Origin of the sequence: Corynebacterium sp. HMSC05C01, from assembly GCF_001807155.1 — a bacterium.
Taxonomy (GTDB): Bacteria; Actinomycetota; Actinomycetes; order Mycobacteriales; family Mycobacteriaceae; genus Corynebacterium; species Corynebacterium coyleae.
On record NZ_KV787956.1, the window covers coordinates 56,747 to 112,832 of the forward strand.

Below are 56,086 nucleotides of genomic sequence, written 5' to 3' on the forward strand. Positions count from 1 at the left end.
CTAGAAGGAGTGTTAACCATGAGCAACATCGACGATGAAACAGTACGGGCAAAAATGCGGAAGCTTCGCGTATCGACCTTCGCTGATGTCTTCTACGAGATTGTCAACGACGAGGCCTACGCGGATGCGCTACCAGAGGACATCTTCCTCGCAGCAGTCGAAGAGGCCTACACACAACGGCAACAACGCAACATCGCCAAGGCCATCACCCAGGCACAGTTCCGATACCCCGATGCGAGCCTTGCTGAAGTTACCCGGGCAGAGCAGCGCGGTATCAACATGCGCCAATTGAAACGAATCGCGGCAACGAACTGGCGGGAAAACCCGACCAACATTCACATCCTCGCACCGACCGGAACAGGGAAAACATACATAGTCTGCGCCATCGGCGTCGCCGCATGTCAAGCCGGATACTCCGTGGCCTACTACCGGCTGGACCAACTCGTAGACATGTTGGCGGTCTTCTCACCGACTGATCAAAACTACCTCGATAAGATGCGGAAACTGATCAATGTCGATGTCCTTATCATCGATGATTTTATGACCATGAGCATCAACCAGCGTGGGCAAGAAGACCTGAGCAAAATCATATTCGACCGCGACGGTCGGCTCCCAACACTGATCTCCTCCCAATCGGCCGCCGCCTACTGGGTCGAAGCCCTCCCCGACAGAGTCGGAGCCGATTCACTCGTTAGCCGCCTCAACAACGGCCACCGAATCCGCATCGGAGACTTCGACATACGCAAGGCCACCGCCCCAATAGATCCGGACGAATAAAGCAAACAGCCGGGCCGACTCCGTCGGCCCGGCCCCGGTACCAACTACCCGGAACACGGTAGTACCGGGTCTCCGGAACACCGGTACCAAAAACCCGCGTCTGACACTCGGCCACTGGGTGTATCGCACGTCTTTCGGAACTGGTTGCGGACACGGAGCTGTCGAACGCGCTATGAATTCGTTCGCTGCGCATCTGCTGATGCCGCGCTCCTTTGTAGAACGGATGGAGGCGAAGCACGCAGACAGGAGAGCGCTCGCGATGGCAGTTTCTTCTCAGTGTGGTGTGAGTTGGAGCGCGACGCTTGGGCATCTTGCAAACCTTGGTGTTATCACCGATGAAACCTATGCGTTGGAGGTGGAATGCAAGCCCGATAGTCAAGAATTTCAAAACGCTGGTTTTGCAATCCCGATGGTTAAAGAACCGGATGTAGTTCCTCCTCTGTATCGCAGTGCAGTGCTCAACGCGTATCAACAGAGGAAGCTCACGACAGGGAAAACTCTGGAAGTGCTATTCGGGGCAGTCGTTGAGGAGCAGCTGCCGGAGAGGATTCCACCGCAGGGGAGAAAAGCCTCGTGAGTGAGAGCGGCTGCGCCCGTTGTCTCGTGATTGACACAAGCCACCTCACGCACGAATTTCCTGACAATCTCCGACGCGCCGAAGACCGACGGCGCAAACCGCGGTCGCAAACAGCGCTACCGGATACTCACCACACCGCTACCATTTCCTCCTTTCTAAACACTCTTGCTATCGACATCGATCGTGAGTACATTGTGAGTACATCGCTTTAAGGAGTTTGAAATGGCAGTTAAAGACCGGCGCTTGAACTTGCGTACATCCGCACACCAAGAGGAGTTTTTCCGCAGGGCCGCTGAGGTGACAAACACTTCGGTGTCACAGTTTGTGCTCGACAGTGCCGTGGAGCGCGCATTGATGGTACTTGCTGATCAGCGACTTTTTGTGTTGGGGGAAGAAGGTTTCTCTCGTGTTGAGGAACTTCTCGACCAGCCGGCCGACTTCTCTAAGCTTGGCAAACTTTTCGCTGAGGAGACTCCATTTGGCAAGGAGTTTCAATTTGGCGACTGACGGTGTGCTTCAGCCGCCTCGGAAACTTGTTAAGGCGGATGATCGTTCGAGTTTTCATTGTGGTGAGGTTTCGCTCGATGTGTGGTTTCGCCGCTACGCCATGCAGAATCAACGGGCACACAACTGTGTTGTTTACGTTTCCAAGTGGAATGACCGCGTCGCTGGGTACTATGCGGTCTGTACGGGTGGGATGGTTGCTGGAGCCGCGCCAGAAGCGTTTGCCAAGGGGCGTCCCGATCCGATCCCAGTGTTAATTCTCGCGCGGTTGGCGGTAGATGTGAATGCGCAGGGGAAAGGAGTTGGGAAAGCGCTGCTGAGAGACGCTCTAGCGCGGTGCTTCACTGTGGCTGGAGAAATTGGAGCCGCGGCAGTGGTTGTACACACGTTGGATGAACACGCGAAACGGTTCTACATGCAGTACGCAGAATTTCAGGAGATGCCGGAGCAACCGTTACATCTCTTGCTACCGATTAGAGGCATCAAACAGTTTATGACCCAGCCCGCAACCGCCTAAAACACCAACTGGTCCAGGAAGCGTTGCGCGCGTTCGGACTTCGGGGCGGCGAAGAACTCCTCGGGTGGGGCGATCTCGACGATGCGGCCGGCGTCCATAAACGCGATGTGGTCGGCAACGGCGCGGGCGAACGCCATTTCGTGGGTGACCACGATCATGGTCATGCCGTCCCGGGCGAGGCCAACCACCACGTCGAGAACTTCGCGGACGATTTCGGGGTCGAGGGAGGCGGTGATTTCGTCGAGAAGCAATGCCTTCGGCTGCATCATCAGCGCACGCACGATGGCCACGCGCTGCTTCTGACCACCGGAAAGTTCGCGCGGGCGAGCGTCAGCCTTGGCGGCAAGCCCCACGCGTTCGAGCAGCGCCACCGCCCGCGAGCGGGCCTCATCCTTGTCCGCGCCCTTGACCACCTTCGGAGCGAGCAACAGGTTCTCCATCACGGTCAGGTGCGGGAACAGGTCGTAGGACTGGAACACCATGCCAACGTCGGAGCGGACGTCCTTGAGTTTGGTGGCACTCGACGTGACGTCTCGGCCGTTGACCAGAATCTGGCCGGAATCCACCGACTCCAACCCGTTGACGGTGCGCAGGAGTGTGGACTTGCCGCAGCCGGACGGGCCGATAATGGCGAGGACTTCGCCGGGGTTGACGGACAGGGTGACGTCGTTAAGCGCCTTGTGCCCGTTGGGGTACGTCTTGGGGACATGCTCGAGCGAGATAAGCGACATCTAGCTCCACCTTTCTTCCAGCTTGCGCGCGGCGAGCGAGATGGGAAAACAGACGAGAAAATACAGCAGGAACACCACGCCGTAGATCCACAGGGCGGCGGACGGGTATTCGAAACGGTTGGCATCGATGATTTGCTGCGCCACCTTGAGCACCTCCACCACGCCAATCAGCGCGACGAGCGAGGTGGTCATGATCATGCGGTTGGTCAGGTTGATCGTCGCGGGAATTAGACCGCGCAGCGCCTGCGGCAGCACAACGTGACGATAAAGCGCGCGCCCCTCAATGCCCAGCGCCGCCGCGGAGAGGTACTGGTGGCGCGGCACCGACTCGATAGCGGCGCGCACCAAATCACCGAGCTCAGCTGTGCCCCACAGCGTGAACACAATCACCGCCGCCACCCGCGCATCCAGGTTCAGCCCCCACGCGCGCGTGGCGTCGAAGTACACCAGAAACAGCAGCACCAACTGTGGCATGATGCGCACAAACTGCAGGTAGGTTTGGGTGATCACGCGAACAATTTTGCTTGGCGACGACATCACCACCCCCAACAGCGTCCCCAACACAATCGACAAGCCCATCGACGCGAGCGCGATCTGGATGGACACGCCAAGGCCCATCAGGAGGCGTTGGAAGTTGTTGCCGTCGGCGAGGACTTGCAGATCAGAAAACATTCGCACGCACCTTCTTCTCCACACGTCCCGCGATGAGCGAAACGGGCAGCAAAATGATCAGGTAGAACGTGACCAAAAGCAGCAACGCCTCGCGCGTTTCGTAGGTCTGGCCGATCTGCTCCTTGGCGGTGTAGACCAAATCCGGCAGTGCCACGATGCTGACCACCGAGGTCTCCTTGATCAGGAAGATGATGTTGGCCGTGATCGCCGGTAGTGCAAGCGCAGTGGCCTGCGGGGCGACCACGTGGCGCAGCGCCTGCATCCGCGACATGCCCAGGCTCAAACTGGACTGCAACTGAATCGGGGCAACGCCCTCCAGGCCGGCGCGAATTGCCTCCGCCATGTACGAGCCGCCCAGGAACGCCAAGCCCACCACGGCGCAGGTCTCGCTCTCCAACACGACGCCCATCTTGGGCAGGCCGAAGTACAAGAAGAATAACTGCACCAACAGGGGAGTGTTGCGCGAGAGCTCGATGTACACCCGCGCGACCTGGCGCAGCACAGGCACCTTGAAAAACCGCACCCCAGCCACCAGCGCGCCCACGATGAAGGCGAGCAAAATGCCTTTGGCGGCAACCCTCACCGTGAGGACTGCCGCCGAAGCATAAACCGGGATGTTCTCGGTAATGACCGAAACGTCCATGAGTTAGAGCTGGCCACCCTCAACGACCAGGTCATCCGCGGAAACCGCGTCGCCGTACACCGGCTTCAGGGTCTTCTCGTAAGCGTCGTGGAAGAAGTTCTCCTTGCCAAGATCGACCAGTTCGTTGTTCATCCATTCGCGCAGGTCGTCGTTACCCTTCGCCACTGCGCCCGCGATGGTGTCGGTCTCTCCCAACGTCGGGATCGTCGCAGAGAAGCCGTCGGTCTTCCCGGCCCATGCGAGAGCCTCCGTGTTGTCGGTGACCCAGGCGTCGCCGCGGCCGTCGATAAGCGCGTTCGTCGCCTCGGTGTACTGCTCAAACTTGGTCAGCTTGATCTCCGGGTGGTTCTTCTCCAGGTACGCCTCCGCGGTCGTGCCCTTAACGACGATCACGTTCTTGCCCTCAAGCCCCTCCACGCTATCGATCGGCGCATTGTCCGGCGTGACTGCACCCAACGACACCTTCATGTACGGGTTGGCGTAATCCACCTTCTCCTGGCGTTCCGGGGTGACCGTGAAGTTGGCCAGGATGATGTCGACCTTGTTCGTGTCCAGGAACTCCACACGCGAAGCAGCCTCGACCGGCACATACTCGACGTTTACGCCCAGGTCCTCGCCCAGACGGTTACCGTACTCGATGTCATAACCGGCGAACTCGCCGTTCGAATCCACGTAGCCGAACGGGGACTTATCCGAGAACACGCCGATCTTCACCGAACCGGCCTCCTGGATCGTGGCCACGTCACGGAAGCCCGCTGCCGGCTCCGCGCCGTTCGTTGCGTCGGTATCGCCGGACTCCGCGGAGCAGGCGGTGAGAGTAATGGCGGCGAGGACCGCGGCGGCGCTGGCGGCGAGGCCCTTGCGGGTGTTGCGTGCTGTGCGTGCTGTGCGTGCGTTGCGGGACGGGAAGAGTGACATGACAGTGAACTTTCTTTTGTAAAACTACGGCGGCGGATACCGCTTGGTTCAGTAAAAGTACACCAGTCTGTCTAGTTTTGTGAACTGGGGTGTTCGCTTTGTATTCATGCGGCGCGTTTCGGCTGCTAGAAGTCGTTACCAGGAATTCGTTGGTGCGGGGTTGAAGTGGCACGAACGACATCCCGGTAACGACATTTGCGAGGGAGGTACGGTGCAGCCGATTGGTCGGCATCGCTGCATGGCAGTCGAGTTTGGTCTGTACGCAGAGGCGCTAGTGGGTCATAATCGAAGCCGAAGGCTCGAATTGAGGAAGGAGGCGCAAGTGGATCAGTTTTATACCTATGAACGCTTTGCACAATGGGTGCAATGTGAACTTGCTGCCGAGAATGATTCCTCTTTTGTGGTGCGTGTGCTGAAGCGTGTTGTGTCAGAGATCCGGGATATTAAAGATCACAAGGAGTTCATAGCGGCGCACCGTGAACCGGATACGACTGGAGATGCAGATTGGGATCGTGTCATTCGAGCTGCTGCTGAGATGACGTACTCCGAACGCTTCCCTGGGGAGAGCCCTGGATGGTCTGTTGAGATTTCCGAACCTCCTGAGGCCTGGTTCTACCCGACGAGTCGTCCTTCTCGGTTCGTTTTCAACCTTGAACGGACTCCGATCTCCTTCCGTAAAAGAAGTATCTGCTTGGGTGAGGGAAATCTACGAACGGCGAAGGATCACGATCGCCCGTGGATCTAACCTGAACGGCAGGGCCGTTCCGCTGCTAGATGTCGTTACCTGGATGTCGTTAGTGCGGCCTGGAAGGAAGCGCGCGGACCACGCGGGAGGGGAAGGGAAGAAAGGGCCCCACACCCCACCGCCTACCGCGGCTCGACGGGGTTGCCTTGCCAGACGGTGTTGGTGGGGACGGAGTCGCCACGCATGACCAGCGAGCCGGGGCCCACGGTGGCGCCGGCGCCGATAACGGAGCCCGGTAGGGAGACGGAGTGGGCGCCGAGGGTGGCCGACGCCTCGATGGTGACGGTGTCCAGCGACATCACGCGATCTTGGAACAGGTGCGTTTGTACGACGGTGCCTGGGCCGACGGTGGCGCCGGCGCCCACGGAACACAGGTCGGTTTCCGGGAACCAGTAGGACTCGACCCACGCCCCGGGCCCAATTTTCACGCCCAGCGCCCGCAGCGCCAGGTTCATTTCGCCGGAGCCGGTGGCCCAGTTGAAGAACCATGGCGCGGCGATGACTTCGATGAACTGGTCTTGCAGTTCGTTAAACCACACGAACCACGAGTACAGGGGGTGTTCGCCGGCGCGGTGTTTGCCCACGAGGACCCACTTCGCCACCACGGCGGAGGCCACCGCGACCACGCCGACACCCATCCAGGTAAGCCCGCCGAGCAGGTACGTCCACCAGCCGACGCGCTCAAGCAACGTCACCACGCAAGCCGCGAACAGGGCCGCGAGTACCGCCTGGGTCATCGGGGCTAAAAGGCGCATCGTCTCCACGACACCACGCCTCCGAGCCAAACCCTTCGTCGGTTCGTACGTCGCTTCACCTGCGGCTTCGACTTCCACGCGGCGCATGCGTTCGGGCGGGGATCCCCACCAGTTCGAGTGCGCCTTGGACTTCTTCGGGCTCGCGGACAGCACCGCCACCAGGGAGTGTTTGGCCAGTTTGCGGCCCGGGGCGACCATGCCGGAGTTACCTACGAACGATCGCTTACCGACGACCGCATGGTCCGTCCGTATCCATCCTCCGCCGATTTCGTAGCCGCCGGCGAGGGTGTCGTCGGCAAGAAATGCGCCGTCGCGGACTTCGGTGAGTTTCGGCACCATGACCGCGGTGGACACTTCTGCGTGTTCGCCGATGTCGGCGCCGAGCAGGCGCAGCCAGACGGGTGTGGCGGCGCCGGCGTAGATGGGGAAGTAGCGGGTGCGGGCGTCGTCCATAAGCCGGGTGACGGTCCAGAGGCTCCAGCCGCGAAGCGACCGGACGGGGAACACGCCGGGTTGGACGCCAAGTTGCGCGAGGCGCACGCCGGCCCAGGTCAGGGCGAGGCCGAGGCCGATGTAGACCACGCCGCCGACAGGCGCGAAGACCAGCAGGCCCCACACGGAGCGGGTGTCAACCAATCGCGCCAGGCCGAGCGTCGCCGCCGCACCACCCAGCACCGCCAGCGCGGGCAGCACCGCGAGGACCAGGGAGGTCAGGCCGTACGCAAGCGCCCACATGGGGCGGCGCGGCGGGCGTTCGTTGGGGAAGCGGTGCTTGGAGCGACCCTTCTTGCGCGCGGGTGAGCCGGCCCAGCGGGCGTGCTTCTTCACCGGTTTGTCGCCGGTGACGGTGGAGCCGGCCTCCACGTGGGCGCCCTCACGGATTTCGGTGCCGGGCATAAGGGTGGAGCGCGCGCCCACGCGGGCGTCGGGGCCGATGACCACCTCGCCGACGTGGAGTTCGTCGCCGTCGAGCCAATACCCGCCGAGGTCGACGCCGGGCTCGATGGCTGCGCCCTCGCCGATGGTGGCCAGACCGGTCACCGGCGCGAACGCGTGCATGTCCACGTCCTTGCCCACCGTGTTGCCCAGCAGTCGGGCGGTGACCTTGGCGGCGTTCGCGCTCGCGATGTTCATCGCGCCGGAGGCAGCCAGCCACCGCTCAGCGGCCCACAGCCGCAAATGCACAGTCCCGCCGCGCGGGTACACGCCGGGCGCAATCCGGCCGCGGATCGCCCGCGCCCCGAGCGCTCCGATCGGGATGCGCCCCAGCGGCGTGCACAGCACCGCAAACGCCACGGCCAGCCACGTCCAGGACAACTCAGTCAGGCCCAGCACATTTGCTGCGACCGCCAGCCACGTCACCGCCGCCGACGCCTTCAGGGTCATCACCGGCACCATGAGCAGCGTCTGCGCCAGCCGGGTCGCGCCGGTCACAGGAGCCACAGAACGTTCGCGGGTAGAGGTTCGGGTGGTGTGGGTGAGGTCGTCGATAAGCGATGCGAGCGTTTCCAACCTGGGGTGGTCGTAGAGGTCGCGCACCGCGATGGTGGGCACGCGCTCGCGCAGACGCGCGATGAGCGAGGCGGCAGCTAGCGACGACCCACCTAACTCAAAGAAATCCGCATCCTTGCCCGGCACGTCCAGGCCGAGCACCGCCACCCATGCTTCGGCAACCCACTGCTCGGTCGGCGTCATGCCGACCGCGTCCACGCTGGCGGGCAGCGGCCACGGCAGGGCTTTCTTGTCCACCTTGCCGGAGGTGCGGATCGGTAGTTCGTCCATCACGTGGATGCGCGGCACGAGCGCGGCCGGCATGACCTTGGCGAGGCGCTCGCGCATCTGCTGCACGTCCAACGAAACGCCGTCGTCGGGGGAGACATAGCCGACGAGCACCTTGTCACCTGCGGGCAGCGTTTGTACGGCGACGGCGGAGTTATACACACCCTCGAGCGCGGCCACGTTGGCCTCCACTTCGCCGAGCTCGATGCGGCGCCCGCCGATTTTCACCTGGTCGTCGGCGCGGCCGATAAACGCCAGGCCATCCTCGGTGAGTCGCACGTGGTCGCCGGTGCGGTACGCGCGCTCCCAATCACCCATGGGGGCGTACTTCTCCGCGTCTTTCTCCGGGTCGAGGTAGCGCGCGAGGCCCACGCCGCCGATGATCAACTCACCTGCTTCTCCCTCGCCGTCGCTTGCGATGGCGAGGCCCCAACCGTCCAGCGGCCAACCGATAGTCACGGGCTTGCCGGGGAAGAGCCGGGTTGCGCTGGCCACCACGGTGGCTTCAGTAGGGCCGTAGGTGTTCCACATCTCGCGGCCGTCGGCAAGGCGGTCAGTCAGTTCCTGGGAGCAGGCCTCACCACCCACGATGAGCAGGCGAATGTTGTCCAGGGCTTCCTTCGGCCACAGCCCAGCAAGGGTGGGCACGGTGGAGACGACCGTGATGTCGCGACGGATCAGCCACGGGCCCAAGTCCTGACCCGAGCGCACTAGCGCGCGCGGGGCCGGCACCAAACATGCCCCGTGGCGCCAGGCCAGCCACATCTCTTCGCAGGACGCGTCGAACGCCACCGACAAGCCCGCAAGCACGCGGTCGTCGGGCCCGAGCGGTTCGTCCTGGCAGAACAGGCGCGCCTCCGCATCCACGAAGGCGGCGGCCGAGCGGTGGGTCACCGCTACGCCCTTTGGTTTGCCGGTGGAGCCGGAGGTGAAGATGATCCAGCAGTCGTCGTCGGGGGTGACTGTTGCAAGCGCGCCAAGCTCGCCGCCCAACACACCACCACCAACCGGCGCCTTCACCATCCGCAGGCCCTCGTCGGTCCAGATGGCGTCCACGTCCGCTTCGGTGAACACGGTTTCGGCGCGCTCGTCCGGGTCGTCCGCGTCGACGGGGACGTAGGCGCAGCCGGCGCGCATCGTCGACAAGATTGCGAGGTAGAGCTCGCGGGTGCCGGACGTCATCCGGATGCCGACGCGGCCCCGGTACGGCACACCCTGGGTGCGCATGGCGGTGGCGCGTTGTTCGATTTCTTCGACGAGTTCGGCGTACGTGATTACTTCGCCGTCGTCGATGGCCGCCGCGCCGGGGTGGGCTTCGGCGGAGGCGAAAAGGACATCAATAAGTGTCCGCTCCGGCGGGGCGAGGTGGCTGCGCAGGAGCGGGTTGGGAAGGGGCTCGGCTTGAACCATGCGGATTAGGTTAAACCTATCCGGGGCGCATCGCTCGACTACACGGCGACTACACGGCTATTCCGTCTCGAGCGCTTGCGACAGCTTCTTCAGGTTCTTCAGCTGCTTCTGGGACGACGCTTCGAGTGCGCGCTCCTCGGCTGCAACCACGTCGTCGCCAAGTTTGGCCAGCGCCTTCGTGCCCTTCTTGGTCGCGGCGACGATCTGGCGGCGACGGTCTTTCGGGTCGCGGTCGCGGGTGACCCAGCCGAGTTTCTCCAGCGAGTCGATGAGCCGCACCATGTCGGAGGCGTCGATGATCAGCAGTTCGGACAGTTGGCGCTGCGACATTGGAGCAACGTCCACGCAGGACAGCACCCAGTACTCGCGCATGGTGGTGTCGTGCTTGGCCAGGGTGCGTTCGACTTCGTCCTTGGTGTGCCTGCGCACGCGTTCGATCTGGAAGTGGGGAGACTTCAGAAGAGCAGAGGGCAGTTCAGGAAGCGTCGACATACCCCCACCATACTTCCCTGCGGCGTCCCAATGGTTGGGACGGCCTAATTTTCGTGCGGCAAACCTTGTTCGACCCAGGCGGTGGTGCCGCCCGCGACGTTGTAAATGCCGTCCCAGCCGAGGGCTTGCTCGAGGTATTCGCCGGCCTGTGCGCTGCGGCCGCCGCCCTTGCAGATCAGGTAGATGTCCTGATCCGGGTCGATTTCGCTGTAGCGTGCCACGAACTCGGACAGCGGAATGTTCTTGGCGCCGGTTGCGCGGACGGCGGCGTATTCGTCGGCCTCGCGGACGTCGATAAGTTGCGCGCCTGCAGGGACTTCAGTGACTTGGACATTCTCCATGGCTCGTATGATAGCGCCCGTGACGTCCACTCCTCGCTGGGTTTATCATGTGCGCCGCATTGTCGCGCTGCTCATCGTTGTGTTCGTCGTGCGCATATTGCTTTTCGACGACACCACGCCTTCCCCCGAAACCCCCACCACGGAAGAGACGTCGTCGGAGACGTCGGTTCGTCGAGAAGCAGCTGCGCAGATTCCAGCGGGACGGCCGGTGGAGATGGTTGTGCCGGTGTTGGGGATGCGCGCCGGGTTTGAGGCCGAGGATTGCCGGGTGGTCGATGGCGCGATCGATCCGAAGAGCCTGGATAAGGCGTGTGCGCTGACGGGGGAGGGGTACCCGTACGCGCTGCCGGGCACGGATGCGAAGGATCTTGTGGTCATCGCGGGTCACACGGGTGCGGGGGTGAGCGCGGTGTTTAACAAGCTTTACGACGGCACCACCGAGCACCACAACGTTGCCGTCGGCGACTACCTCTACGTGCGCACCGAAACCTCCGGGCAGGACTGGCTGGTGTACCGCGCGACTGATCTGCACGATCCTGACAAGAAGTCGCTTGCCTCCAACCCGGAGATCTGGGGTGACGGGCCGATGCCGGGCAGGCTGCTGACCATCAGTTGTGTGCAGCCGTCGAACCTGCTGGCCAACTCGGTGCGCAATGCGGTGGTGGGGTGGCAGCTCGAGGGCACCGCTACTGACGACGAGGTGGAAACCGTCTTCCAGCCACGTTGATTTCTGGTGCGTTGTCGCGCCCGTTTGTCAAATTGTGACAAAAGTTTCTCGTGTGACTGGTGTAAAAACTGTCAAGGCACTGTAGACTTCAAGTTGAACTTTAGACTTTCTCAACTTCAGGAGACCACAATGAACCGCCTTCTCGCCGCAGCCGCCGCTGGTGCTCTCGCCCTGGCCGCCCTGCCGATGACAAACGCCAACGCGCAGGACCTGCCCAAGGAAACCAAGGACGCGCGCGGCGAAACCTACTTCCTCAACGAGGAAGGCACCCACTACGTGCCTGACGCGCAGGAGGCGCTCAAGCCGTTCGCGCAGCTCGACTCCGCACAGCAGGAGAAGGCAGTTGCAATTGTCGACGCCGCCGTGGCCGGCCTCATCGACACCGGCGTCATCCGCGACGCCCAGACTTCTGTGCAGGCACCGGCACCCGCTCCCGCCCCGGAGCTCTCTGAAGAGGAGAAGGCTGAGGCGCAGTCTGGCGGCGAGGCCACCCAGGCCCCGGCTGAGAAGCCGCTTGGCGCCGACAACGTCGACCCGGCCAACCCGGACCCGGTTGCCAACGGTTTGGTCAAGTTCCCGCCAGTGGCCACCCTGGACGGCGTGACCTACTTCCTGAACAAAAACGGTCACACCTTCGTCGCCGATGTCCTGCGCGTGAACTCGGATGTCACGCCGGAGGAGATTGCGTTGAGTGATGGGCTCGTCGCAAAGTTTGCTGGCGAAATCGCGCGCCAGGGTATCGAGGCCGCTCGCGCTGCCGGCGACCTGAACGTCGACGTCGCCCCGGCTGCCCCGTATGCCGCCGAGCGTGGCGGTGCCGAGACCGTTGACGCAGCCGCCGCCGACACCGCCGCGACCGCCCAGCGCGGCCTCGCCGCCGAAACCGGCTCTAACACCCTCGTGCGCGCACTGTTCGCGCTGCTGCTCGCATCCGTTTTGGGTGCCGGCGTATACGCGTTCGCGCGCCGTCGTCTTATCTAGGACACCCGACTTGATTTACGGCTGAGAATGATGTTCCCTTAGTTCGTGAATTATAGACATCTGATCGCCACCGCCTGTGCATCCGCTGTGATCGCAGGCGGTGTCGTAGCTCCTGCAACCGCCCACGCTCACGTCGATATCGACCCACTCAGCCGTGAGTGCAAGGAAGCCACTGCTGCTGCGAAGAGGGGCGCGCCGATCCCGCACATGGACCGCTTCGTGTTTAGCGACAACGAAAACGCCCTCGTCGAAAATACCCTGTACCTTTACGCGCCGGATCACCTGAAGCCGCACATCAACCGCGCCACCGCCGAATGGCGCAAGGCCACCAATGAACTCGTGCGTTTCGAGTACGTGGACAAACCCGGCTACAAAGTCGTCACCGTCCAGGAGGCTAACCTCGGCGGCTCCGTAGGTCGCGTCACCGGCAACGTGCACGACATGAAGGTGCTCATCAATCCGGCGACGATCCGTGGAGGACACGAACCGAGCATCACCATGACCCTCGCCCACGAGATCGGCCACGCTATGGGCCTTGCCCACTCGTGCGACGGCGCCCTTATGAAGGTGGGCAACAATCGTGGCAAATCTGCGACCACCCCGCAGGCCCTGGACGCACAGGTGCTGATCCAGCACAACAACCTTAAGCAGTACGGCGGCCGCCCGCCGAAGCCGAGCACGACTGCTGCGCCTGCCCCTGAGACTTCGACCTCGAAGCCTGCACCTGCGCCGGTTGAGCCAACGACGTCTGAGCCCGCACCTGTGGTTCCGGAGCCGTCCACGCCTGAGCCGTCCACGCCTGAGGTCAGCACCGTCGTTACGACGGTCCCGGCCACAACGACCACCGAGGAACCGGCCAGCGAGACCACGGTGATCGAAACTGTCGTGGTTGAGGAACCCACCTCTGCGGAGCCGACCCCTGAGGAGCCCACCCAGGTCGCTCCCGTCGAGGAACTGCCGAAGCCGACCACCCTGCAGGAAGCGTTGGATGCGGTGAAGGAAGCGACGCGTAACTACATCGCCGCGGATGCAGCTGCTACCGCAGCGCAGGAAACGGGCGAAGGCATCGACGAAGCCGAGGCAGCTGCGGATGCTGCCTGGAGCGTCTTGCAGGCTGCCCAGAACAATCTTGAGGAGTTCAAGGCGCAGCACCCGGATGCCACGCTCGAGCCGGAGGAGCCAGTAACACCTCCGGCAACGCCTACGACCAAACCCGAACTCGAGCCGAAGCCAACAACCAAGGCTGAGGTGACGACGCAGCGTCCCACCCCGACCACGAAGCCAACCCCGACTACGAAGGCTTCGGTGACCGCGCCGTCCACGACGACCACGAAGGCGACCTCGACTAAGAAGGCAACCCCGGCAACGTCGTCGAAGGAAACCACGGTGACTACAACGTCGCGTACGTCTACCGTTGTGCCGTCTTCGACTCCGCGTTTGTCGACTAAGACTTCGACGACGAAGGCCACGCCGTCCGCGACGACCACGAAGGTTTCGGAGGCACCGTCCACCACGACTGCGAAGGCGACCTCGACTAAGAAGGCAACCCTGGCAACGTCGTCGAAGGAAACCACGACCTCGCGTACGTCGGAGCAGGTCACGGTGACCACGGCGCCGAGCGCATCCACCACAACCACGCAGGCCACCGAAACCACGACCACCTCCACCGAGACCACCACGGCAGCGGCTACTACGGTGGTGGAAATTCCGGAGGGGTCGGTCGTCGATAAGAGTACGAGCGCGCCGACAACCATCACGGAATCGCTGGAGATCCCGGCAGGGAAGGAAGATGGCTCGGCGAAGTCCTCGAGCACCTCGCCGCTTGCGATCATCGTGCCGAGCATTCTGCTGGTGCTTACGGGCCTCGGCGCTGTTGGGTTTTACCTGTACAAGCACTACTTCTAAACCGAAAGGGTGTGCATTTTTTCGACCGATCGGTTGATGAATCCGGGTGGTTCCCAGGCCTACTGTCGTGAAGGTCGAAAGGAACCCCATGACTACAGTGCACACCCCAACCGCCACCACTGAACAACACCCCGGCCGGTGGAAGGCCCTCGCGGTCCTCGCCGCAGGGCTGGCGCTGATTGTCATGGACGGCACCATCGTTGGCGTCGCCCTGCCCACGATGATCACCGCCCTCGACCTCAGCCTCACCAACGCGCAATGGGTCAACGCGATCTACAACGTCATCTTTGCGGCGTTGCTGCTCGGCTCCGGCCGCCTCGGTGATCGCGTCGGCCGCCGCACCACGTTCGCCGCAGGCGTTGCGCTGTTCATTGGTGGCTCGTTGCTTGCAGGCTTATCGACGACCGCAACCACCCTGATCACAGCCCGCGCCGTCCAAGGCGTCGGTGGTGCATTGGTGCTGCCGGCGACGTTGTCGTCGGTAAATTCGCTCTTCCACGGCAAGGACCGTGCCGCCGCGTTCGGTGTGTGGGGCGCCGTGATGAGCGGTACGGCGGCGCTCGGCCCGCTGCTCGGCGGGGTGCTCACGCAGTACTTCTCCTGGCAGTGGATCTTTTGGGTAAACCTTCCGCTCGGCCTGCTGGTGTTACTGGGTATTTACGCCTGGGTGCCACAAACCCACGGTAAACGCAACGTCCGGGGTGTCGACGTCGACGGCCTGCTGACCTCCGCTATCGGCTTCGGGCTTGTCGTATTCGGGCTCATCGAGGCGACCACACTCGGCTGGTGGGAGAAGAAAGAAACCCTGCACATTGGCTCCTGGTCCTGGCCAGAGAGCTGGACGATCTCGCCCGTGCCGTTCGCCATCGGTATCGGCCTGATCTTCATCGGCCTGTTCCTGCGCTGGGAGCTGCACCGCGCGCGCAACGGCCGCGATGCGCTTCTGGATCTCTCCCTGTTCAAAGTCGGCACATTCTCCTGGGGCAACCTCACCGCTGCCATGGTCGCCGTCGGCGAGTTCGCCCTCATGTTTGTCCTGCCGTTGTTCCTGGTCAACGCGGTCGGTCTTTCCACCGTGCGCACCGGCCTTGTCCTTGCCGCGATGGCATTCGGCGCGTTCGTTTCCGGTGCCTCCGCACGCCACCTGGCGGCTCGTCTCGGCGCGCCGGGTGTCGTCGTGCTTGGTCTTGCACTTGAGGTGGTTGGTGTTGGGCTGTTGGCTGGGGTCGTCGCAACGCAAGGCTCCACCTGGTTCACCGTCGGCGCACTCGTGGTCTACGGCGTAGGGCTGGGTCTTGCGTCCGCGCAGTTGACCTCGACGGTGCTCGCCGGCATCCCCGAAGCGCAGTCGGGCGCGGGCTCGGCCACCCAGTCCACCGTGCGCCAACTCGGCTCCGCCATGGGCGCCGCGATCGCCGGATCCGCCCTGGCAGCGGCGATGGCGCGCACCATCCCGGCCTCGCTCGACGCTGTCGCCGGGGTGCCCGACAATGTGCTGTCCAAGCTGTCCGACGCCACCCAAGCGTCCGCGGGCTCAATGATCGGGCAACTTCGCGACGCCACCCCCACCGACCCCTTCACCGCACCCCTCGGCGACGCCCGCAGTGTGGTTGTTCAACAGTTGTCCAGCGGGTTCGCCGAGGCCGCCGCCTGGTCGATCGGGTTCTCTGCGCTGTTCCTGCTGCTGGGCCTGCTCGGCTCGGTGATGGTGCTGCGTGAGACGAAGAAGGCGCCGGCCGCAGACTAGTTTTCGCTGATCGTCTAGCTCGCCGCGAGGCCAACCAGACGATCACACACATAGTGACCATCATGTTCAACATGAACTGGGGAAATGTGAAGCCCCCTAGCTGACCGTCTAGCTGCATCTGCGGGGGAGCTAGACGACTGCGCAAAACCCCAGAAAACCCCCCAGAAAACCCCAGAAAACCCACCACAGAACAACAAAAACCGGGCCCCGCACAGTCGCGGAGCCCGGCTATCAAAGACCAAACAGTCTTACTTGTCGCCCTTGTATGCGTCGATGGAGGCCTGGAGGATCTTCTCGGCTTCTGCCTTGTTGCCCCAGCCGGAGCCGGTGACTTCCTTGTTCGGTTCGAGGTCCTTGTAGTGGACGAAGAAGTGCTCGATTTCGTCCTTGACAAAGTCGGAGACGTCGTCGATGTCCTGGTAGTGGTCGTAGCGGACGTCGTCGATGACGCAGAGGAGTTTGTCGTCGCCGCCGGCTTCGTCGGTCATCTTGAATACGCCAAGCGGACGGGCCTTGACGGTGACGCCCGGGAAGACGGGTTCGGGGAGGATGACGAGGGCGTCGAGTGGGTCGCCGTCGTCGGCAAGGGTGTTGTCGATGTAGCCGTAGTCGGCTGGGTACGCCATCGGGGTGAACAGGTAGCGGTCGAGGTAGACGCGGCCGGTTTCATGGTCGAACTCGTACTTGTTGCGCGAGCCCTTGGGGATTTCGATGATGACCTCAATAGACATGGGATCTCCTTCGTTCGGTGATTGTCCGCAAATCATCATACGTGGGCTACGCTTTTTGCCGATGAAGGTATGGACTTGGGTTGCGGGCACGTTGGCGTTGGCTGCGGTTGGTGGTGTTGCTGGGTTTGGTGTGGCTGCGCATGAGCAGTTGTCGCGGATTGAGCATGCGCCGGCGTTTCGGCTTGAGCAGGCGGCGTTTCCGCTTGTGCCTGCAGAGCCTTCGCTTATCGACGACACCTTGCTGACCCAAACCCTCACCAATCTTGCTGAGAATCCTGGTTTGGGGCAGTTCCATGGTCGTGTATCCGCGGCAGGCGGCGACGTGGTGTTTGACAGGGCGTCGGGGGATGCGTTGCGCCCGGCGTCGGTGACGAAGGTGCTCACGGCCGCGGCGGCGCTGATCGAGTTGGGGCAAAGCGACACGATTACAACGCAGGTGGTGCGTGCCGCGGATTCGGGTGCGGTGACGATCAAGGCCGCTGGCGACGTGTGGTTGGACGCGGAGGCACTCGACGAGCTGGCGGGCCAGATCGGGGAGGCGTCCGAGGTGTACGTGGATACGTCGGCCTGGGCTGGCATGCCGGAGATGATGCCGGGCTGGGACCCGCTGGATATCGACGGCGGTTACGTCGCACCACTGCAACCCGCGATGCTGTCCGGCGGGCGCTTGGACGGGGAGACGTCTGGCGACGTGCCGCGTTCGCACACGCCGGCCCTCGACGTAGCGCAGGCGCTGGCGAATCGCCTCGGCGCGGGCGTGGTGGATGTGCGCGAGGCCCCCACCGACGCCGAGGTCGTCGCTGAGGTGGAATCGCCGACGCTGGTGGAGCGCCTCGAGATGATGATGAAGGAATCCGACAACGTCTACGCCGAGGCGATCGGCCGCGAGGTCGCGCTCGCACGCGGGGTGAAGGACGCGCCGTCGGCGACGCTGTCGTTGCTGCAGGAGCACGGCATTGATACGTCGGGAGTGGCGCTCTCCGACAACTCGGGCCTGTCAACCGACAACCGGATCCCGCCGGTGGTGCTGGATAGTGTGCTCGTGGAAGCTACGACCAAACCCGAACTCCGCCCGCTTCTGGCAACACTGCCGGTTGCAGCAGGCGAGGGCACGCTGGCGGACCGCTACGGCGACCTCCCGGGGCGTGGCTGGGTCCGCGCGAAAACCGGCACGCTCGACGGCACCGCCTCGCTGGCCGGAACGGTGACCAGCGTGAACGGCAACATTTATACGTTTTCGCTGATCTGCAACGACGCCGACGTGCTCGCGGCGCGCCGGGCCATGGACGAGTTCACCTCGGCGCTGCGAGCTTTCTAAAAGGCACCCTGATGCAACCGTTTTGGCCGCGCCGCTCCCCGCACTTCCTCGCGTGCAGGCAAGCCGTGCGCCCCTTCGACGGGCCTGCGGTGATCGGGCTGTCGGGCGGGCCGGACTCGTTGGCGCTGGTTGCGGCAGCAGCAGCAGAGCAAAAGGACGTCTCGGTGATGGTCGTGGACCATGGTTTGCAGCCCGGATCGGCCGACGTCGCCGAGCGCGCCGCGGCCGTAGCGCGCGAGTTCGGGTTTGCCTCTACGGTGGCCAACGTGACAGTAGGACCCGGCAACGTTGAGGCCGCCGCGCGCGAAGCAAGGTACGCCGCACTGCTCGAATCCGGCCGCGACGTCTGGGTCGCACACACCGCCGACGACCAGGCAGAAACCCTGCTACTCGGCGCGTTGCGGGGCAACCCGTCGGGCATGGCGCAGCGCAACGGGAAGATCGTCAGGCCGTTCCTACACATCCGCCGCGCAGACACCGTCGGGGCGTGCGAGGAACTCGGGCTCGAAGTCTGGCACGACCCGATGAATTCCGACCCGGCGTATCGTCGCGTAGCAATGCGCCAAAGCATCATCCCTGCGCTGACGGACTTGCTGGGCGGGGATGCGGTGCCGGCCCTTGCCACCACCGCGAACCGCATCGCAGCCGACCAGGCGCTCATTGAACAACTCGCGGACCTCACGCCGACTACGTCGTGTGCGGAGTTGGAGGGAGATGCGGGGCCGGTGAGGCGTCGTCGATTAGCAAGATGGCTCCTGGATGAAGGAGTGCGGGTCCAAGGCGACCAACTGGCGGCGATCGAGGCGCTGGTGACCAACTGGCGCGGGCAAGGGCCGATCGCGGTGGGCGGCGGGCGTGCGGTAGCGCGAGTCGACGGGAAATTGGTCCTGACCTAGCCCAAATGTCCCAGGTGGTTGTGCCTTGTAGGAATCTAGTGGCAAGATGAGGAAGTTACGCGCAGGTGAACTGCGTGACGTCCGCGAGGCACAGCGAAAGGGAAAGGCCAGCCCATGACTGAGTTGCACGACACGAAGGACTTCAACGTTCCGCCGAACCGTTACGGCGACGACGTGGAGGCGATCCTGATCGACGAGGAATCGTTGCAGGGGCGCATCCAGGAGTTGGCGGATATGGTGTCGGAGAAGTACCGCGACTCCGAAGAGGACCTCATTTTGGTGTGTGTGCTGAAGGGGGCGGTGTTCTTCCTGACGGACTTTGCGCGCAAGCTGTCTATTCCGGCTGAGATGGAGTTCATGGCGGTGTCCTCCTACGGCAACTCGACGACGAGTTCCGGCGTTGTCCGCATTCTGAAGGACTTGGATAAGGAGATCGCTGGCCGTGATGTGCTGGTGGTTGAGGACATCATCGATTCGGGTCTGACCTTGTCGTGGTTGCTGCGTAATTTGCACAACAGGAACCCGAAGAGCCTTGAGGTCGTTACTCTATTGCGCAAACCGGATGTGCAGACGGCGCAGATCGACTTGCTTGATATCGGGTTTGATATCCCGAACGAGTTCGTGATCGGCTACGGCCTGGATTACGCGGAGCGCTACCGTGATTTGCCGTACGTGGGCACGTTGCATCCGCGCGTGTACTCGGACGCTGAGTAAAGCCGACTAGAACAAAGGTTTATGAGCAAAAATAAAAACGTCATGCGGTGGGGCATTATGGGCGCCATCGCGCTTATTGTGCTCTATTTGCTGACGCTGATTGGGGACGATTCCCGCGCTTACCAGAGCGTGGATACGTCGGTGGCGATGCAGCAGCTCCGCGAACATAACGCGGAGGAAGTGCAGATCGATGACCGTGAGCAGCGGGTGCGTATTGATCTGCGTGAGCCAATTACTGTCGACGAGCGCGAGGGCGTCGAGGCAATCTCCGCCCAGTACCCGGCTCGTACCGCACCGGATGTGTTCCAGGCGGTGCGTGAGGCTGAGGCGGATTCCTACCAGACGAATGTGACGCAGGATTCGTTCCTGATGTCCATGCTGGGCTTCATGCTGCCGATGATCCTGGTGTTCGGCTTGCTGTTCTACTTCATGTATCGCATGCAGTCGGGCGGCGGCGGACCGTTTGGCATTGGTGGTTCGAAGGCGAAGCAGCTGACCAAGGACAATCCGACCAACACGTTCGATGACGTGGCGGGTGCCGACGAAGCCGTCGACGAACTCCACGAGGTGGTGGATTTCCTCACCGACCCGAGCGTGTACGAAAAGCTCGGCGCGAAGATTCCGCGCGGCGTGCTGCTGTACGGCCCGCCGGGTACCGGTAAGACCCTGCTCGCGCGTGCGGTTGCTGGTGAGGCGGGTGTGCCGTTCTACACCATCTCCGGTTCTGACTTTGTGGAGATGTTTGTCGGCGTGGGTGCGTCCCGCGTGCGTGACCTGTTTAAACAGGCGCGTGAGAACGCTCCGTGCATCATCTTTGTCGACGAGATCGACGCCGTCGGCCGCCAGCGCGGCTCCGGCATGGGTGGTGGCCACGACGAGCGCGAGCAGACCCTGAACCAGTTGCTGGTGGAGATGGATGGTTTCTCTGGCCGCGAGGGCGTGATCCTGCTGGCGGCGACGAACCGTCCGGACATCCTGGACCCGGCGCTGCTGCGCCCGGGCCGTTTCGACCGCCAGATTCCGGTGTCCAACCCGGACATCGCGGGCCGTGCCCAGATTCTGAAGGTGCATGCAAAGGACAAGCCGTTGGCCAAGGACGTCAACCTGGATGCTCTGGCCAAGCGCACCGCTGGCATGTCGGGTGCGGACCTGGCAAATGTGCTTAACGAGGCCGCGTTGCTCACCGCCCGTATCGGCGGCAACGTGATCACCGCGGATGCACTGGAAGAAGCCACCGACCGCGTGATCGGCGGCCCGCGTCGCTCCAGCAAGATCATCTCTGAGCACGAGAAGAAGGTCACCGCCTACCACGAGGGCGGCCACACGCTGGCCGCGTGGGCGCTCAAGGACATCGAGCGCGTGTACAAGGTGACCATCCTTGCCCGCGGCCGCACCGGCGGCTTTGCCATGACAGCCGACGAGGACGACAAGGGGATGTACACCCGCGACGAACTGTTCGCCCGCATGGTGTTCGCCATGGGCGGCCGCTCTGCCGAGGAACTGGTCTTCGGCGCGCCGACCACCGGTGCGTCGAACGACATCGAGCAGGCCACGAAGATTGCCCGCGCGATGGTCACCGAGTACGGCATGACCTCCTCGCTTGGCCCGGTGAAGTACGGCCAGGAGCAGGGCGATCCGTTTTCCGGCCGAGGCTCCGGCGGCACGCTCGAGTACTCGCCGGCAGTCGCCGCGAAGATCGACGAGGAGATGCAGGCGCTTCTCGACGAAGCCCATAAGGTCGCCTACACAACCCTCGAGCGTTACCGCGACGAGCTGGATACGTTGGCCTCGAAGCTTCTGGAGAAGGAAACCCTGCGCCGCGGCGACCTGGAGGAGATCTTCGACTCGATCGAGCCGCAACGCCCGACCTTGCCGGAGCACGACGTGCGCTTCGGCCGCCAGATCGGTCGCGAGCCGGTGAAGACCCCAGTGGAGATTGCCAAGGAGCGTGGCGAGGAGCCGCCGAAGCGCTTCTCCATCCTGGAGGCGTCGAAGGCGACGCGTGAGCGTCGTCGCAAGGAACGCGAGGCGGAAGAGAAGGCAGCGGAGAAGAAGAGCTCCACGCGTTGGCAGCCGCCGAAGGGCCAGGCCCCGCAGTACCGCGGTGAGAAACCACCGGCGGACTGGACCTACGTGGGCGGGCCCAAACCACAGCAGCCCGAGCCGAAGCAGCACCCGGGTGCGGAGAACTACCCAACCCGGGAGACCGAGGAGATCGGCTTCCGTTTGCCGGAGCACGAACGCCCAGACAACCCAGCGCGTGGTCCGGAGCCGGAGACCCGTCCGACTGCGTCTGAAGACGAGACGACCCAGTTGCCGCGCGAGCCGCAGGAACCGAAGCACAGGAGAGACGACGATGACGACGCCTAAGTTTGACCACGAGCGCGCCGAAGCCGCCGTGCGTGAGCTGCTCATCGCGGTGGGGGAGGACCCGGACCGCGAGGGCCTCGTGGAGACGCCAGCGCGTGTGGCGCGCGCCTACGCCGAGGTGTTCGCGGGCCTGCACGAGGACCCGAAGGTGCACCTGGAGAAGTCCTTTTCGGAGAACCACCGCGAGTTGGTGCTCGTGCGTGACATTCCGATCTACTCCACCTGCGAGCACCACCTCGTGCCGTTCTACGGCGTGGCCCACATTGGCTACATCCCTGGCCAGGACGGCAAGGTGACCGGCCTGTCCAAGCTGGCGCGTGTGGCGGATATGTACGCGAAGCGCCCGCAGGTGCAGGAGCGGTTGACGGCGCAGATTGCGGATGCGATCGTCGAAAAGCTTGATGCGTCTGCGGTGATCGTCGTCATCGAATGCGAGCACCTGTGCATGGCAATGCGTGGAATTCGGAAGCCGGGTGCGACGACGACCACGTCCGCTGTGCGCGGCGGTTTTCAGAAGAACGCGGCCTCGCGTGCCGAGGTCATGAGCCTGATTAGGGGATAGAACACCAATGACCACTGTCGCCGACCTGACACTGCCCGGACGCACGAGTGTGATGGGGATTGTCAACGTCACGGAGGATTCGTTTTCGGATGGCGGCAAGTGGCTCGCCACCGACGATGCCATCGCCCATGCCCACGAGTTGGTGAAGTTGGGCGCGGACATTATCGACGTCGGCGCCGAATCCACCCGACCCGGCGCCACCCGCGTTCCCGCGGAGGTGGAAGCGGAGCGCATTCGCCCGGTGATCCGGACGTTGCACGAGGATGGCATCCGGACCTCGATTGACACGATGCGTGCCGCTACCGCGCAGGCCGCTGCTGAAGAGGGCGTGGATCTGATCAACGACGTCTCCGGTGGCCTGGCGGATGAGGACATGTACCGCGTGATGGCGGAAACGCAGCTGCCGGTGTGCCTCATGCACTGGCGTGCGGACGCGTTTGTCAACGCCTCGGGCGCGGCTGACCACGGTGGGGATGTGGTCAAGGACGTCCACCAGGTGCTAGCGGAACTCGTCGACAACGCCCTGGCCGCGGGTGTGGCCAAGGAACAGATCACGCTGGACCCGGGCCTGGGCTTTGCCAAGACCGCGGCCGATAACTGGGCGCTGCTCAACGCCCTGCCGGAGTTTATCGCCGGTGAGTTCCCGATTCTTGTGGGTGCGTCGCGCAAGCGTTTCCTCAGGGAGATCCGCGCGGATCGTGGTCTGGAGCACTCCCCGGTGGATGCGGACCCGGCTACCGCTGCCGTCACGGCGCTGTCCGCCCAGGCCGGCGCGTGGTGCGTGCGTGTGCACGAGGTTGCGGTCTCGCGCGACGCGGTGGATGTGGTGGCAAGGTGGAACCATGGCTGACCGCATCGAACTCAAAGGCCTGCAATTTCACGCCAACCACGGTGTGCTCGAGCATGAAACGGAGTTTGGCCAGGCGTTCTCGCTGGACATCACGTGCTGGTTGGAGTTTGCAGACGCCGCGCGTGACGACGACCTCACCAAAACCGTCAACTACGCCGAACTCGCCGACACCGCGCTGGCGATTGCAACCGGTACGCCGCGTCAGTTGATTGAGACCGTGGTTGTCGAGATCGCAGAGACCGCCATGCGCACCTACGACGCGCTGCACGCGATCGAGGTGACCTTGCACAAGCCACACGCGCCGATCCCGGCAGTGTTCGACGATGTTGCCGTGGTGGCGCGCCGCTCCCGGAAACGGATGTGATGCCCATGCGCGCAGTGCTGTCCTCCGGATCGAACATGGGTGATGCGCGTGCGCACCTGCGCGCGGTTGTGGACGAGTTCGCCGACGAAACCGTTGCCGCCAGCTCCATCTACGCCACCGCACCCTGGGGAAAAACCGACCAGCCGGACTTTCTGAACCAAAGCCTGCTGGTGGAGGTGGACCAAACCCCACACGAGTTGCTCGATCGCTGCCAGCGCCTGGAAAACGAGGCCGAGCGTGTGCGCGTGGAGCGTTGGGGCCCTCGCACCCTAGACGTGGACATTGTCTGGATCGAGGGCTACACCTCCGACGACCCGGTGCTGACGGTCCCGCACCCGCGCGCGCACCTGCGCCAGTTTGTGCTCGAGCCGTGGTTGGAGATTGATCCGGGTGCGGAGTTGAGGGGGTCGTCGATACGCGAATTGCTCGATGGCCTGGAGGATCAAGGGGTGCGCAAACTATGAAGCGCACGCCGATCGAGGGGATCATTGCCGCCGCTGGCTTCAGTGCCGCAGCTGCGTTGATTGTGGTGCGGCGTTATTACAGCTGGCTGGAGTCGCTGGACCTAATCGTGCCGCTGTCGCTGTGGTGCATCGCTGCGGTGGCTGGGTGGCTGGCGTGGGTGGTGCATAAGCGCCGCAAGGACGGCCAGGTGGGGCTGGATCGGAGCCAACTCAACCCGATGCAGGCGGCGAACTTCATGGTGTTCGGCAAGGCCAGCGCGTGGGCGGGTGCGATCTGCGGCGGCATGTATGCAGGCGCGTTGATGTATGTGGTGCGCAGGCTCGACGTGCTGGCGGCCGCATCCGAGGACGTCGTGCCGCTGACCGTGGGCACCCTCGGCGGCATCGCGCTGTGTGTGGCCGGGTTGGTGCTGGAGAAAAACTGCGAGGTGTCGCCACCCGCCGACGGGCAGGGGGTTGGCTAGAGTGTTGGGCATGAGTGCCAAAAACACATCCAGTGACAGCGCAACCCTGTGGGTCATCGTCCCCTTTGTTGTCGCCGTAATTGGCACCGTTGTCATGCTGTTTACCAACTCTGCCAACGCGCTGAAGATCGCGTTGATCTTCGCGCTGTGGGCCGGAGCGGCCGGGTTGATCTTGAACTTCCGCAGCCGCCGCGAGCGTGACGACGCCACCCGGGACGCCGAAGCCGCCCGCGAGCAAGTCCGCGAGCAGGAAGAGCGCCACAAGGCCGTCATCGCCGCCCTGCCGCAGGGCGAGGGTTCCGCGGTGGACATGGAAGCCCTTCGCGCGCTGCAGGACGAGATCCAGGCACTGCGAGCACAGTTGGAGGAGCTCAACGGCCGCGTCTTCGAGTACGAGCCAGCCGCCGTGCGCGCCTCTGCGCGTCGCATCTCCGAGTTGGAGAGCACCCCAGAACCAGAACCAGAGCCGACACCGGAGCCGGAACCAACGCCGGAGCCGGAACCTGCGCGCCCGTCGCCGTCGACCGACGACACGGTTGTGCTCGACCGCGTGCGTCCCACCGGTGCACCGAGCTCGGATGCGATCGCTGGCCGCATTGGCACCCAGCCGTCCGGCCGCCCTGCCCGCAACCCGCTGTCTGACCTGATCAGCGAGCGAAAGGCGCAAGCAGAAGCAGAAGCAGAAGCAAAGCCAGAACCGCAGCCAGAACCCAAGCCGGAGCCAACCCCGGAACCGCAGCCGGAGGAGGAGCCGCACCGTTCGGGCCGCCGTCGTCGTGACGAGCGCGAGAACTCCATTTCCGTCGCTGAACTGCTCGCCCGCCGGGGGAAGTAAATGGCGCCACGCCTGCTCGTAGGCGCAATCCCCGGCCATAGCCAACTCGCTGTCGATCTGGAACGCGCCGGGCACACCGTGCGCCCGATCGATATCAACACCGACCCGGGCGCAATCGCGCACGTGGACCTCGTGCTCATCGACGGCTCCGCGAACGATATCCGCGCCGCCGCAGAAATCCTGGCTGATTACGCGCGTCCGCAGCAGATGTTCCTCCACACTGCGTTGGAGGAAGGCCCGCAGTTGCTTGACGACGTCGAAACGTCCCAGGCCATCACCATGTGCGCCCACAACCTCTTCGACAACATCTGGGTCACCTCCGCCGCGGACGAACTCGGCGAGACCGTCGTGGGGCTGCTCATCGCGGAGATCGGCGGCACGAGCATGCGTATCGACGACACCGTCCGCCCCACCATCGCCGCCGCCCAAGAACTTCGCGCGCTGGAAGCGACGGTGCGCGACGACGCGCTCGAGCTGCTCATCGATACGGTTCCTGCGTTTGAGGCGGTGGCGGAGAAGTTCATCGAGGCGGCGTCGGGTCGTCGATACGCAAAAAGCGTCAACGACTTGGACCGGATGCTGGACGCACTGCCGGAACCCGGGGTGCGCAGGCTGTTTGTGGATCTGCAGCGCCGACGCGGTGAGATGGAGCAGGACACGGATACGGAACTGTGGGTTATTCAGAAATACGAGGGAAGATAAAGGGGAAGATAGATGGCGTTTGAGGCAGGTAAGGCAGTCGTCGTTACGGATGAGGCGCTGCTGGCAACGTACGGGCGGGCGTTTCGCAAGATTGGCAAGTCCGTTGTGGTCGTGCCGTTGGGTCGCGATGTGCACGCGGGTCACATTGAGTTAATCCGTGCGGCGAAGTCGCTGCTCGGCTCGTACGTCGTGGTCACGTTTACTGGCGACGAGGTGCCGGACATCTTCGCCGAGGAGAAGGTGGACGTGGTGTTCCACGGCCCGCTGGAGACCAAGGTGCGGGTGGATTCCGGGGTGGATCCGCTGGAGGACCCGGAGCACACGCAGCGCGAGGTGGCGCGCATCCTTGCTGCGATTAACGCCTCGCATGCGACGGATGTGGTGTTGGGGGAGAAGGACTTTGAGGTGCTCGTCGCCACGCAATATGCGGTCTCTGGCCTGCGTATGGAGGTCAAACTGCACTCCGTGCCTACCGTGCGCACCCCGAACGGGCTGGCGGTGTCGCTGCGCAACGCCGACGTGCCGGAGGACCTGCGCGAGGCCGCTCTCGCACTGCCGGCGGCGCTGACCGCAGGCGCCCACGCCGCTGAGCAGGGCGCCGAGGTCGTGTTGGAAACCGTGCGTGGTGTGCTCGCCGCCGAGGGCCTTGAACCGGCCTACCTTGAGCTGCGCGACCTGGCGATGCGCGAAGCGCCCGAGCGTGGCGACGCCCGCCTCCTCGCCGCCGTCGACCTCGGCCCTGTGCGCCTGGCCGACAACGTGGGTTTGCCGCTCGGGATTGGCTTCAAGCACATCGAAGAAGATAGGTAGCCGAACGGGCTGCGGTCGCAGGCGGTAGAATGCGGCGCATGTCTGTGCCCAACATCGCCGGAATCCTCGCCGACCGCTTCGGCTTCGCCTTCACCCCTGAGCAGGTGCGTGAAAGCGGCCGTACTGAAACGTCCACGTTGTACACCGCGTCGGACGACAAAGGCCACGCCGTAGAGGTGGAGGTCTTTGACACGAAGGTGGCGGAACACCTCGGCGCCGACGTGAACACGCTCAACAGCCGCCTCGCGCTGGCGGCGCATCCGGGCGCGTTCCAGCCGCGCAGTGTGGGTACCACCGACGAAGGGCAGCTTTTCGTCCTGCGCGAGGCCGCAACCGGCACGCCGCTGAGCGACCTCATTGCGGAGAAGGGCGCGACGTTTACCCAGCAGGAAGTGCGTGACCTGCTCGCCCCGGTGGTCGAGGCCATCGATGACTACGACCTCAAGGGCCTGTCCGGGTTCGTCTCCCGTTCTATTTCGCCGGAGCGACTTTTGGTGCAGCCGCAGTGGTCGACCACCCCGGTGAAGCTCACCCTGGTTGGTCCGAGTACCGACGCGGTTGGCTCGGATGAGGAGTTGGCCAAGGCGAATGTGGACAAGTTCGCCAGCGTGGTCAGTCTGATGACGGGCGAGGCCCCATGCGAGGGCGTGCGCACCTGTGCGGATGTGCTGCATATGGTGCCGGTGGGCGAGGCACCCCAGGAGGCGTCCAACATCGACGTTGCTCCCAACCCGGAGGACGGCTATCGCAAGCGCCCTGAGCCGTACGCGTACGGCCCGGACGGCAACTACACCCGCCCGGCGGCGACGAACGAGAAGAAAGTCCCGTGGCCGTGGATCATCGCGATCCTGGCGCTACTGCTCATCGCTATTGCGGCACTGTGGTATTGGTCCGCCAACCGCGGCGAGGCCTGGGAGGGTGCGGAGGCGCAGATCGCCGAGGAGTACCCGGATATCGTGTCCAAGAAGTCCGGCCAGAAGGGCTGGCAGGACCTGCGCTGCGAGAACGGCTCGACCGATCCGGACCAGGAAGGCAAGATCCGCTGCGCCAACGCAGAGTTGGGCGTGTCTGTGGTGAAGTACGCCGACGAGTATGACCGCGACGATGCGGTGCCGGACCCGCGCGAGGCCGTCGTTCTGGGCTCCGGTGAGTGCACCGTGAACTCCTATGAGTTGCCGGACGCGAACCCGCCTGCCTATGTGATGGTGCCGCAGGACAAGCCTGAATACCTCATGATTATTAACGGTTTGAACTCGGAAGAGCAGCGTCTGGATCTTCCGCTTTGCCAATAGACTACGATTGACCGGCGTGAGTACGCAGGATCTTTCAGAGCAGCAGCAAATCCGCCGGGAGAAGAGGCAACGGCTTATCGGCGAGGGCCGTGATGCCTACCCCGTCGAAGTTGACCGTACGACCTCGCTGAAGGACCTGCGGGCGAAGTACCAGGTCGTTGAAGAGGGCGAAGGCGACGGTGTGACCCGCCTTGAGGCCGGCCAGGAAACCCAGGATGTGGTGGCCGTCGCCGGCCGCATCATGTTCCAGCGCAACACCGGCAAGCTCTGCTTTGCCACCTTGCAGGAGGGTGACGGCACCCAGTTGCAGGTCATGTTGTCGCTGGCAGAGGTGGGCGAGGAAGCCCTCGCGCAGTGGAAGGCTGACACGGACCTGGGTGACATTGTCTCGGTTCGTGGGCGCATCATTGCTTCTCGACGAGGCGAGCTCTCCGTCCAGGCACAGTCCTGGCACATGGCCTCGAAGGCCTTGAGCCCGCTTCCGGTCGCGTTTGCGGACATGAACGAGGAGCAGCGCGTCCGTCGCCGTTACACGGATCTGATCATGCGCGAGGATGCGCGCAAGAACGCCATGACCCGCATCAAGGTCATGGCCGCGGTGCGTAAGTACCTGACGGGCCTGGACTTTGTGGAGATTGAGACGCCGATGCTGCAGACGCTGCACGGCGGTGCTGCGGCTCGTCCGTTTGTCACCCACTCCAATGCGCTGGACATTGACCTCTACCTGCGCATCGCGCCGGAGCTTTACCTGAAGAGGGCCGTTGTTGGTGGTCTGGAGCGCGTCTTTGAGATCAATAAGAACTTCCGCAACGAGGGCGTGGATTCGTCCCACTCGCCGGAGTTCACCATGTTGGAGACCTACCAGGCGTGGGGCACCTACAAGGACGGTGCCGAAACCATGAAGGGTCTTGTCCAGTTCTGTGCCCAGGAAGTCTTCGGCTCCCAGAAGGTCACGCTGGCTGACGGCACCGAGTACGACTTCGGCGGCGAGTGGAAGGTACTGGAGATGTACCCGTCGCTCAACGAGGCGCTGCAGCGTAAGTTCCCGGGCCAGCCTGAGGTGACCATCGATTCCTCCGTGGAGGAACTCAAGGGCATCGCTGAGACTATCGGTCTGAAGGTTCCGGAGAATGCAGGCTGGCTGCACGGCAAGCTTGTTGAGGAAATCTGGGAGGAGCTTTGCCCCGACCAGCTCTACGAGCCGACCTTTGTCATTAACTTCCCGGTGGAGACCTCCCCGCTGACCCGCGACCACCGCGAGCAGCCGGGTGTGACCGAGAAGTTCGACCTCTACGTCCGTGGCTTCGAGCTGGCTACCGGCTACTCCGAGCTCATCGACCCCGTGATCCAGCGCGAGCGCTTCGAAGACCAGGCCCGCCTGGCGGCGCATGGTGACGACGAGGCCATGGTGCTCGACGAGGACTTCCTCGCCGCTATGGAGCAGGGCATGCCGCCGACAGCAGGTTGTGGCATGGGCGTGGACCGCCTGCTCATGGCCCTGACCGGCCTGGGCATCCGCGAGACCGTCCTGTTCCCGATGGTGAAGCCGGAGGCGTAACGACGATGCGCCGTTGGCCCCTCGCAGCAGCCGGAGTACTCCTCGCAGCCTCGTTGGCGGGCTGTGGCAGTAGTGAACAAGCAGAGCTTGCGGAGCCAACGGTGCCTACCACGCCAACCACAACAACGTCGCAGCTGCCCCCACCGGATTGCTCCACTGATGCAATCAAAAATTCGCCAGGGCTTGAAGAGTTTGAGCTGTATGGTCCTTGCGAAGGTGGATTCACTCGTCCTGGAGTTCCGAATTCCGGCAACATCATCCTCGCGCAGTGGGACGGTAAGCACTGGGTAGAAGTAGAGTCCGATGGCGTGTGGGATGGCATGGGTATGGCGCGGCCGTGCTTTAACCCGGGTCGTCTTGAGGAGCTCGGCGTTCCCGAATCCCTGGCGGATAAGGAGCCACGCTGCGGCGTATACCCGCCTGGTCAGGAGCCGCCGCACAAGAAGCAGGCGAAGGCTTCCACTCCTGTGCCGACATCGAGCACACTCGACCCAAACTGGGGGATTAAGCGCGACAGCGATGGCGTGATTATCGAGGCGCAGTTTGAAGGGGTTAAGCGTCAAATCTCTGCGCCGAATTGTGATGGACGAGGAATTCTCATTCTCGATTCCGTAATTGCGGACGGAGATATTGGCTCGACACACTCCAAGCTTGCGTTTGACATTGCGTATCTCGGCGATGGAAATGCTGAGTACACCTATCCAGGCCACTGCCCGTCGCTTCGCGCACAGGTCGATGGCAACGACATCTACCCGGTGTATCTCGACTTTGGTCACGACACGGATGCGCTGTGTGCTGCGAAGAAGGACTACGGCGGGAACGCGCGAGTGTTGTCGGATCGTGAGGAATATCTCGACCCCTGCTAATTGTGCACGGTGGTTATAACCAACTAACGTTTGATGTGACTAAACCATGTGGTTGAAAGGAGCATCAGCATGGCGACCACTAAGGCGAGCCTGCAAGATCAGGCTGCCGATATCCTCGCCGGAATCGGCGGGGCCGACAACATCGCGTCGATGACACACTGTGCGACCCGACTGCGGTTCGAACTAAACGACGCCTCCCTGGCCGACAAAGACCGCCTCGAAGCAAACCCGAAGGTAATGGGCGCGGTCCCCCAGGGCGGCAGCCACTACCAGGTCATCGTCGGTGGTGACGTGGCTACGGTGTACAACGCGATCAATAACCTGCCCGAGATGGCGGGCCGCTCGGTTTCCAACGATGAGTTGAAGAAGCAGCAGCGCGACAAGGCCAAGGGTAAGATGCCGTGGCTGGACGCGTTCTTCGAGTACCTCTCGGACTCGTTCCGCCCGATCCTGGGCGTGCTGTTGGGCGCGTCGCTGATCATCGCGTTTGCGGCGTTCCTTGACGCGTTTGAGATCGTGAACTTCCACGCGGAAGTGAAGACGCCGGGCTGGCAGTTCGTCGACGCCATGTGGGGCTCGGTGTTCTTCTTCCTGCCGGTGGCGGTTGCCTACAACGCGGGCAAGAAGCTCAACATCGACCCGTGGGTGCCGGCCGCGATCATGCTTGCGCTATTTACCCCGGACTTCATTGACTTGAAGGACCACCCCGATGCGCGGGTGATCGATCTCTTCGGCGCACCGACCGACGTCGTCGACGTCTTCGGCCTGCCGATGATTCTGAACGGCTACAACGGCAACGTGTTCGTGCCGCTGATCATGGCGGCTGTTGCGGCCCTGCTGTACAAGGGGTTGCAGAAGATCATCCCGTCTGCCGTGCACATGGTGTTTGTGCCGTTTTTGACGCTGCTGGTCATGATCCCGGTCACCGCGTTTATCATCGGCCCGTTCGGCTACCTGCTCGGCGCGTGGATCGGTACTGGTCTGGCGTGGATGAACGGCAATGCGCCGTTCCTGTTCGCGCTGCTGATCCCGATGCTCTACCCGTTCCTGGTTCCGCTTGGCCTGCACTGGCCGCTCAACGCGCTGATGCTGGTGAACATCAACACCCTTGGCTACGACTTCATCCAGGGACCAATGGGTGCGTGGAACTTTGCCTGCTTCGGCGCCACCGCCGCGGTGCTGGCTATTTCTATTCGTGACCGCGACCCGCTGATGCGCCAGACCTCCGGTTCCGCCCTCGCCGCGGGCCTGCTCGGCGGCATCTCCGAGCCGTCGCTCTACGGTATCCACCTGCGCTTTAAGAAGATCTACCCGCGCATGCTCGTCGGCTGCTTCGCCGGCGGCCTGACTATCGCGATCCTGGGCACCCCGTTCGGTGGTGTGAAGACGAACGCGTTCGTGTTCACCTCCATCCCGACCATGTTCGTGTTCGACCCGATGTGGGTCTACATGATCGCCATCGCAGTGGCGTTCTTCACCTCGTTCTTCATCATCCTGATCACCGACTACCGCACCCCTGAGGAGAAGGCGGACGCGCTTGCTCGCGCGGCTGCTGCTCGTGAGGAGGAGCCGGTTGCGGTTGTGGGGTCGTCGCAAAGCACTGAAAGCACTGTGCTCGCCCCTGTCGCTGGTGAGGTTGTGGCGATGGCAGCGCTTAACGACGCCGCCTTCGCCTCCGGCGCCCTCGGCCAGGCTGTTGGTGTGATTCCGGCGAATGACAAACTCACCGTGGTTGCGCCCGCTGCGGGCAAGGTGATTTCTGTGGCGAAGACGGGCCACGCGTACGGCATCAAGACTGATGACGGCGCGGAACTGCTGGTGCACATCGGCATCGACACCGTGAAACTCGAGGGCGAGGGCTTCACCCCGCTGGTAGAGAAGAAACAGGAGGTCGCTGCCGGTGACGCACTGGCGGAGGTGGACTTCCCGGCGATTGCCGCCAAGGGGGTCGACACCACTGTGATCACCACCGTGGTCAACTCCAAGAAACTCGGCGGAGTAAACGACGTGGCCGATGGCACCGTCGAAATTGGAGATGCCATCCTCGAGATCACGCCCGCCGAGTAGGCTCGGTGGCATGACTGAGCGCACAGTTCTTCACGGCATTGGTGTGTCCGCTGGTACTGCCTGCGGACCCGTCGCGGTAGTGACCCCGGCGGTGGGTATCGATAACCACGAGCCCGCCTCCGTGAACCCCGAGGCGGATGGTCAGCGGATACGGGAAGTGTTGGGGGAGGTGGCGTCGTCGTTACGCGAACGCGCGGCGCACGCCAACTCGAAGGCGTCGCAGGACGTGCTCGAGGCCACCGCGGCGCTGGCCACGGACCGTGGCCTGATCCGCGGGGTGGACAAGGAACTGAAGAAGGGCAGCGGCCCCACCAAAGCGGTACACGACGCGGTGGAGATGTACGCGAACAAGCTGCGCAAACTCGGCGGCTACATGGCCGAGCGTGTCACCGACCTTTACGACATCCGCGACCGCGCCACCGCACGCCTTCGCGGCTTGCCGGAGCCGGGCGTGCCGGATCTGACGGCACCGTCTGTGCTGGTCGCGCACGATCTTGCGCCCGCTGAGACCGCCACGCTGGACCCTGCGATGGTGCTCGGCATTGTCACCGAGGCGGGTGGCGCGACCTCGCATACCGCGATCCTCGCCGCCCAGCTCGGCATCCCCGCCGCAGTGCAGGTCAAGGGCATTTCCGATGCGATTGTCGACGACCCCCGCATCGCCCTCGACGGCAGCACCGGCCAAATCATCGTCGCCCCGTCCGATGAGGACGTCGCCGAACTCGACGAGCGCTCCCGCCGCCGCGCCGCCGCACTGGAAGGCTCCGCCGGCGCCGGCGCCACCCGCGACGGCCACGCCGTGAAACTGCTGGCCAACATCGGCACTGCCGAAGACGCGGTGAAGGCTGCGGGCTACGACCTGGAAGGCTCCGGCCTGTTCCGCTCTGAGTTTCTCTTCCTGGATCGCGACTCCGCGCCCAGCGTGGACGAGCAGACCGAGACCTACACCAAGGTCCTCGAGGCCTTCGGCGAGCGCCGCGTGGTGGTGCGCACCCTCGACGCCGGCGCCGACAAGCCGCTGTCGTTTGCGGACCTTGGCGAGGAGGAAAACCCAGCCCTCGGTCGCCGCGGCCTGCGCCTGTCCCAAGCCCGCGAGGATCTGCTCGCCGACCAGTTGGAGGCACTCGCCAACGCGCAGCGCAACGTCCCGGACGCCGAACTGTGGGTGATGGCGCCCATGGTCGCCACGGTCGAGGAGGCCGAGTGGTTCGCTGAACGCGCCCGCGCTGCTGGCCTGAAGCAGGTGGGCATCATGGTCGAAACCCCTGCGGCCGCGATTCGCGCCGGGCAGGTGCTCGACGTTGTGGACTTCGGCTCCATCGGCACCAACGACCTTTCCCAGTACACGATGGCCGCTGACCGCATGCAGGGCGAACTCGCCGAACTGCTCTCGCCCTGGCAGCCCGCGGTGCTGTCCATGATCCGCGAGACCTGCCGCGGCGGTGAAGCTACTGGCAAACCCATCGGTGTGTGCGGCGAGGCCGGCGGCGACCCGCTCATGGCCCTCGTCCTTGTCGGCCTTGGCGTGAAGTCACTGTCTATGGCGCCCGGCAAGGTCAACGCCGTGCGCGCGGCGCTGCGCCTGCACGACATGGATACCTGCCGGAAGATGGCCGATGCTGCCCTTGCCGCCCGGACCGCTGAAGATGCACGTGAGGCGGTGCTTGGGATCGCGGATTCGGTAATTCTTGACCTACCGTGAACCGCATAGTCTAGTATTGGCAGACAAGGTTGTTCACAATAGGGAAAGGGCTTCCCCATGAAGCGTTTCGCGTCCATTGCTTTGTCTGCCGCAGTTGGCCTTGGCCTCGTTGCTTGCTCCAGTGATTCAGGCGACCTCGAGCCACTTACGGTGTTAGCAGTGCCGACACCGCATGCGGAAATTCTGCGCTATGTCGATGAGAAGAATCCGGAGTACGAGCTCGACGTGAAGGTCGTTCCGGGTGGTATCGACCCGAACATGTCGGTAGCCAATGGCTCTGCTGCTGCGAACTTCTACCAACATCCGCCATACCTGCTGGACTGGGAGACTCAGACCGGTAAAAAGTTGGTCAACATCGTCGGAGTCCACATTGAGCCGATGGGGATGTACTCCAACTCCATTGATTCCATCGATCAGCTGAAACAAGGGGCGAAGATTGCGACGCCGAACTCCCCGTCCGACCTAGCGCGTGCGTTGATCCTGCTGGAGGCCAACGGTGTCATCGGTCTGGACCAGGAGATCGATCCGGCAAACGTGTCCAAGATCAACCTGCAGTCGATCACCGACAACCCGAAGGACATTGAGATCGTCCCAGTCGACGATGTGATCGTTATCCAGTCGTTGTCGGATGACTCGATCGACGGCGTCATCTCGTCGTCCAACTTCGCACTCCAGGTCGGCCTGAACCCGTCAGAGGACTCTGTCATTGCCGAAAGTCCGGAGAACAACCCGTACGTGAATATCCTCGCAGCCAATGAGGACGCGGCGAAGGATCCCCGCATCGAGAAGCTGGCGGCGGACCTGAGCTCGCCGGAGACCGCAGAGTGGATTCGCGAGAAGTACAGCGGCTCCGTAATCCCGGTGAATTAATGAAAATCCACGGTATCGACGTTGACCCGCAAGGCCGGTGCGCGCATTGGCATTCGGAGCGCGACGTCGTCGCCAACACCTGCGGGGCCTGCCACAAACTCTGGGCCTGTTCGCTGTGCCATGACGAGTTGGCGGATCACCGGTTTGTGGGCGTCGATAAGCAACTGCGCTCTGTGATGTGCGGCGCGTGCGGGCACCCGTTTAATCCGGGCTGCAAACTGCATGAAAGTGTGTATTTCAGGGATGTTCGCTAAGGGTGAACATCCCCTCTGAGCACTGCTTTTCGACGATTCCACGCCCCCGGCAGCCAAAACGTGGGAAGTGATGTCGCACCCCGGCGTTATGGTGGTGGACAACGATTTAGCTATAGAAGGGGTCAGCCACATGTTCGAGCGGTTTACCGACCGGGCCCGTCGCGTCATCGTCCTGGCGCAGGAGGAAGCGCGCGCGCTCAATCACAACTACATGGGCACCGAGCACATCCTGCTCGGCCTGATTAAGGAAGGCGAGGGCGTCGCCGCGAAGGCCCTCGAATCCATGGGTATCAACCTTGAGGATGTGCGCCGCGAGGTCATCGACATCATTGGCCACGGCACCCAGCCGGTCACCGGCCACATCCCGTTTACCCCGCGCGCCAAGAAGGTCCTGGAGCTCTCCCTGCGTGAGGGTTTGCAGATGGGCCACAAGTACATCGGCACCGAGTTCTTGCTGCTCGGCCTGATCCGTGAGGGCGAGGGCGTTGCGGCGCAGGTGCTGATCAAGCTCGGCGCTGACCTGCCGCGTGTGCGCCAGCAGGTTATCCAGTTGCTGTCTGGTTACGAGGGCGGCGAGGCACAGAATCCGGAGTCCCCGCAGCAGGGCGGCGGCCCAGGCTTCGCAGGTGCGGGTGCTGGCGGCAACCGTGCAGGTGGTGGCGGCCCGCAGGGCGGCGAGCGTTCCAATTCGCTCGTGCTCGACCAGTTCGGCCGTAACCTCACCGCTGCTGCCAAGGAAGGCAAGCTCGACCCGGTTGTGGGTCGCGATAAGGAAATCGAGCGCGTCATGCAGGTTCTGTCACGCCGTACCAAGAACAACCCGGTGCTCATTGGTGAGCCGGGCGTCGGTAAGACTGCTGTCGTGGAGGGCTTGGCGCTCGACATTGCTAACGGCAACGTCCCGGAGACCCTGAAGGACAAGCAGGTTTACTCGCTGGACCTGGGCTCCCTGGTTGCAGGTTCGCGTTACCGCGGTGACTTCGAGGAGCGCCTGAAGAAGGTGCTCAAGGAGATCAACCAGCGCGGCGACATCATCCTGTTTATCGACGAGATCCACACCCTCGTCGGCGCCGGTGCCGCCGAAGGTGCGATCGACGCTGCTTCGCTGCTGAAGCCGAAGCTGGCTCGTGGCGAGCTCCAGACCATCGGCGCAACCACGCTTGATGAGTACCGCAAGCACATTGAGAAGGACGCCGCTCTTGAGCGTCGTTTCCAGCCGGTGCAGGTGGACGAGCCGAGCATCGAGGACACCATCCAGATCCTTAAGGGCCTGCGCGACCGCTACGAGGCGCACCACCGCGTGTCCTACACCGACGACGCTCTGAAGGCTGCTGCGAACCTTTCGGATCGCTACATCAATGACCGTTTCCTGCCGGATAAGGCAGTCGATCTTCTCGACGAGGCCGGCGCCCGCATGCGCATCAAGCGCATGACCGCCCCGGATTCCCTGCGCGAGGTCGACGACCGCATCGCCGAGGTCCGCAAGGAAAAGGAAGCGGCGATCGACGCCCAGGACTTTGAGAAGGCAGCCAGCCTGCGCGAAACGGAGCGCAAGCTCACCGAGGAGCGCGCCGCGAAGGAAAAGAAGTGGCGCTCGGACGACCTCGAGGACATCGCCGAGGTTGGCGAGGAGCAGATCGCTGACGTGCTGGCCAACTGGACTGGCATCCCGGTGTTCAAGCTCACCGAGAGCGAGTCGAAGCGCCTGCTCAACATGGAAGGCGAGCTGCACAAGCGCATCATCGGCCAGGACGAGGCTGTTAAGGCTGTGTCCCGTTCCATCCGCCGCACCCGCGCAGGTCTGAAGGATCCGAACCGTCCGTCCGGTTCGTTCATCTTCGCTGGCCCGTCCGGTGTGGGTAAGACGGAGCTGTCGAAGGCGCTTGCAGAGTTCCTCTTCGGCGACGACGACTCCCTGATCCAGGTGGACATGGGCGAGTTCCACGATCGCTTCACGGCGTCGCGTCTCTTCGGTGCCCCTCCGGGATACGTCGGCTACGAAGAGGGCGGCCAGCTCACCGAGAAGGTGCGCCGCAAGCCGTTCTCGGTCGTGCTTTTCGACGAGATCGAGAAGGCCCACAAGGAGATCTACAACACCCTCCTGCAGGTGCTGGAAGAAGGCCACGTCACCGACGGCCAGGGCCGCAACGTGGACTTCAAGAACACGGTGCTGATCTTCACCTCGAACCTGGGTACCTCCGACATCTCCAAGCCGGTCGGCCTGGGCTTCACCGGGGATACCGCTGCGGATTCCGAGGCGCAGTACGAGCGCATGAAGGGCAAGGTTCACGACGAGCTGAAGAAACACTTCCGTCCGGAGTTCCTGAACCGTATCGACGAGATCGTCGTGTTCAAGCAGCTCTCCCAGGAAGAGATTGTCCAGATGGTGGACCTGCTCATCGCTCGAGTGGACAAGAACCTGGCCGCGCAGGACATGGGCATCGAGCTCACCGAGAACGCCAAGAACCTCCTGGCAGTCCGTGGCTTCGACCCAGTGCTGGGTGCACGTCCGCTGCGTCGCACCATCCAGCGCGAGATCGAGGACATCCTGTCCGAGAAGATCCTCTTCGGCGAGATCGGTGCCGGCGAGATCATCACCGTGGACGTCGAGGGCTGGGACGGCGACGTGGAGACGGCCCGCAAGGATCGTGGCAAGGCCGCCCCGGATGCGACCTTCACCTTCACCCCACGTCCACGCCCGCTGCCAGCGGAGGCCTTCGACGTCGAGCTGGAAGAAGAGGTCCGCGACATCGAGCCGGAGCGCACCCAGCCGGAGTCTGAAGCCTCCGAGTTCCCGGATGAGCGCGACACGACCGCCGAAGATCAGAACGGCAACGAGGGCAAGGAAGACAACGGCCCCGAGCCGGTGTAACCCCACCAGGCGGCTGCGGCACCGAGCACGCCAAGGATGCCCAGGACTAACGCGGTGATCTCCACCGCGTTGAGCCCCTCCACCACCTCATATGCAGGGTGGTCGGAGGGGCACACCCGTTTCATAGGCTGTTCGGCGAAACGATCATCCATCCACGCAATCGCATTATCGGCCTGCAAAAGCAGGGGAGCGGCATGGCCCGAACCAGGAACGCGTGGCGTCAACTGCAGACGCCCCGAAGACAATGGTTGCGTCGGGGAACCCGGCACCACCACGCGTCGGTACTCCACCTGCGCACCGACGGCGCAATAGTCCTCAGCCAGTTGGGTGGCTTGCGGCTCCGGAACGAGGTCGTCGTCGGCATTCGTCATCACCATGATCGGCGCAGACGGCGCGACGGTGCCCATTTTGTTTAGTTCCAGATATTTCGCCAGCCGCTCATCCGAGTGCACCACTTCAGCGAACGAGTTGCCTGCGGTGAACAGTGTGGAAGGGTCGGCCGGCGCAGACAACGAGGCGTCGACCACGCACGAGGTTTTCAGTCCTTCGAGCCAGACTTTGCCCTCGTCGGTGAGGTGTTCCTGCAAGGCCTCGCCGAATTCCGGGTAGCTTTCGGAGTAGCTCGCAGCGGCAAAACCGGCCACGGCGGTGAGCATCGGTGCGGTACCTTGCTCCAGCACACCCAGCGGGTCGGCTGGTGGGGCACCGGAGAACGTTCCCATCACGTTGAGTTCGGGGGCGTAGTCGGCGACGAGTTCCGCAGCGGCCGCGGCAGCGCCACCGCCTTGGGAGTAGCCCCAGAAGCCCACTTTTTGGTTTGGTTTTGCAACGGCGCGGGCGGCGTCGATAAGCGCATGCCCCTGATCCACCCTGTTCAAGTAGGTGTGCAACCCATCGATGCCCAACCCGATGTAGTCGGTGACCACAACGGAATAGCCGGCGTCGAGCAGCTTCTGTACCAGGGGCGCCTCATAGTTAATGTTCACGGTGCCGTCTTCGATGCGCACCAGCATGGACGAGCCTGCCGATGGCGCGCACTGATCACCCAGACCACGCGTGCCCGGTGCGAGCGCGATGAGTCCCTTCGCACGGCGGTGCTTGTAAAACGCCCCAGTCACCGCGACCTTCTCGCCCTTTTCGTTCGTGGTGGTGTAGCGGATGCGCTGGCCGGTCGACCCTGGCACCCGCTTCACCGCATCAAGCGAGCCCGCCTCGTTGCCTGGCGCGCCGGCCATTGGTTTCCACGATGATTCCGGAAGCGACGACAACGACGACGCGTCGCGTACCACCTCGAGTGTCGACGACCCCACCGACGACAGCGACGACAACGACTCCGCGCTCAGGTCCGCAGCCTGCGCGGATGGGGCCAATAACACCGGAATGAGCAGGGCGCACCAACGTTTTTGCATGTACAGCAGTGTAAACTGCCGGCTATGGGATTCCAGTTTCGTAAGCGCCAGAAGCTCAGCAAGGACAGCTGGCTGAATTACTCTGGTTCGGGCGTTTCCGCCTCCAAGCGCGTCGGGCCAGTGACCATCAACTCGCGTGGCGGCGTGTGGATCAAGCTGCCGGGTGGGCTGACCTACCGCGGTAAGTGGAAGTAACCGCGCTCATCCTGTTCAGCGAGGCCGTCCTCCAACAGTGAGAACAGGGCGCGTGAGCGTTGGGCGTCGTCGGGCCAGACGGCGTCGATAATCGCCTGCTCAACCGGCGAATCTGCCTCGCGCAGTACCTTCATAATCTTGCCACGCACCTGGCGGTCGGTGCCCGCAAAGCGTTGCGACGGCCGCCGCTGCCCCTCCTCAGGCGCCGGCCTGCCCGCCGCCAACCAGGCACAATCCTGCGCAATCGGGCACGCATCGCACTTCGGTGCCTTCGCGGTGCACACCAGCGCACCAAGCTCCATGAGCCCGACCGAAAACTCGGGACCGTTGTCCTCCGGCAGCAGGTGCGCAACCTCCTGGATTTCCTTCTTCTCCGGCACCCCCAGCGCCTGGCCGCGTTCCACACGCGCCACCACGCGACGCACATTGGTGTCCACAACCGGCACGTTCTTCCCGTAGGCGAAACACGCCACCGCCCGCGCCGTGTAGTCCCCAATGCCAGGCAGTGCCAGCAGCGCGTCCACATCGTCCGGTACAACGCCGCCATGCTTGTCGACGATCACCTGCGCGCACTCCCGCAACCTCAACGCCCGCCGTGGGTAGCCGAGGTTGGCCCAGGCGCGCAGGATGTCGTCGATACGCGCCTGCGCAAAATCGTGCGGAGTCGGCCAGCGCTCAATCCACTCCAACCAAATGGGGGCAACGCGCTCCACCTGGGTTTGGTGGCTCATGACCTCGCTGATCAGCACACCCCACGATGACGTACCCGGTTTGCGCCACGGCAAATCCCGCGCGTTGGCGCGATACCAATCAACTATCTGATTTGGGCGAATATTCTGCACAATGCGTGCCACAATAGCCGGTATGACTAATGCAACAGAGCTCCAGGCCGCTACCTCCCCGCGCGAAGTGTGGGACCTGCTTCGCGCAGGCAACGAGCGATTCGCCACCGGCAACACCGTCGCCCCGCACCGCGACGCCGAAACACTCCAGCAGCTCACCTCCGGCCAGAACCCAGCCGTATGTGTCATCGGTTGTTCTGACTCGCGCGTGCCCGTCGAGCTGCTTTTCGACGCCGGCTTCGGCGACATCTTCGTCATCCGCACCGCCGGCGGCTGCGTCGACTCAGCGGTCTCCGCATCCGTCGAGTTCGCCGTCGACGGCCTCGGCGTAGACCTCGTGCTGTTCCTGTCCCACGAAAAGTGTGGCGCTGTCGGCTCCGCAGTCCAGGCGTTCGAGTCCGGCGAGATCCCGCATGGCCTGACCCGCCTGTTCGTGGAGAAGATCGCCCCATCCATCGTCGAGGCCGAAAAGCGCGGCGAACAGGTCGAGCAAGCCCACGCCCGCCACGGCGCCGAGCACTTGGTCGCCCGCATCCCCGCCGTCGTTGCTGGCTTGAGCAAGCGCAGCATCGGTGTGGTTGGCGCGCGTTACCGTCTTTCGGACGGCCGTGTCGAGACCACCTACGAAAACTTCGGCGATTAAGTTATAAGCATGTCGAACCAGCGCCCATTGCCCCCGGAGATCTACATGCGTCGCCGCGTCGCGGCCCTCGTCATCCTCCTCGTGGTTGTGGCGTTGCTGGTCTGGGCGCTTTCCGCCATGGCCCGCAGCGGCGGATCCGGATCGGATGGGGCAACCGAAACCTCCACCGAGCAAACCGTGAACCCGACCGTGGCTACCGAGCCGACCGTCGCCGCGCCTGAGGAATCTACGTCTGAGACTGCGTCCGCATCCCCGTCCGAGGAACCTTCCAGTGTCGAGGCCGCACCGGCCCGCACTGGCGCATGCGAACTCAAGGACCTACGGATCAAGGCGTTGCCGAACCAGCCGTCCTACGCCGCAGGCACCGAGCCGGTGTTCTACATGGAAGTGGAAAACCCGACCGACACCGACTGCGTCATCGACCTTGACGAGAACATCCTGCGCTTCGAGGTGTACGACATGCGTACCAACGAGCGCATGTGGGCAGACACCGACTGCTACCAGCCCGTCGTGTCCGGCACCCAGACCTACAAGGCGGGGGAGAAGCAGGGCTACCAGGCTCGCTGGTCCGGCACCGTATCTCAGCCGGGTAAGTGTGATGACCGTCCCGCGATCGAGCCGGGGTCCTACTTCCTGCACACGGTCATCGGCGACAATGCTTCGGAAGCAGCCCCCTTCAACATCACCTAGTTTCTTGTAGTTATTTAGCTAACAGCGCGATCGCCTCCCCGAGCGTAGAGACCTGACTGACCCGCATTCCCTCGACCGGTTCGAGTTCTCCGCTGGGCACGATCGCGTTTTCGTATCCCAACCTCGCCGCCTCCTGCAGGCGGCGTCCGAGGTTAGGCACCCTTCGTAGTTCACCCGCGAGGCCCACTTCGCCGATGACCACAGTCTTCGGCGGCAGCGGTGTTTCGTGCAGGCTCGACCATGTAGCCAGCGCGACCGCAAGATCCGTTGCTGTTTCGGTGATCTTCACACCGCCAACGGTTGCTACGTACGCGTCCTTGTCATTCGTGCGCTGCCCGCAGCGTGCCTGCAGGACAGCGAGCACCATCGGCACCCTGTTGAAATCCAAGCCCGTGACCACGCGTCGCGGGCTCTTATTCACCGGATCGACGGTAAGTGCCTGGACTTCCGCCAGCATCGGCCGGACGCCATCCATCGCCACCGTGACCGCAGAACCGTCCGGAGTCTTCCCACGGTGAGAGAGGAACAGCCCCGATGGGTCCGGTACCTCCCGGATGCCACCAGCGGTCTGCTCGAAGCACCCCACCTCGTCCGTCGCCCCGAAGCGATTCTTCATGCCACGCAGCATGCGTAACGACGACTGCCTGTCACCCTCAAAGTTCAACACCACATCCACCAGGTGCTCGAGCACGCGCGGGCCGGCCACGTTGCCGTCCTTAGTCACATGCCCCACCAGGATGATCGGCAGGTTCGTCGTCTTCGCCAGTGTGGTCAGCGCAGCCGTTACTGCGCGGGACTGTGCCACCCCACCCGCAACACCTTCCACACCCGCGGCGTGCATGGTCTGCACCGAATCCACAATGAGCAACGAGGGGTTGACCTGCTGGACGTGGCCAAACACCACGTCGAGGTTCGACTCCGCCGCCAAGTACAGCGTGTCTTTCAACGCATCGGTGCGTTCAGCACGGGCACGGACCTGGCCTGCAGATTCCTCAGCAGTCACGTATAGCGCCTTGCGGCCATCCATCGCCGCCCACCGGGATGCCACCTCAAGCAACAGCGTCGATTTACCCACGCCCGGCTCACCGGCCATCAGCACCACCGACCCCGGCACGACACCGGAACCCAACACCCGGTCGAGTTCCCGGATGCCAGAGGGCAACGTGCGCGTCGCAGTCGCGTTCACCTTCGTGATCGGGGTCGCGGGCGACGTCGGTGTCAGCGCAGACGTCTTCACCGGACCTACGGAAACCGCAGCCGGCGCTTCTTCTTGCAACGTGCCCCACGACCCGCACTCAGGGCAGCGACCGAGCCACTTCGGGGAAGAGTAGCCGCATTCGGAGCACGTGTGGATCACGCGAGGTTTCTTAGCCATGTGCGACACCGTATAACACGCACACGACACGGAGCCTGCAAGTGTTCGAAAAGTGTTCGAAAATGAAAAGGCCGCTGGTTAACCCAGCGGCATGTGTTCGTCGATAAGCGAAAAGCTCTTAGTGCTTCGCGCCAGTCTCGCGGTCAACCTGGCCCGAAACGAGGTGCGGTGCAGACACGGTAGCCACAACGTCGATGGAGCCGGTGTCAAAGTTGAACGTGACCGGGACGTTGCCGCCGTACGCGAAATCGTCGTTAGCCAGCGAGGTAGCGGTGTAGCTGATGCAGTTCGCGTCATCCTGCGGCAGGCGCTCGAGGCCCTCGGCGGAATCAGCAACCAACACGCAGTTGTACTTAATCGTGTTGTTGTTTGCGATCTTGACGGTGTTGCCACCAGCGGTGACGGACTTCAACGTGTGATCCGTCATGGAGGTGTCCTGGTTCGTCGCGGTGAACTTGAGGGCAGCCTTGCCGTCCTCAGCCAAGACGACGGTGACATCCTGCACAGCAACTTCGCCGTTCTCGGTTGCGGCGCTGGCACCATCCACAGCAGCGACCTGGTTCGAGGTCTGAGTAATCTGGCCAGCGGAGCAGCCAACAAGGGCCAAGGATGCGCAGCCAGCGGCAGCGATAACGGCTACCTGCTTCAGGGACTTCACGTGGGGTCCTCCATAGTCAAACGGTTTCGAAGGTTATTCTCTGGAATACTTTAGCGCCTAGACAGCAACTTTTCCCATTTTATCCCCTATTCGGAGCTTTGAAGGCGGTGGTAGGGTTGTGGGGTCAAAACTTCGCCGGGAGCACCAAGGAGCGTTTATGGAATTCAAGGTCGGAGAAGTGGTCGTTTACCCGCACCACGGCGCGGCGCGTATCGCCGACATCGAAGAGCGTGAGATGCGCGGCGAGAAGCTGGACTTCTTGGTGCTGCAGATTCTCCACTCAGACCTTGAGGTTCGCGTGCCCGTAAAGAACTCCGAGCTTGTCGGTGTGCGTGACGTAGTCAACGAGGAGGGCCTGCAGAAGGTGTTCTCCGTGCTGCGTGAGACGGATGTTGAGGAGGCCGGCAACTGGTCTCGTCGCTACAAGGCGAACCAGGAGCGCCTTGCCTCCGGCGACATTAATAAGGTGGCCGAGGTTGTACGTGACCTGTGGCGCCGTGACCAGGGAAAGGGTCTTTCTGCTGGTGAGAAGCGCATGCTTGGCAAGGCCCGCCAGATTCTCGTCGGTGAGCTCGCGCTTGCAGAGCCCGTCGATGAGAAGAAGGTCGAGGAGATGGAAGCCGAGATCCAGAAGATTATCGACGAGCAGGTCAAGGCCGGTATCTCCGAGGCGCCGGGCGATATTGACGCCGAAGATGATGTTGACCTCGACGAGCTTTCTTTCGACGACGAGTAAGACGAGCCCTTGGACCGCCGTGTCGTAGCGGTTGTTGCCGCAGCAGGTCAGGGCACCCGGCTGGGCGCTGAGGTGCCAAAGGCGTACGTCCCGTTGCGCGGGCGCACGCTTTTGGAGCGTTCCGTCACCGCGATGGAAACCTCCGAGATTGTGGACCAGGTGGTCGTCGTCATCAGCCCTGCCATGGAGGAGCACGCCCGTCAGTGCCTGCGGGGGCACGACGTGCAGTTTGTGCATGGCGGTGCGGAGCGCGCGGACTCCATCTACGCAGCGCTCGAAGCAATTTCGCTTGACGACGCCTGCGTGCTCGTCCACGACGCCGCCCGCGCCCTCACCCCTCCCGGCATGATTGCCCGCGTGGCCCGTGCCGTGCTCGATGGCGCGCCCGCGGTGGTGCCGGTTGTACCTGTCGCGGACACCATTAAACAGGTCAGTGGGGGTGCGGTGGATGCGGTGGAGGCGACGCTGGACCGCAGCCGTTTGCGGGCCGCACAGACACCGCAAGGCTTTGACCTGCGCCAATTGCGTGCCGCCAACCGTGCTTACCTTGAGCAGTCGCCCGAGTTCGTGGCAACTGATGACGCGTCTCTAATGGAGTGGTACGGCGCCCCCGTCACCACTGTTCAGGGCGATCCGATGGCGTTCAAGATTACCACCCCGATCGATCTTCGCCTGGCGAAAAGCATTACCGATGAGGCCGAGCCGACCGTGTTCGAGATCCCCGGCAACTAGCTAGAGTGTTCGAACGAATTATCTAAAAAGTTTCGAAAAACCCTTGCATTGTCGCGGTGGTGGCATGTATGTTCGATTGAAAGATCGAAAGGGGGGACAATGTCTACCGGATACTTCGCAACAGAACGTCAGGGCGACCAGGTCAGTGTTGCAGGTCAAGCGATGCGAGACGCGGAATACAGTATCTTTCACGCTTACGCTGAGCCCGGTGCGATTATCGACGACTTCGAACTGGTAAGCCAGCGCATCGCAAGCGCCGCCGGCCGTACCGTGAGCTGGGCTGAAAGCGGAATTCTTGGGTATAGCGTCTTGGCAGACCTGCCGAAACTACGCCAAATGCAGGCTGATATGCGACGGCTAGATATCACGCGCCTTAGCGCAATCGAGACCGTGCTAAACCGGTTGAACGATCTCGCCACACCCGAAGTGTTGGCTGAGTTCGACGACTACCTAGTCAAGGTGTTCACGCCGCGTTCCGCCGGGATGGAGTTGCCATCGGCGACGTCGCTAAAGCGCCGCCTGCGTGATCGGATTAAGCAAGTCGATGCGAAGTTGGCACCAAGCCCGAAGAAAACGAAAGCTCGCAAGAAAGCAAAAGATGCGCCATTCGGCACCTGCCAAGGCGTGTTCTATGGCCAAGACGACGGGGACGCCGGTCTGAATATCTCTGGCGACTCGGCAACGATTGGCCTGATGGATATGTATGTCGGTGCCGTCGCGAAGGAACACAAGCTCAGTCGTGACGATGCGCTGCAGATGATCCTCACCGGCCAGCAGCACTCGTCGATTCAGTTGGTGCTGCACGTGTTTTCGCCGAAGACCCCAGGCGCCGGCTACTTCGTTCCCGGCTTCGGCTGGTCGGGGGCAGACGGCACGGAAGTCATCGACGCGCTCAAAGAAACCGCCAAGGTGAAGGTCATCGACCTCGACGAGGCTGAACATGCCGAGACTGACGCCTATGTGCCCACCGAAGCAATGAAGGCGTTCGTGCAAACCCGCGACGGTACCTGCCGTTGGCCGGGTTGCAACGTTGCCGCGAAGCGCTGCCAGCTCGACCACCGCATTCCCTACGGCAACGGCGGCAAAACGACGCCGTCGAACCTGTTCTGTCTGTGCCAGCGTCACCACAACATCAAGACGGACCGCCGCGCTACCTATGTGGTCGATCACGTCACGGGCGAAGTCGTCTGGCTTTTCGATGACGGCACCTTCCAGGTCAGCGAACCCGACGGCTTGATCGTCGAGTATCTCGCCGAAGGTGAAAACCCGCGGTGGAAGTCCACTCTGGAACAGCGTCGGAAGCGGCGCCGCGACAGTGCGGAGTTCAACGCCCGGTGTCACTCGGCGGTGGAGCAGTACGAAAAGGACTACGACTGGGAAGCCTGCGTGGAAACGATCACCACGCTGGAGGATAAGTTTGGCCGCAAGTTCGAGTATGCGCCGGAGAAGATGCCGGAGATTACGCCGGAACTCCTCGCCTCGCTGAAGAGACACCTGCGCGACCTCGAACTGGAGCGCGAGGGCTTCGAAGAATGCGACTCGGCGTCCCCGGAGTGGGTAGTGTTCAGTCCATGACGAATCTGCGAGTTGGTACTGCCTTCGATGCCCATCAGATCCAGGCCGGGAAGGAGTGCTGGATCGCCGGAATTCTGCACGAGGGCCAGGATGGTTGCGAAGGTCATTCAGATGGCGATGTTGTCAGCCACGCGATCGTGGACGCGGTGCTGTCGGCGGCGGGCCTTGGGGATCTCGGCTCGTTCGTCGGGGTCGGCCGCCCGGAGTATGACGGGGTCCGAGGGGTGCAGTTGCTCGAGGAGCTCCGTGCGCTTGTAGACGACCACGGCCACACCGTCGTCAATGTTTCTGCACAAATGATTGGGCAGACCCCGAAGATGGGCCCGGTGCGTGAGGAGGCAGAGCGGGTGTTGTCGCAGGCTTTGGGTGCTCCGGTATCGGTGTCGGCGACGACGACGGACCACATGGGGTTCACTGGTTCGGGTGAGGGCCGGGCGGCGATTGCCACTGCGTTGGTGGAATTGAACGGCAACGTAGGATAAACGGCGTGAATCAACGTATTTTCGACACCAAGACCCGCACGCTGCGAGACTTCGAGCCGGTGAATCCTGGCCACGTTTCGATTTATCTGTGTGGCGCCACTCCGCAGGCGAAGCCGCATATTGGCCACCTGCGTTCGGGTGTTGCGTTCGATATTGTTCGTCGCTGGTTTGCGGCGAAGGGCAACGACGTCGCGTTTGTGCGCAACGTTACGGATATTGACGACAAGATTCTCGCCAAGGCAGACGAACACAATCGCCCCTGGTGGGAGTGGGTGTCCACGTACGAGCGTGAGTTCACCCGTGCGTACGACACGCTTGGTGTGTTGCCGCCGTCGGTGGAGCCGCGGGCGACTGGGCATGTGACGCAGATGGTCGATTACATGCAGCGCCTGATTGATAACGGCTACGCCTATGCAGCGGACGGTTCGGTGTACTTCGACGTCGACGCTTGGGTGAAGGCGGGCGGCGATTACGGCTCGATTTCCGGCAACAAGGTTGAGGAGATGGAGCAGGGGGAGACGTCGAACGCGGGCAAGCGTGGCGCACGTGATTTCGCGTTGTGGAAGGCGGCGAAGCCGGGTGAGCCGAGTTGGCCGACCCCGTGGGGCGATGGGCGTCCGGGGTGGCACTTGGAGTGCTCGGCGATGTCCACGTGGTACCTGGGTGGCACGTTTGACATCCACGGTGGTGGCCTTGACCTGCAGTTCCCGCACCACGAGAACGAGCAGGCGCAGTCGCATGCGGCGGGCGATGATTTCGCGCAGTACTGGATGCACAACCACTGGGTGACCATGGCTGGCGAGAAGATGTCGAAGAGCCTGGGCAATGTGCTCTCCATTGACAACATGCTGGAGGAGGTGCGCCCGGTGGAGTTGCGTTACTACCTCGGGTCGGCGCATTACCGCAGCGTGTTGGAGTATTCGCCGGAGGCGCTCAAGGAAGCTGCGGCCGGCTTTAGGCGCATTGAGGAGTTTGTGAAGCGCGCTGGTATGCCGGAGCCGTCGACGTGGACTGAGGCATTTGAGCAGGCGCTTAGCGACGACTTCGCCGTCCCGAAAGCCCTCGCAGAAATCCACAACCTTGTGCGCGAGGGCAATAAGGCAGCCGATCCGGCCCCGATCGCGGCGCAGGTGCGTGCGATGGCGGCGGTGTTGGGTGTTGATCCGGGGGCGTGGCCGTCGTCGTCAAGCAATGGCAATAGCAAGGCATTAGACGTGCTGGTGGAAGCTGAACTGGAACGCCGTGCGACCGCGCGTGCGGAGAAGGATTGGGCCACGGCGGACGAGGTGCGCGACCGGTTGGCGCGTGCGGGAATTGAAGTGACCGACACGGCCGAGGGGCCGCAGTGGCAGGTAAAGGAGTAGACGATGGCGAAACCGTATCAGCGTCGTGACGTACAGAAGAAGAACAAAAAGGGTCCGACGAAGGGCTCTGGCGGGCAGCGTCGCCGTGGACTGAAGGGCAAGGGTGCGACGCCGAAGGCTGAGGATCGCGTCTACCACGCGGCGCATAAGCGCAAGTTGGAGCAGAAGCGCCGCGCGCAGGGCCGGCACGATCGTGAGGTGGCGGATCTGGTGGTGGGCCGCAACCCGGTCATTGAGTGTCTGAAGGCGAAGGTGCCGTCGGAGGCGTTGTTCGTCGCGCAGGGCACCGGCCACGATGATCGTCTGAGCGAGGCCGTTGCGCTGGCGAACAGCAAGAACATTCCGGTGCAGGAAGTGCCGCGTCAGCAGTTGGATGCGATGACCGGTAACGGCCTGCACCAGGGCATCGGACTGAAGATCCAGCCGTACAAGTACGCTGACCTGGATGACCTGCTGGAGTCGGTGGATGGCCCCGGCATGTTTGTGGTGCTGGACAACATTACGGATCCGCGCAATCTTGGTGCGGTGATTCGTTCGACTGCGGCGTTCGGTGGTAACGGCGTGATCATCCCGGAACGGCGTTCGGCGCAGGTCACGGGTGTGGCGTGGCGGACGTCGGCGGGTACGGCGGCGCAGTTGCCGGTGGCGCGCGTGACCAACGTGACTCGCACGGTGAAGAAGTTCCAGGACAACGGCTACACGGTCGTCGGCCTGGATGCGGGCGGCGAGCACACCCTGGACACGTTTGACCAGGCCACGGGCCCGGTAGTGATCGTGGTTGGCTCCGAAGGCAAGGGCATTTCACGCCTGGTGCGCGAGAACTGCGACGTGATCATGTCGGTGCCGATGACGGATTGGGTGGAGTCCCTCAACGCGTCGGTGGCGGCGGGCGTGGTGCTTAGCGAGTTCGCTCGTCAAAGAAGAATCGCTGAATAACCTCACCGCCGGTGATGTCGTCGGTGCCGGGCCCAAGCCGCGGGTCGAGCGGTTTGGCTACCGGCACCATGTGGCCGAAGCCGTCGATGGTGATGAGGCGGACGGGGGCGGGGCCGTGCCAGTCGTCGATACGCAGGGCACCGCTTGTCGACGACCCCCGCCACCCACACGAGTTGAGTTCCGCAAAGAACTGCGCAGAGTTGATTGCGGAACGGGTCTGGCCACGGTTGTTGCCGCCGATCCCGGCTTCGCCGCCGTTGTAGGGGACGAGCGGGTCGGCGGTGCCTTGGACGGAAACGAGCGGGGTGGGCTGATAATCGGAAGTGCCAACACACGTGTTGGATTCGACGGGCATGGAGGCGCCGAAGGTGGCGGCGCCGTCGAGGAGGCCGGGGGCGTCGAAAAGGAGGCGCATGACCATTTGGCCGCCGTTGGAAAAGCCGATGCCGATCACGCGACGCGGGGCGTGGTGTGCGATGACCTTCCGTAGGAATCCGACGTCGTCGATGTTCAGGCGGCGTGCCGACTCGTTGAAACCGGTGCGCAGGTCGTTGAAGTGGTGCTCCACACCGTCCGGGTAGGCCACGGTCGCGCCGAGGGCTTCAAAGGTGCGATCCGTGAAGTTGCGCATCACGTTGCCGGATTGGCGCGAGCCGTGCAGCACCAGCAGGAGCGTGTCGGGGTCGCCTTCGACGGCGGTCCAGGTGCGAGTGCGTCCCTGGTGCTCTAGCGAGAGGCGTTCCATGCTTCCCTTTCGTCGGCGAGTTCCGCCAAGAGCTCAGCCATGGCGTCAACATCTGCGACGCGACGCGACGCCAGCGAGGGTTTGTCGCCGACCTTTACCGCCAGGTCGGTGGGGCCGAGGGCGGCGATGGCGGTTTCGTCGGTGTCGTCGTCACCCGCGAACAGGGTGGCGGCGAAGTCACGTTTGTATTCGGCGAGCCAGGTGCCCTTCGTGATATCCACGGCCGAAAACTCCACCACATTGTGTCCCAGTGTGATCTTTCGGGCGGGCAGGGCCGCGGCGGCGTCGAGCATGTCCTGGGCCGCCTGCTTATCCGCGACCGGCGCCACGTGCAACACCCGCTGATACGGCTTCACCTCCACATAGGCGGGCGGCATGGCGATGTCGCGCAGTTGGCGTTCGATGTCGACGAGGTGGGCGCGGGAGTCGTCGTCAAGCGTGGGCCCGGGCTCGGCACCGTGGGAGCCGACGAGGGTGACATTGAGGCCGGAAGGCAGGACCTGGCGCAGACCGTCGAGGTGGCGGCCGGACAGGATTGCAACCTCGGTGCCGGGGAGAGCAGCAAGGCGACGGATCGCGTCCTCGGCCGCCGGATGCATTGTGACCGCGTAGGGGTCGGGGTTGAGTTCAGCAAGCGTGCCGTCGAAGTCGAGGCACACCAACAACGTTTCTGCCTGAGCAATCACCATGTGCGCAGTTTAACGGCCGGGGCATCCACGGCGTCACTGAGCAGGGTGAGCACAAGGTCGGTGTCGGTTGGGCGGGTGACGGTGAACTCGGAGTCGTCGTGAAGCAGTGGCGCCAACTGGTCGTGCATGTGGCGGGCCCAGCCGGAGCAGTCGCCCGGGTCGCCGACCGTCACGTCGTGGAGGCGCACAGTGTCGTCGCCTTCAAACTCGCCGGACACTTCAGCGCAGCCGGTGGTACCGGAAAACGACGAACCCGAAAAGGTGACGGATGCGCCGCCGGTATTGCGCGCGACGGGCGCCTCTGGGTCGGTGTACACGCCAACGACGTGCCACTGCTGCGGGCTCGAACACGCCGCGAGCAGCATCACCGGGGCGAGCAGCAGCGCGCGCTTCACAACGCCTCCAAGAAGTCCTGCGCCCAGCGGGTCACGTCGTGTTCCATGACCCAGTCGTGCATCGCCCGCATGCGTGCCGGGTCGGGGTCGGTTGCGGCCACAATCGCGGCCTTGACGGACCCCAGGTCGAACGGGTTGCACAGGTAGGCCTGGTTGAGTTCGACTGCAGCGCCTGCGAACTCGGAAAGCACAAGCGCGCCGTCGCCCTTCGGGTGTGCGGCGACGTATTCTTTGGCCACGAGGTTCATGCCGTCCTTAAACGGCGTGACCAGCATGATGTCGGCCGCCGCATAAAAGGTACCCAGCTTGTTTTTGGGCACTCCGCGGTGGATGTAATGCACGACCGGGCGGCCGACCTGGCCGAAGCGGCCGTTGATACGCCCGATCGCCTGCTCAACTTCCGTGCGGGTCTTGCGGTAGTGCTCGATGCGTTCACGCGACGGCGTAGCCAACTGCACCACGGCAATATCGTCGAGTTCGCCTTCCTCCAGCAGTTCCTCGACCGCCAGCAGTCGCTGCAGGATGCCCTTGGTGTAATCCATCCGATCCACGCCCAGCAGCACGTGCTTCGGGTTGCCGAGCGAATTGCGCAGTGTGCGTATCGACGACTCCGTCGCCGCCTGCACCTCATCCGCATCAATAGAAATGGGGAAGGTGCCAGTACGAATATCGGTGGTGAGCAGGCGGAAGTTCTCTTCGTCCGTGGTGCGCTGAAAACCGATCAGGTCGCAGCCGGACAGGCCGGAGAGGATCTCGTCGCGCCACGGCAACTGCTGGAACAGCGCCGGAGCCGGGAACGGGATGTGCAGGAAGAAGCCGATGGTTAAGTCGGGGCGTAGTTCGCGCAGCATCCCCGGTACGAGCTGAAGCTGGTAGTCCTGCACCCACACCGTGGCGTTTTTGCCAGCGGCTTTGGCGGTCGCCCGCGCAAACTTTTCGTTGACGGCGACGTAGCGCTCCCACCACTCCTGCCTGTACTCGGGGGTGACGATGAGGTCGTGGTACAGCGGCCACAATGTGGAGTTGGAAAAGCCCTCGTAGAAGCCCTCGAAGTCGTCCTGGTCCAAGCACACGGGGACCAGCGAGATGCCGTTGAACTCAAACGGTTCGAGTTCTGCGCTGGTATCGCCAGGCCATCCCACCCAGCAGCCCCCACGGGAGCGCAGTACCGGTGCGAGGGCTGCGACTAAACCGCCAGGGGAGACCTCGTAATGGTCGCCCACCTTGTCTACAGGCAGGCGGTTGGCCACGACGAGGAACTCGTTGCTACCCATTAGGCCTTCTTGGCGGTCTTCTTCGTCGACTTTTTAGCAGTCTTCTTGGCAGCCTTCTTCACTGCCTTCTTGGTGGACTTTTTCTTCGTCGCCTTCTTCTTGGTGGCCTTCTTCTTGGACGCCTTCTTCTTCGTGGCCTTCTTCTTGGTGGCCTTCTTCGGCGCTTCCTCTTCCGCTGCTTGCTCCAGGTCCTCGACGTAGCGCTTGTACACGAAGCCCTGCGGGGTGACACCCAGCATGGACATGAGCGTTACGCCGTCCAGGAAGTCCTCAGCGTAAGTGGCCACGATCCGACGGGCGCCCGACGCAGTTTGCTCCTCAACGGCATGCGTTTGTTCGGCGGTGGGGCGCGAATCGGTGATCTTAGGTGGCACTTGGGGGTTCCTCCTTGCAAGAACGACAGCTAAAGCCCCATCATTCTACGCCACCTGCTTAACGACGGCGCCGTACCCGACGAATCTGCTGGAAAGTCAGCCGGCCAGCGCGCCTAAACGCCTCGTACGGCACGTAGAGCTGTGGGGCACGGATGCGGCGGGCCAGCCACTCGCCGAACACCACACCGCCGGCTAGGGCGAGGCAGGTGCCGATCGCGGTCAGTAGGTTCATCATGCCGAGCAGGAGCTGCTCGTTCATCAGTGCGTACATGCCGCGGTAGATCCACGAACCGGGCAGGAACGGGGTCACGCCGGCGACAGCAGTGATCACCGGGTTGATCAGGAAGCGACGGGAAATGAGACCGCCGGCCAAGCCGACGGCGACCGCACACGCCGCGATAGCCAACAGTCGGCCAGCGCCGAGCGGAGTGAGCACGATGTAGAAGATGAATGAACCTGTCGCTGCGGTGACGAAGGACAGCAGCACAGCGGCTCGTTCCGCAAAGCAACACACCGCAAAGGCAGCGGCCGCCATCGCACCACCGAAGGTGGTCAGCCACACGTTGTTGTACGCCGCATCAGCTGGGAGCACCTCGACTGGTGGCAGTGGCATCCCGACCAGCTCGGAAACCTGCACGCCAGCGGCGACGCCTGCGACGATGCCGCCGGTGCCCAACATGGCTTGGAAGAAGCGGGCGGAGGCGTTGACCATGGAGCCGGTGACGCCGTCGAGAAGCGATTGCACCAGCGTCAAACCTGCAAGCAGGACGATGATGCCTGTTGCGATCAGCTGACTGGGGTTGATCGTGTGCCCGATCGAGGCGGAAAAGTCATAGGCGATTGCAGCGGGCAGCGTGGCGACGAACCCACCAATCACATTGTGAAAAAACCCGGGCAACCCGCCACGGGAGAGCAACTTGGAAAACCCCATGATGAGAAACGCGGTCAGGCCGCCGAAGAACATGAGCAGCAAATCGCCGCCGAGCAGCATGGCGACGAAGAAACCCATCACAGTCCAGCCGGCCAAGTTGCGGGTGTTGCGGTAGGGGATGGGGGCGTTGTCGATCTCGTCGAGAATCTTCTCCGCTATCTCAGGCGGTGTTGCGCCTGAGCGGATCGAGCGGATCAGGCGGTCCACTTCCTGCAGTTTGTGGTAGTTCTCGCTGATCATGGTGACCACGCGGAACACGTTGACTGGGGTGCGGTGGTCCACACCGATGATGGTGTTCAACGTAATCGTGTTCACCGTGATGGATACGTGCACGTAGTGCAGGCCGTACGACGAACACACGGTGTGGATCTGCTTGATCGCATCCGCAGATGTTGTTGCGTTTGCGATGAGGATCTCGCCGATGCGGGCGGCGATGTTCATCACCGCGGCGACCTCTGTCGGGTCGGTCAGGTTGATCGGGGCGAGGACGGATGGGGGAGGAGAGGTGCGGGCAGCGTCGATCGTCGCTAAGCGTTGGCGCGAACCTCTGAGCTTTCCCCACAATCTCTTTTCCACACAGGCCACACTATCGGCTTGGCGGTTTTCGCGCGACCATGGGCTATGTGTAAGATCTAGCGCGTTGCTGGAGTGGCGCAATCGGTAGCGCAACGCACTTGTAATGCGTAGGTTGCGAGTTCAAGTCTCGTCTCCAGCTCGTGGGTCCCCTCGTCGATACGTATCGGCGAGGGGGCATTTTCTTTGGCGAACAAAGATCGACTTGCTCAACCTTGGGCAGCAAGTACACAGGCGACGTACAGCGTTGTGTTGTTTAATCGTGGCAAGTGCATGATTGCCGCAAAAATTAAGGAGAACACAAACCATGGCTGACTCGCAGAACCTCAAGGTGCTGGTTGTTGATGATGAGCCGAACATCGTCGAACTGTTGACGGTGTCTCTGAAGTTCCAGGGTTTTGATGTGGAGACCGCCAACTCTGGTGCGGAAGCCCTCGAGCTGGCGCGCACCTCCCGCCCGGATGCGTACATCCTGGACGTGATGATGCCGGAGATGGACGGCTTTGAGCTGCTCAGCAAGCTACGAGCAGAAGGACTTGACAGTCCGGTGCTGTTCCTGACAGCAAAGGATGCCGTGGAGGACCGTATCCACGGCCTGACCATTGGCGCGGATGATTACGTGACCAAGCCGTTCTCGCTCGAAGAGGTGATCACGCGCCTGCGTGTGATCCTGCGGCGCGGCAACG

General features: G+C 63.1%; 57 protein-coding genes and 1 tRNA gene (1 of these 58 only partly in view). 40 read left to right on the forward strand and 18 right to left on the reverse strand.

All coding sequences use genetic code 11. From position 1 onward, the window contains the following. The first annotated feature begins 18 nt into the window (after positions 1-18). The 4 genes from HMPREF3145_RS06595 (at position 19) to HMPREF3145_RS06610 (ending at position 2,375) form a co-directional block, all read left to right on the forward strand. A complete protein-coding gene (locus HMPREF3145_RS06595) occupies positions 19-777 on the forward strand; it encodes an ATP-binding protein (RefSeq protein WP_070422459.1) in 759 nt (252 codons plus the stop codon). Positions 778-949: 172 nt separating this feature from the next. Then, positions 950-1,354, forward strand: a complete 405-nt coding sequence (locus tag HMPREF3145_RS06600) for an ImmA/IrrE family metallo-endopeptidase (protein WP_070422460.1) — start codon at positions 950-952, stop codon at positions 1,352-1,354. A 222-nt stretch (positions 1,355-1,576) separates the two neighbouring features. Continuing rightward, positions 1,577-1,861, forward strand: coding sequence for a type II toxin-antitoxin system TacA family antitoxin (locus HMPREF3145_RS06605; RefSeq protein ID WP_070422461.1), 285 nt, complete (start codon positions 1,577-1,579; stop codon positions 1,859-1,861). Next, positions 1,851-2,375, forward strand: a complete 525-nt coding sequence (locus HMPREF3145_RS06610) for a GNAT family N-acetyltransferase (RefSeq protein WP_070422462.1) — start codon at positions 1,851-1,853, stop codon at positions 2,373-2,375. The genes HMPREF3145_RS06605 and HMPREF3145_RS06610 overlap by 11 nt, the downstream gene beginning before the upstream one ends. On the opposite strand, the gene HMPREF3145_RS06615 is transcribed toward HMPREF3145_RS06610, so the two are convergent. From HMPREF3145_RS06615 to HMPREF3145_RS06630, 4 genes are read right to left on the reverse strand one after another with little or no spacing between them, the layout of a single operon-like run. Continuing rightward, positions 2,372-3,106 carry an amino acid ABC transporter ATP-binding protein gene (locus HMPREF3145_RS06615; RefSeq protein WP_070422463.1) on the reverse strand — a complete coding sequence of 245 codons (735 nt, stop codon included), beginning with the start codon at positions 3,104-3,106 and terminating at the stop codon, positions 2,372-2,374. The two genes, HMPREF3145_RS06610 and HMPREF3145_RS06615, sit on opposite strands and share 4 nt — an antisense overlap. After that, positions 3,107-3,778 (reverse strand): amino acid ABC transporter permease, encoded by a 672-nt coding sequence (locus tag HMPREF3145_RS06620; RefSeq protein ID WP_070422464.1) that lies wholly within the window; start codon positions 3,776-3,778, stop codon positions 3,107-3,109. Further along, on the reverse strand, positions 3,768-4,421 hold the full coding sequence (locus HMPREF3145_RS06625; protein ID WP_070422465.1) for an amino acid ABC transporter permease: 654 nt from the start codon (positions 4,419-4,421) through the stop codon (positions 3,768-3,770). Before HMPREF3145_RS06625 ends, HMPREF3145_RS06620 begins: the two co-directional genes overlap by 11 nt. Before the next feature lie 3 nt (positions 4,422-4,424). After that, positions 4,425-5,339 carry a transporter substrate-binding domain-containing protein gene (locus tag HMPREF3145_RS06630; RefSeq protein WP_070422466.1) on the reverse strand — a complete coding sequence of 305 codons (915 nt, stop codon included), beginning with the start codon at positions 5,337-5,339 and terminating at the stop codon, positions 4,425-4,427. 322 nt (positions 5,340-5,661) lie between these two features. Between HMPREF3145_RS06630 and HMPREF3145_RS06635 the strand changes: the two genes are divergently transcribed. Next, entirely contained in the window at positions 5,662-6,084 is a 423-nt protein-coding gene (locus HMPREF3145_RS06635; RefSeq protein WP_101740970.1) for a hypothetical protein, read from the forward strand. Positions 6,085-6,206: 122 nt separating this feature from the next. Here the strand turns inward: HMPREF3145_RS06635 and HMPREF3145_RS06640 are convergent, their stop codons facing one another. From HMPREF3145_RS06640 to HMPREF3145_RS06650, 3 genes are read right to left on the reverse strand one after another with little or no spacing between them, the layout of a single operon-like run. After that, positions 6,207-10,028, reverse strand: a complete 3,822-nt coding sequence (locus tag HMPREF3145_RS06640) for a Pls/PosA family non-ribosomal peptide synthetase (RefSeq protein ID WP_070422468.1) — start codon at positions 10,026-10,028, stop codon at positions 6,207-6,209. 57 nt (positions 10,029-10,085) lie between these two features. After that, entirely contained in the window at positions 10,086-10,520 is a 435-nt protein-coding gene (locus tag HMPREF3145_RS06645; protein WP_070422469.1) for a MarR family winged helix-turn-helix transcriptional regulator, read from the reverse strand. 44 nt (positions 10,521-10,564) lie between these two features. Continuing rightward, positions 10,565-10,861, reverse strand: a complete 297-nt coding sequence (locus HMPREF3145_RS06650; RefSeq protein WP_070422470.1) for a rhodanese-like domain-containing protein — start codon at positions 10,859-10,861, stop codon at positions 10,565-10,567. Positions 10,862-10,880: 19 nt separating this feature from the next. On the opposite strand from HMPREF3145_RS06650, the gene HMPREF3145_RS06655 reads away from it, so the two are divergent. The 4 genes from HMPREF3145_RS06655 to HMPREF3145_RS06670 all read left to right on the forward strand — a co-directional run bounded on the left by HMPREF3145_RS06655 (position 10,881) and on the right by HMPREF3145_RS06670 (position 16,221). Beyond that, positions 10,881-11,588, forward strand: a complete 708-nt coding sequence (locus tag HMPREF3145_RS06655; RefSeq protein ID WP_246815330.1) for a sortase family protein — start codon at positions 10,881-10,883, stop codon at positions 11,586-11,588. Between the two features lie 129 nt (positions 11,589-11,717). Beyond that, entirely contained in the window at positions 11,718-12,569 is an 852-nt protein-coding gene (locus tag HMPREF3145_RS06660; RefSeq protein WP_070422471.1) for a hypothetical protein, read from the forward strand. A 45-nt stretch (positions 12,570-12,614) separates the two neighbouring features. Then, a complete protein-coding gene (locus tag HMPREF3145_RS11840; protein WP_168162453.1) occupies positions 12,615-14,474 on the forward strand; it encodes a hypothetical protein in 1,860 nt (619 codons plus the stop codon). A gap of 88 nt (positions 14,475-14,562) precedes the next feature. Next, positions 14,563-16,221, forward strand: a complete 1,659-nt coding sequence (locus tag HMPREF3145_RS06670; protein WP_070422473.1) for an MFS transporter — start codon at positions 14,563-14,565, stop codon at positions 16,219-16,221. 248 nt (positions 16,222-16,469) lie between these two features. Here HMPREF3145_RS06670 and HMPREF3145_RS06675 read toward each other — a convergent pair whose 3' ends face one another. Beyond that, positions 16,470-16,952 (reverse strand): inorganic diphosphatase, encoded by a 483-nt coding sequence (locus tag HMPREF3145_RS06675; protein WP_070422474.1) that lies wholly within the window; start codon positions 16,950-16,952, stop codon positions 16,470-16,472. A gap of 61 nt (positions 16,953-17,013) precedes the next feature. Between HMPREF3145_RS06675 and dacB the strand changes: the two genes are divergently transcribed. The 20 genes from dacB (at position 17,014) to HMPREF3145_RS06770 (ending at position 38,782) form a co-directional block, all read left to right on the forward strand. Continuing rightward, entirely contained in the window at positions 17,014-18,270 is a 1,257-nt protein-coding gene (gene dacB / locus HMPREF3145_RS06680; protein WP_070422475.1) for a D-alanyl-D-alanine carboxypeptidase/D-alanyl-D-alanine endopeptidase, read from the forward strand. Between the two features lie 11 nt (positions 18,271-18,281). Then, a complete protein-coding gene (gene tilS, locus HMPREF3145_RS06685) occupies positions 18,282-19,166 on the forward strand; it encodes a tRNA lysidine(34) synthetase TilS (RefSeq protein ID WP_070422476.1) in 885 nt (294 codons plus the stop codon). Between the two features lie 114 nt (positions 19,167-19,280). Beyond that, entirely contained in the window at positions 19,281-19,880 is a 600-nt protein-coding gene (gene hpt / locus HMPREF3145_RS06690; protein ID WP_070422477.1) for a hypoxanthine phosphoribosyltransferase, read from the forward strand. Between the two features lie 21 nt (positions 19,881-19,901). Next, complete coding sequence (gene ftsH / locus HMPREF3145_RS06695; protein WP_070422478.1) at positions 19,902-22,250, forward strand: ATP-dependent zinc metalloprotease FtsH; 2,349 nt, start codon at positions 19,902-19,904, stop codon at positions 22,248-22,250. After that, positions 22,237-22,812: a GTP cyclohydrolase I FolE gene (gene folE, locus HMPREF3145_RS06700; RefSeq protein ID WP_070422479.1), complete on the forward strand. Its 576-nt coding sequence runs from the start codon at positions 22,237-22,239 to the stop codon at positions 22,810-22,812. The genes ftsH and folE overlap by 14 nt, the downstream gene beginning before the upstream one ends. 7 nt (positions 22,813-22,819) lie before the next feature. Further along, the gene (gene folP, locus HMPREF3145_RS06705) at positions 22,820-23,662 is read left to right on the forward strand and encodes a dihydropteroate synthase (protein WP_070422480.1); all 843 of its coding nucleotides are present in this window, start codon (positions 22,820-22,822) and stop codon (positions 23,660-23,662) included. Beyond that, complete coding sequence (folB, locus tag HMPREF3145_RS06710) at positions 23,655-24,026, forward strand: dihydroneopterin aldolase (RefSeq protein WP_070422481.1); 372 nt, start codon at positions 23,655-23,657, stop codon at positions 24,024-24,026. Before folP ends, folB begins: the two co-directional genes overlap by 8 nt. A gap of 5 nt (positions 24,027-24,031) precedes the next feature. Continuing rightward, positions 24,032-24,490 carry a 2-amino-4-hydroxy-6-hydroxymethyldihydropteridine diphosphokinase gene (folK, locus tag HMPREF3145_RS06715; protein WP_070422531.1) on the forward strand — a complete coding sequence of 153 codons (459 nt, stop codon included), beginning with the start codon at positions 24,032-24,034 and terminating at the stop codon, positions 24,488-24,490. Next, positions 24,487-24,954 (forward strand): DUF3180 domain-containing protein, encoded by a 468-nt coding sequence (locus HMPREF3145_RS06720; protein WP_070422482.1) that lies wholly within the window; start codon positions 24,487-24,489, stop codon positions 24,952-24,954. Before folK ends, HMPREF3145_RS06720 begins: the two co-directional genes overlap by 4 nt. A 10-nt stretch (positions 24,955-24,964) precedes the next feature. Next, the gene (locus HMPREF3145_RS06725) at positions 24,965-25,789 is read left to right on the forward strand and encodes a DUF6779 domain-containing protein (RefSeq protein ID WP_070422532.1); all 825 of its coding nucleotides are present in this window, start codon (positions 24,965-24,967) and stop codon (positions 25,787-25,789) included. Further along, positions 25,790-26,491: a 6PGD fold domain-containing protein gene (locus HMPREF3145_RS06730; RefSeq protein WP_070422483.1), complete on the forward strand. Its 702-nt coding sequence runs from the start codon at positions 25,790-25,792 to the stop codon at positions 26,489-26,491. 12 nt (positions 26,492-26,503) lie between these two features. Further along, positions 26,504-27,301, forward strand: a complete 798-nt coding sequence (locus HMPREF3145_RS06735; protein ID WP_070422484.1) for a pantoate--beta-alanine ligase — start codon at positions 26,504-26,506, stop codon at positions 27,299-27,301. A 38-nt stretch (positions 27,302-27,339) separates the two neighbouring features. After that, a complete protein-coding gene (locus tag HMPREF3145_RS06740; RefSeq protein ID WP_070422485.1) occupies positions 27,340-28,593 on the forward strand; it encodes a hypothetical protein in 1,254 nt (417 codons plus the stop codon). A 16-nt stretch (positions 28,594-28,609) separates the two neighbouring features. Then, the gene (gene lysS, locus HMPREF3145_RS06745; RefSeq protein ID WP_070422533.1) at positions 28,610-30,151 is read left to right on the forward strand and encodes a lysine--tRNA ligase; all 1,542 of its coding nucleotides are present in this window, start codon (positions 28,610-28,612) and stop codon (positions 30,149-30,151) included. Positions 30,152-30,156: 5 nt separating this feature from the next. Next, complete coding sequence (locus HMPREF3145_RS11675) at positions 30,157-31,017, forward strand: hypothetical protein (protein WP_141740832.1); 861 nt, start codon at positions 30,157-30,159, stop codon at positions 31,015-31,017. Positions 31,018-31,086: 69 nt separating this feature from the next. Then, entirely contained in the window at positions 31,087-33,084 is a 1,998-nt protein-coding gene (locus HMPREF3145_RS06755; protein ID WP_070422487.1) for a glucose PTS transporter subunit IIA, read from the forward strand. A 10-nt stretch (positions 33,085-33,094) separates the two neighbouring features. After that, entirely contained in the window at positions 33,095-34,786 is a 1,692-nt protein-coding gene (ptsP, locus tag HMPREF3145_RS06760) for a phosphoenolpyruvate--protein phosphotransferase (RefSeq protein ID WP_070422488.1), read from the forward strand. Positions 34,787-34,843: 57 nt separating this feature from the next. Next, positions 34,844-35,656: a MetQ/NlpA family ABC transporter substrate-binding protein gene (locus tag HMPREF3145_RS06765; protein WP_070422489.1), complete on the forward strand. Its 813-nt coding sequence runs from the start codon at positions 34,844-34,846 to the stop codon at positions 35,654-35,656. Beyond that, positions 35,656-35,910: a CHY zinc finger protein gene (locus tag HMPREF3145_RS12020; RefSeq protein WP_083279430.1), complete on the forward strand. Its 255-nt coding sequence runs from the start codon at positions 35,656-35,658 to the stop codon at positions 35,908-35,910. Before HMPREF3145_RS06765 ends, HMPREF3145_RS12020 begins: the two co-directional genes overlap by 1 nt. 130 nt (positions 35,911-36,040) lie before the next feature. Beyond that, entirely contained in the window at positions 36,041-38,782 is a 2,742-nt protein-coding gene (locus HMPREF3145_RS06770) for an ATP-dependent Clp protease ATP-binding subunit (protein ID WP_070422490.1), read from the forward strand. Here the strand turns inward: HMPREF3145_RS06770 and HMPREF3145_RS06775 are convergent. Continuing rightward, the gene (locus HMPREF3145_RS06775; RefSeq protein WP_083279431.1) at positions 38,734-40,191 is read right to left on the reverse strand and encodes a lipase family protein; all 1,458 of its coding nucleotides are present in this window, start codon (positions 40,189-40,191) and stop codon (positions 38,734-38,736) included. The two genes, HMPREF3145_RS06770 and HMPREF3145_RS06775, sit on opposite strands and share 49 nt — an antisense overlap. A gap of 24 nt (positions 40,192-40,215) precedes the next feature. Here HMPREF3145_RS06775 and HMPREF3145_RS11495 point away from each other — a divergent pair, with 24 nt between their 5' ends. Continuing rightward, positions 40,216-40,386, forward strand: coding sequence for a DUF4236 domain-containing protein (locus tag HMPREF3145_RS11495; protein WP_083279432.1), 171 nt, complete (start codon positions 40,216-40,218; stop codon positions 40,384-40,386). Here the strand turns inward: HMPREF3145_RS11495 and HMPREF3145_RS06780 are convergent. Then, entirely contained in the window at positions 40,365-41,117 is a 753-nt protein-coding gene (locus tag HMPREF3145_RS06780) for an HhH-GPD family protein (RefSeq protein WP_371325697.1), read from the reverse strand. The two genes, HMPREF3145_RS11495 and HMPREF3145_RS06780, sit on opposite strands and share 22 nt — an antisense overlap. Before the next feature lie 133 nt (positions 41,118-41,250). Between HMPREF3145_RS06780 and HMPREF3145_RS06785 the strand changes: the two genes are divergently transcribed. Next, a complete protein-coding gene (locus HMPREF3145_RS06785; RefSeq protein ID WP_070422492.1) occupies positions 41,251-41,871 on the forward strand; it encodes a carbonic anhydrase in 621 nt (206 codons plus the stop codon). Between the two features lie 9 nt (positions 41,872-41,880). Then, complete coding sequence (locus HMPREF3145_RS06790) at positions 41,881-42,561, forward strand: hypothetical protein (protein WP_070422493.1); 681 nt, start codon at positions 41,881-41,883, stop codon at positions 42,559-42,561. Between the two features lie 10 nt (positions 42,562-42,571). Here the strand turns inward: HMPREF3145_RS06790 and radA are convergent, their stop codons facing one another. Beyond that, complete coding sequence (gene radA / locus HMPREF3145_RS06795) at positions 42,572-43,936, reverse strand: DNA repair protein RadA (RefSeq protein WP_070422494.1); 1,365 nt, start codon at positions 43,934-43,936, stop codon at positions 42,572-42,574. A 118-nt stretch (positions 43,937-44,054) separates the two neighbouring features. Beyond that, entirely contained in the window at positions 44,055-44,594 is a 540-nt protein-coding gene (locus HMPREF3145_RS06800; RefSeq protein ID WP_070422495.1) for a hypothetical protein, read from the reverse strand. Positions 44,595-44,751: 157 nt separating this feature from the next. Here HMPREF3145_RS06800 and HMPREF3145_RS06805 point away from each other — a divergent pair, with 157 nt between their 5' ends. From HMPREF3145_RS06805 to rlmB, 6 genes are all read left to right on the forward strand, one after another. Beyond that, positions 44,752-45,330, forward strand: coding sequence for a CarD family transcriptional regulator (locus HMPREF3145_RS06805; RefSeq protein ID WP_070422496.1), 579 nt, complete (start codon positions 44,752-44,754; stop codon positions 45,328-45,330). Between the two features lie 9 nt (positions 45,331-45,339). After that, positions 45,340-46,062 (forward strand): 2-C-methyl-D-erythritol 4-phosphate cytidylyltransferase, encoded by a 723-nt coding sequence (gene ispD, locus HMPREF3145_RS06810; RefSeq protein ID WP_070422497.1) that lies wholly within the window; start codon positions 45,340-45,342, stop codon positions 46,060-46,062. 99 nt (positions 46,063-46,161) lie between these two features. Further along, positions 46,162-47,637, forward strand: coding sequence for an HNH endonuclease signature motif containing protein (locus HMPREF3145_RS06815; protein ID WP_070422498.1), 1,476 nt, complete (start codon positions 46,162-46,164; stop codon positions 47,635-47,637). Continuing rightward, complete coding sequence (gene ispF, locus HMPREF3145_RS06820; RefSeq protein WP_070422499.1) at positions 47,634-48,119, forward strand: 2-C-methyl-D-erythritol 2,4-cyclodiphosphate synthase; 486 nt, start codon at positions 47,634-47,636, stop codon at positions 48,117-48,119. Before HMPREF3145_RS06815 ends, ispF begins: the two co-directional genes overlap by 4 nt. A 5-nt stretch (positions 48,120-48,124) precedes the next feature. Next, positions 48,125-49,483 carry a cysteine--tRNA ligase gene (gene cysS, locus HMPREF3145_RS06825; RefSeq protein WP_083279433.1) on the forward strand — a complete coding sequence of 453 codons (1,359 nt, stop codon included), beginning with the start codon at positions 48,125-48,127 and terminating at the stop codon, positions 49,481-49,483. A gap of 3 nt (positions 49,484-49,486) precedes the next feature. Then, on the forward strand, positions 49,487-50,419 hold the full coding sequence (gene rlmB, locus HMPREF3145_RS06830; RefSeq protein WP_070422501.1) for a 23S rRNA (guanosine(2251)-2'-O)-methyltransferase RlmB: 933 nt from the start codon (positions 49,487-49,489) through the stop codon (positions 50,417-50,419). Here the strand turns inward: rlmB and HMPREF3145_RS06835 are convergent. Genes HMPREF3145_RS06835 through HMPREF3145_RS06860 form a run of 6 tightly spaced genes read right to left on the reverse strand, consistent with a single transcriptional unit; the run spans position 50,382 to position 55,403 of the window. After that, positions 50,382-51,164, reverse strand: a complete 783-nt coding sequence (locus HMPREF3145_RS06835) for a CE1 family esterase (protein WP_070422502.1) — start codon at positions 51,162-51,164, stop codon at positions 50,382-50,384. The two genes, rlmB and HMPREF3145_RS06835, sit on opposite strands and share 38 nt — an antisense overlap. Then, positions 51,146-51,853 (reverse strand): trehalose-phosphatase, encoded by a 708-nt coding sequence (locus tag HMPREF3145_RS06840; RefSeq protein ID WP_070422503.1) that lies wholly within the window; start codon positions 51,851-51,853, stop codon positions 51,146-51,148. The genes HMPREF3145_RS06835 and HMPREF3145_RS06840 overlap by 19 nt, the downstream gene beginning before the upstream one ends. Then, complete coding sequence (locus HMPREF3145_RS06845; protein ID WP_070422504.1) at positions 51,847-52,248, reverse strand: YajG family lipoprotein; 402 nt, start codon at positions 52,246-52,248, stop codon at positions 51,847-51,849. The genes HMPREF3145_RS06840 and HMPREF3145_RS06845 overlap by 7 nt, the downstream gene beginning before the upstream one ends. After that, on the reverse strand, positions 52,245-53,522 hold the full coding sequence (locus tag HMPREF3145_RS06850; RefSeq protein ID WP_070422505.1) for an alpha,alpha-trehalose-phosphate synthase (UDP-forming): 1,278 nt from the start codon (positions 53,520-53,522) through the stop codon (positions 52,245-52,247). Before HMPREF3145_RS06850 ends, HMPREF3145_RS06845 begins: the two co-directional genes overlap by 4 nt. Next, positions 53,522-53,896, reverse strand: a complete 375-nt coding sequence (locus HMPREF3145_RS06855) for a hypothetical protein (protein ID WP_070422506.1) — start codon at positions 53,894-53,896, stop codon at positions 53,522-53,524. The genes HMPREF3145_RS06850 and HMPREF3145_RS06855 overlap by 1 nt, the downstream gene beginning before the upstream one ends. A gap of 58 nt (positions 53,897-53,954) precedes the next feature. After that, entirely contained in the window at positions 53,955-55,403 is a 1,449-nt protein-coding gene (locus tag HMPREF3145_RS06860; protein WP_246817532.1) for a threonine/serine exporter ThrE, read from the reverse strand. A gap of 66 nt (positions 55,404-55,469) precedes the next feature. Between HMPREF3145_RS06860 and HMPREF3145_RS06865 the strand changes: the two genes are divergently transcribed. Next, positions 55,470-55,542: transfer RNA gene (locus HMPREF3145_RS06865), tRNA-Thr, on the forward strand. A 165-nt stretch (positions 55,543-55,707) separates the two neighbouring features. Then, positions 55,708-56,086: the 5' portion of a response regulator transcription factor gene (locus tag HMPREF3145_RS06870; RefSeq protein ID WP_070422508.1), read on the forward strand. The gene runs 326 nt beyond the window's last position; 379 of the gene's 705 nt are visible here — the first part of the coding sequence; its start codon is at positions 55,708-55,710; the stop codon falls past the right edge of the window.

Bases quoted from the DNA above. Each gene is read 5' to 3' on its own strand.
- HMPREF3145_RS06600 (WP_070422460.1), top strand. From the start codon at position 950: ATGAATTCGTTCGCTGCGCATCTGCTGATGCCGCGCTCCTTTGTAGAA.
- HMPREF3145_RS06790 (WP_070422493.1), top strand. From the start codon at position 41,881: ATGTCGAACCAGCGCCCATTGCCCCCGGAGATCTACATGCGTCGCCGC.
- folE (WP_070422479.1), top strand. From the start codon at position 22,237: ATGACGACGCCTAAGTTTGACCACGAGCGCGCCGAAGCCGCCGTGCGT.
- HMPREF3145_RS06785 (WP_070422492.1), top strand. From the start codon at position 41,251: ATGACTAATGCAACAGAGCTCCAGGCCGCTACCTCCCCGCGCGAAGTG.
- ftsH (WP_070422478.1), top strand. From the start codon at position 19,902: ATGAGCAAAAATAAAAACGTCATGCGGTGGGGCATTATGGGCGCCATC.
- HMPREF3145_RS06625 (WP_070422465.1), bottom strand. From the start codon at position 4,421: ATGGACGTTTCGGTCATTACCGAGAACATCCCGGTTTATGCTTCGGCG.
- HMPREF3145_RS06755 (WP_070422487.1), top strand. From the start codon at position 31,087: ATGGCGACCACTAAGGCGAGCCTGCAAGATCAGGCTGCCGATATCCTC.
- HMPREF3145_RS06620 (WP_070422464.1), bottom strand. From the start codon at position 3,778: ATGTTTTCTGATCTGCAAGTCCTCGCCGACGGCAACAACTTCCAACGC.
- HMPREF3145_RS06595 (WP_070422459.1), top strand. From the start codon at position 19: ATGAGCAACATCGACGATGAAACAGTACGGGCAAAAATGCGGAAGCTT.
- HMPREF3145_RS06670 (WP_070422473.1), top strand. From the start codon at position 14,563: ATGACTACAGTGCACACCCCAACCGCCACCACTGAACAACACCCCGGC.
- HMPREF3145_RS06780 (WP_371325697.1), bottom strand. From the start codon at position 41,117: ATGAGCCACCAAACCCAGGTGGAGCGCGTTGCCCCCATTTGGTTGGAG.
- HMPREF3145_RS06815 (WP_070422498.1), top strand. From the start codon at position 46,162: ATGTCTACCGGATACTTCGCAACAGAACGTCAGGGCGACCAGGTCAGT.
- HMPREF3145_RS11675 (WP_141740832.1), top strand. From the start codon at position 30,157: ATGCGCCGTTGGCCCCTCGCAGCAGCCGGAGTACTCCTCGCAGCCTCG.
- HMPREF3145_RS06640 (WP_070422468.1), bottom strand. From the start codon at position 10,028: ATGGTTCAAGCCGAGCCCCTTCCCAACCCGCTCCTGCGCAGCCACCTC.
- dacB (WP_070422475.1), top strand. From the start codon at position 17,014: ATGAAGGTATGGACTTGGGTTGCGGGCACGTTGGCGTTGGCTGCGGTT.
- HMPREF3145_RS11495 (WP_083279432.1), top strand. From the start codon at position 40,216: ATGGGATTCCAGTTTCGTAAGCGCCAGAAGCTCAGCAAGGACAGCTGG.
- HMPREF3145_RS06650 (WP_070422470.1), bottom strand. From the start codon at position 10,861: ATGGAGAATGTCCAAGTCACTGAAGTCCCTGCAGGCGCGCAACTTATC.
- tilS (WP_070422476.1), top strand. From the start codon at position 18,282: ATGCAACCGTTTTGGCCGCGCCGCTCCCCGCACTTCCTCGCGTGCAGG.
- hpt (WP_070422477.1), top strand. From the start codon at position 19,281: ATGACTGAGTTGCACGACACGAAGGACTTCAACGTTCCGCCGAACCGT.
- folP (WP_070422480.1), top strand. From the start codon at position 22,820: ATGACCACTGTCGCCGACCTGACACTGCCCGGACGCACGAGTGTGATG.
- HMPREF3145_RS06660 (WP_070422471.1), top strand. From the start codon at position 11,718: ATGAACCGCCTTCTCGCCGCAGCCGCCGCTGGTGCTCTCGCCCTGGCC.
- ptsP (WP_070422488.1), top strand. From the start codon at position 33,095: ATGACTGAGCGCACAGTTCTTCACGGCATTGGTGTGTCCGCTGGTACT.
- HMPREF3145_RS06725 (WP_070422532.1), top strand. From the start codon at position 24,965: ATGAGTGCCAAAAACACATCCAGTGACAGCGCAACCCTGTGGGTCATC.
- HMPREF3145_RS06675 (WP_070422474.1), bottom strand. From the start codon at position 16,952: ATGTCTATTGAGGTCATCATCGAAATCCCCAAGGGCTCGCGCAACAAG.
- HMPREF3145_RS06850 (WP_070422505.1), bottom strand. From the start codon at position 53,522: ATGGGTAGCAACGAGTTCCTCGTCGTGGCCAACCGCCTGCCTGTAGAC.
- HMPREF3145_RS06605 (WP_070422461.1), top strand. From the start codon at position 1,577: ATGGCAGTTAAAGACCGGCGCTTGAACTTGCGTACATCCGCACACCAA.
- HMPREF3145_RS06615 (WP_070422463.1), bottom strand. From the start codon at position 3,106: ATGTCGCTTATCTCGCTCGAGCATGTCCCCAAGACGTACCCCAACGGG.
- HMPREF3145_RS06765 (WP_070422489.1), top strand. From the start codon at position 34,844: ATGAAGCGTTTCGCGTCCATTGCTTTGTCTGCCGCAGTTGGCCTTGGC.
- HMPREF3145_RS12020 (WP_083279430.1), top strand. From the start codon at position 35,656: ATGAAAATCCACGGTATCGACGTTGACCCGCAAGGCCGGTGCGCGCAT.
- folB (WP_070422481.1), top strand. From the start codon at position 23,655: ATGGCTGACCGCATCGAACTCAAAGGCCTGCAATTTCACGCCAACCAC.
- rlmB (WP_070422501.1), top strand. From the start codon at position 49,487: ATGGCGAAACCGTATCAGCGTCGTGACGTACAGAAGAAGAACAAAAAG.
- HMPREF3145_RS06730 (WP_070422483.1), top strand. From the start codon at position 25,790: ATGGCGCCACGCCTGCTCGTAGGCGCAATCCCCGGCCATAGCCAACTC.
- HMPREF3145_RS06735 (WP_070422484.1), top strand. From the start codon at position 26,504: ATGGCGTTTGAGGCAGGTAAGGCAGTCGTCGTTACGGATGAGGCGCTG.
- HMPREF3145_RS06770 (WP_070422490.1), top strand. From the start codon at position 36,041: ATGTTCGAGCGGTTTACCGACCGGGCCCGTCGCGTCATCGTCCTGGCG.
- HMPREF3145_RS06740 (WP_070422485.1), top strand. From the start codon at position 27,340: ATGTCTGTGCCCAACATCGCCGGAATCCTCGCCGACCGCTTCGGCTTC.
- HMPREF3145_RS06840 (WP_070422503.1), bottom strand. From the start codon at position 51,853: ATGGTGATTGCTCAGGCAGAAACGTTGTTGGTGTGCCTCGACTTCGAC.
- folK (WP_070422531.1), top strand. From the start codon at position 24,032: ATGCGCGCAGTGCTGTCCTCCGGATCGAACATGGGTGATGCGCGTGCG.
- ispF (WP_070422499.1), top strand. From the start codon at position 47,634: ATGACGAATCTGCGAGTTGGTACTGCCTTCGATGCCCATCAGATCCAG.
- HMPREF3145_RS06645 (WP_070422469.1), bottom strand. From the start codon at position 10,520: ATGTCGACGCTTCCTGAACTGCCCTCTGCTCTTCTGAAGTCTCCCCAC.
- HMPREF3145_RS06630 (WP_070422466.1), bottom strand. From the start codon at position 5,339: ATGTCACTCTTCCCGTCCCGCAACGCACGCACAGCACGCACAGCACGC.
- HMPREF3145_RS06835 (WP_070422502.1), bottom strand. From the start codon at position 51,164: ATGGAACGCCTCTCGCTAGAGCACCAGGGACGCACTCGCACCTGGACC.
- HMPREF3145_RS06805 (WP_070422496.1), top strand. From the start codon at position 44,752: ATGGAATTCAAGGTCGGAGAAGTGGTCGTTTACCCGCACCACGGCGCG.
- HMPREF3145_RS06720 (WP_070422482.1), top strand. From the start codon at position 24,487: ATGAAGCGCACGCCGATCGAGGGGATCATTGCCGCCGCTGGCTTCAGT.
- radA (WP_070422494.1), bottom strand. From the start codon at position 43,936: ATGGCTAAGAAACCTCGCGTGATCCACACGTGCTCCGAATGCGGCTAC.
- HMPREF3145_RS06775 (WP_083279431.1), bottom strand. From the start codon at position 40,191: ATGCAAAAACGTTGGTGCGCCCTGCTCATTCCGGTGTTATTGGCCCCA.